This is a genomic window from Microbacterium sp. 70-16 (assembly GCF_001898315.1).
Lineage (GTDB): Bacteria > Actinomycetota > Actinomycetes > Actinomycetales > Microbacteriaceae > Microbacterium.
Map to the genome: position 1 here is coordinate 1 of NZ_MKTQ01000020.1, position 51,805 is coordinate 51,805.

General features: G+C 68.8%; 50 protein-coding genes and 1 pseudogene. 18 read left to right on the forward strand and 33 right to left on the reverse strand.

Going from position 1 to position 51,805, the window contains the following annotated elements:
* Positions 1-67: 67 nt before the first annotated feature.
* The 5 genes from BGO46_RS09830 to BGO46_RS09850 form a co-directional block, all read right to left on the reverse strand.
* Positions 68-370, reverse strand: a complete 303-nt coding sequence (locus BGO46_RS09830) for a hypothetical protein (protein ID WP_292676917.1) — start codon at positions 368-370, stop codon at positions 68-70.
* Between the two features lie 206 nt (positions 371-576).
* The gene (locus BGO46_RS09835) at positions 577-984 is read right to left on the reverse strand and encodes a low molecular weight phosphatase family protein (protein ID WP_292676915.1); all 408 of its coding nucleotides are present in this window, start codon (positions 982-984) and stop codon (positions 577-579) included.
* Positions 985-989: 5 nt separating this feature from the next.
* Complete coding sequence (locus tag BGO46_RS09840; protein WP_292676913.1) at positions 990-1,637, reverse strand: arsenate reductase ArsC; 648 nt, start codon at positions 1,635-1,637, stop codon at positions 990-992.
* Complete coding sequence (locus tag BGO46_RS09845) at positions 1,634-2,050, reverse strand: arsenate reductase ArsC (protein ID WP_292676911.1); 417 nt, start codon at positions 2,048-2,050, stop codon at positions 1,634-1,636. The genes BGO46_RS09840 and BGO46_RS09845 overlap by 4 nt, the downstream gene beginning before the upstream one ends.
* 77 nt (positions 2,051-2,127) lie before the next feature.
* On the reverse strand, positions 2,128-3,015 hold the full coding sequence (locus BGO46_RS09850) for a metalloregulator ArsR/SmtB family transcription factor (RefSeq protein ID WP_292676909.1): 888 nt from the start codon (positions 3,013-3,015) through the stop codon (positions 2,128-2,130).
* Between the two features lie 33 nt (positions 3,016-3,048).
* Here BGO46_RS09850 and BGO46_RS09855 point away from each other — a divergent pair, with 33 nt between their 5' ends.
* Both BGO46_RS09855 and BGO46_RS09860 read left to right on the forward strand, forming a co-directional pair.
* The gene (locus tag BGO46_RS09855) at positions 3,049-3,372 is read left to right on the forward strand and encodes a metalloregulator ArsR/SmtB family transcription factor (RefSeq protein ID WP_292676907.1); all 324 of its coding nucleotides are present in this window, start codon (positions 3,049-3,051) and stop codon (positions 3,370-3,372) included.
* Between the two features lie 101 nt (positions 3,373-3,473).
* A complete protein-coding gene (locus BGO46_RS09860) occupies positions 3,474-4,334 on the forward strand; it encodes an arsenate reductase ArsC (protein WP_292676905.1) in 861 nt (286 codons plus the stop codon).
* Here the strand turns inward: BGO46_RS09860 and BGO46_RS09865 are convergent.
* From BGO46_RS09865 to BGO46_RS09900, 8 genes are all read right to left on the reverse strand, one after another.
* Positions 4,316-5,020 (reverse strand): winged helix-turn-helix domain-containing protein, encoded by a 705-nt coding sequence (locus tag BGO46_RS09865; RefSeq protein ID WP_292676903.1) that lies wholly within the window; start codon positions 5,018-5,020, stop codon positions 4,316-4,318. The genes BGO46_RS09860 and BGO46_RS09865 overlap by 19 nt on opposite strands.
* Complete coding sequence (gene pstB, locus BGO46_RS09870; protein WP_366246818.1) at positions 5,017-5,886, reverse strand: phosphate ABC transporter ATP-binding protein PstB; 870 nt, start codon at positions 5,884-5,886, stop codon at positions 5,017-5,019. The genes BGO46_RS09865 and pstB overlap by 4 nt, the downstream gene beginning before the upstream one ends.
* A gap of 2 nt (positions 5,887-5,888) precedes the next feature.
* On the reverse strand, positions 5,889-6,797 hold the full coding sequence (gene pstA, locus BGO46_RS09875; RefSeq protein WP_292676901.1) for a phosphate ABC transporter permease PstA: 909 nt from the start codon (positions 6,795-6,797) through the stop codon (positions 5,889-5,891).
* Positions 6,798-6,799: 2 nt separating this feature from the next.
* Positions 6,800-7,756: a phosphate ABC transporter permease subunit PstC gene (gene pstC, locus BGO46_RS09880; RefSeq protein WP_292676900.1), complete on the reverse strand. Its 957-nt coding sequence runs from the start codon at positions 7,754-7,756 to the stop codon at positions 6,800-6,802.
* 35 nt (positions 7,757-7,791) lie between these two features.
* Complete coding sequence (locus BGO46_RS09885; RefSeq protein WP_292676898.1) at positions 7,792-8,757, reverse strand: PstS family phosphate ABC transporter substrate-binding protein; 966 nt, start codon at positions 8,755-8,757, stop codon at positions 7,792-7,794.
* A gap of 126 nt (positions 8,758-8,883) precedes the next feature.
* Positions 8,884-9,165 (reverse strand): hypothetical protein, encoded by a 282-nt coding sequence (locus BGO46_RS09890; RefSeq protein WP_292676896.1) that lies wholly within the window; start codon positions 9,163-9,165, stop codon positions 8,884-8,886.
* Positions 9,166-9,172: 7 nt separating this feature from the next.
* Positions 9,173-9,694 (reverse strand): GNAT family N-acetyltransferase, encoded by a 522-nt coding sequence (locus BGO46_RS09895; RefSeq protein ID WP_292676894.1) that lies wholly within the window; start codon positions 9,692-9,694, stop codon positions 9,173-9,175.
* Positions 9,682-11,010: an NAD(P)-binding domain-containing protein gene (locus tag BGO46_RS09900; RefSeq protein ID WP_292676892.1), complete on the reverse strand. Its 1,329-nt coding sequence runs from the start codon at positions 11,008-11,010 to the stop codon at positions 9,682-9,684. Before BGO46_RS09900 ends, BGO46_RS09895 begins: the two co-directional genes overlap by 13 nt.
* A gap of 88 nt (positions 11,011-11,098) precedes the next feature.
* Here BGO46_RS09900 and BGO46_RS09905 point away from each other — a divergent pair, with 88 nt between their 5' ends.
* The gene (locus BGO46_RS09905; RefSeq protein ID WP_292676890.1) at positions 11,099-11,449 is read left to right on the forward strand and encodes a metalloregulator ArsR/SmtB family transcription factor; all 351 of its coding nucleotides are present in this window, start codon (positions 11,099-11,101) and stop codon (positions 11,447-11,449) included.
* A gap of 98 nt (positions 11,450-11,547) precedes the next feature.
* Positions 11,548-12,645, forward strand: a complete 1,098-nt coding sequence (gene arsB, locus BGO46_RS09910; RefSeq protein ID WP_292676888.1) for an ACR3 family arsenite efflux transporter — start codon at positions 11,548-11,550, stop codon at positions 12,643-12,645.
* A gap of 197 nt (positions 12,646-12,842) precedes the next feature.
* On the opposite strand, the gene BGO46_RS09915 is transcribed toward arsB, so the two are convergent.
* Positions 12,843-13,262: a hypothetical protein gene (locus tag BGO46_RS09915; RefSeq protein WP_292676886.1), complete on the reverse strand. Its 420-nt coding sequence runs from the start codon at positions 13,260-13,262 to the stop codon at positions 12,843-12,845.
* A gap of 120 nt (positions 13,263-13,382) precedes the next feature.
* Between BGO46_RS09915 and BGO46_RS09920 the strand changes: the two genes are divergently transcribed.
* Both BGO46_RS09920 and BGO46_RS09925 read left to right on the forward strand, forming a co-directional pair.
* The gene (locus BGO46_RS09920; RefSeq protein WP_292676884.1) at positions 13,383-14,183 is read left to right on the forward strand and encodes a hypothetical protein; all 801 of its coding nucleotides are present in this window, start codon (positions 13,383-13,385) and stop codon (positions 14,181-14,183) included.
* 26 nt (positions 14,184-14,209) lie between these two features.
* Positions 14,210-15,652: a D-alanyl-D-alanine carboxypeptidase gene (locus BGO46_RS09925; RefSeq protein WP_292676882.1), complete on the forward strand. Its 1,443-nt coding sequence runs from the start codon at positions 14,210-14,212 to the stop codon at positions 15,650-15,652.
* Positions 15,653-15,674: 22 nt separating this feature from the next.
* Here BGO46_RS09925 and BGO46_RS09930 read toward each other — a convergent pair whose 3' ends face one another.
* The 5 genes from BGO46_RS09930 to BGO46_RS09950 all read right to left on the reverse strand — a co-directional run bounded on the left by BGO46_RS09930 (position 15,675) and on the right by BGO46_RS09950 (position 20,641).
* Positions 15,675-16,649 (reverse strand): alpha/beta hydrolase, encoded by a 975-nt coding sequence (locus BGO46_RS09930; protein WP_292676880.1) that lies wholly within the window; start codon positions 16,647-16,649, stop codon positions 15,675-15,677.
* A gap of 160 nt (positions 16,650-16,809) precedes the next feature.
* Positions 16,810-18,180, reverse strand: coding sequence for an FAD-dependent oxidoreductase (locus BGO46_RS09935; RefSeq protein WP_292676878.1), 1,371 nt, complete (start codon positions 18,178-18,180; stop codon positions 16,810-16,812).
* A gap of 63 nt (positions 18,181-18,243) precedes the next feature.
* Complete coding sequence (locus BGO46_RS09940) at positions 18,244-19,305, reverse strand: polyprenyl synthetase family protein (protein ID WP_292676876.1); 1,062 nt, start codon at positions 19,303-19,305, stop codon at positions 18,244-18,246.
* Between the two features lie 41 nt (positions 19,306-19,346).
* Positions 19,347-20,060 (reverse strand): demethylmenaquinone methyltransferase, encoded by a 714-nt coding sequence (locus tag BGO46_RS09945; RefSeq protein WP_292676874.1) that lies wholly within the window; start codon positions 20,058-20,060, stop codon positions 19,347-19,349.
* Positions 20,057-20,641, reverse strand: coding sequence for a hypothetical protein (locus BGO46_RS09950; protein WP_292676872.1), 585 nt, complete (start codon positions 20,639-20,641; stop codon positions 20,057-20,059). The genes BGO46_RS09945 and BGO46_RS09950 overlap by 4 nt, the downstream gene beginning before the upstream one ends.
* A gap of 41 nt (positions 20,642-20,682) precedes the next feature.
* Here BGO46_RS09950 and BGO46_RS09955 point away from each other — a divergent pair, with 41 nt between their 5' ends.
* On the forward strand, positions 20,683-21,945 hold the full coding sequence (locus BGO46_RS09955) for an isochorismate synthase (protein ID WP_292676870.1): 1,263 nt from the start codon (positions 20,683-20,685) through the stop codon (positions 21,943-21,945).
* 3 nt (positions 21,946-21,948) lie between these two features.
* Here the strand turns inward: BGO46_RS09955 and BGO46_RS09960 are convergent, their stop codons facing one another.
* The 3 genes from BGO46_RS09960 to BGO46_RS09970 are packed head-to-tail and all read right to left on the reverse strand — an operon-like array spanning position 21,949 to position 25,100.
* Entirely contained in the window at positions 21,949-22,812 is an 864-nt protein-coding gene (locus BGO46_RS09960) for a polyphosphate kinase 2 family protein (protein WP_292676868.1), read from the reverse strand.
* A gap of 49 nt (positions 22,813-22,861) precedes the next feature.
* A complete protein-coding gene (menD, locus tag BGO46_RS09965) occupies positions 22,862-24,664 on the reverse strand; it encodes a 2-succinyl-5-enolpyruvyl-6-hydroxy-3-cyclohexene-1-carboxylic-acid synthase (RefSeq protein ID WP_292676866.1) in 1,803 nt (600 codons plus the stop codon).
* A 1-nt stretch (position 24,665) separates the two neighbouring features.
* Positions 24,666-25,100 (reverse strand): PLD nuclease N-terminal domain-containing protein, encoded by a 435-nt coding sequence (locus BGO46_RS09970; protein WP_292676864.1) that lies wholly within the window; start codon positions 25,098-25,100, stop codon positions 24,666-24,668.
* 81 nt (positions 25,101-25,181) lie between these two features.
* Between BGO46_RS09970 and BGO46_RS09975 the strand changes: the two genes are divergently transcribed.
* The gene (locus tag BGO46_RS09975; RefSeq protein WP_292676862.1) at positions 25,182-25,436 is read left to right on the forward strand and encodes a DUF4229 domain-containing protein; all 255 of its coding nucleotides are present in this window, start codon (positions 25,182-25,184) and stop codon (positions 25,434-25,436) included.
* Positions 25,437-25,472: 36 nt separating this feature from the next.
* On the opposite strand, the gene BGO46_RS09980 is transcribed toward BGO46_RS09975, so the two are convergent.
* Genes BGO46_RS09980 through BGO46_RS09990 form a run of 3 tightly spaced genes read right to left on the reverse strand, consistent with a single transcriptional unit; the run spans position 25,473 to position 28,573 of the window.
* Positions 25,473-26,444 (reverse strand): 1,4-dihydroxy-2-naphthoate polyprenyltransferase, encoded by a 972-nt coding sequence (locus BGO46_RS09980; RefSeq protein ID WP_292676860.1) that lies wholly within the window; start codon positions 26,442-26,444, stop codon positions 25,473-25,475.
* 36 nt (positions 26,445-26,480) lie between these two features.
* A complete protein-coding gene (locus BGO46_RS09985; RefSeq protein ID WP_292676857.1) occupies positions 26,481-27,629 on the reverse strand; it encodes an AMP-binding protein in 1,149 nt (382 codons plus the stop codon).
* Entirely contained in the window at positions 27,629-28,573 is a 945-nt protein-coding gene (locus tag BGO46_RS09990; protein ID WP_292676856.1) for a 1,4-dihydroxy-2-naphthoyl-CoA synthase, read from the reverse strand. Before BGO46_RS09990 ends, BGO46_RS09985 begins: the two co-directional genes overlap by 1 nt.
* A 56-nt stretch (positions 28,574-28,629) precedes the next feature.
* Between BGO46_RS09990 and BGO46_RS09995 the strand changes: the two genes are divergently transcribed.
* The 4 genes from BGO46_RS09995 to BGO46_RS10010 all read left to right on the forward strand — a co-directional run bounded on the left by BGO46_RS09995 (position 28,630) and on the right by BGO46_RS10010 (position 32,973).
* The gene (locus tag BGO46_RS09995) at positions 28,630-29,175 is read left to right on the forward strand and encodes a hypothetical protein (RefSeq protein ID WP_292676854.1); all 546 of its coding nucleotides are present in this window, start codon (positions 28,630-28,632) and stop codon (positions 29,173-29,175) included.
* Positions 29,176-29,184: 9 nt separating this feature from the next.
* Positions 29,185-32,082 (forward strand): ATP-binding cassette domain-containing protein, encoded by a 2,898-nt coding sequence (locus BGO46_RS10000; RefSeq protein ID WP_292676852.1) that lies wholly within the window; start codon positions 29,185-29,187, stop codon positions 32,080-32,082.
* Positions 32,079-32,468 carry a VOC family protein gene (locus BGO46_RS10005; RefSeq protein WP_292676849.1) on the forward strand — a complete coding sequence of 130 codons (390 nt, stop codon included), beginning with the start codon at positions 32,079-32,081 and terminating at the stop codon, positions 32,466-32,468. The genes BGO46_RS10000 and BGO46_RS10005 overlap by 4 nt, the downstream gene beginning before the upstream one ends.
* Before the next feature lie 106 nt (positions 32,469-32,574).
* Positions 32,575-32,973, forward strand: coding sequence for a glucose-6-phosphate dehydrogenase (locus BGO46_RS10010; protein WP_292676847.1), 399 nt, complete (start codon positions 32,575-32,577; stop codon positions 32,971-32,973).
* A 102-nt stretch (positions 32,974-33,075) separates the two neighbouring features.
* Here the strand turns inward: BGO46_RS10010 and metH are convergent, their stop codons facing one another.
* Positions 33,076-36,735 (reverse strand): methionine synthase, encoded by a 3,660-nt coding sequence (gene metH, locus BGO46_RS10015; RefSeq protein ID WP_292676845.1) that lies wholly within the window; start codon positions 36,733-36,735, stop codon positions 33,076-33,078.
* A gap of 41 nt (positions 36,736-36,776) precedes the next feature.
* The gene (locus BGO46_RS10020; RefSeq protein WP_292676844.1) at positions 36,777-37,145 is read right to left on the reverse strand and encodes a DoxX family protein; all 369 of its coding nucleotides are present in this window, start codon (positions 37,143-37,145) and stop codon (positions 36,777-36,779) included.
* Between the two features lie 123 nt (positions 37,146-37,268).
* On the opposite strand from BGO46_RS10020, the gene BGO46_RS10025 reads away from it, so the two are divergent.
* Positions 37,269-38,255, forward strand: a complete 987-nt coding sequence (locus BGO46_RS10025; RefSeq protein ID WP_292676842.1) for an o-succinylbenzoate synthase — start codon at positions 37,269-37,271, stop codon at positions 38,253-38,255.
* Here BGO46_RS10025 and BGO46_RS10030 read toward each other — a convergent pair whose 3' ends face one another.
* On the reverse strand, positions 38,256-38,885 hold the full coding sequence (locus BGO46_RS10030; RefSeq protein WP_292676840.1) for a TetR/AcrR family transcriptional regulator: 630 nt from the start codon (positions 38,883-38,885) through the stop codon (positions 38,256-38,258).
* Positions 38,886-39,014: 129 nt separating this feature from the next.
* On the opposite strand from BGO46_RS10030, the gene BGO46_RS10035 reads away from it, so the two are divergent.
* Positions 39,015-41,969, forward strand: a complete 2,955-nt coding sequence (locus BGO46_RS10035; RefSeq protein WP_292676838.1) for an MMPL family transporter — start codon at positions 39,015-39,017, stop codon at positions 41,967-41,969.
* Positions 41,966-44,194, forward strand: coding sequence for a YhgE/Pip family protein (locus tag BGO46_RS10040; protein ID WP_292676836.1), 2,229 nt, complete (start codon positions 41,966-41,968; stop codon positions 44,192-44,194). The genes BGO46_RS10035 and BGO46_RS10040 overlap by 4 nt, the downstream gene beginning before the upstream one ends.
* 409 nt (positions 44,195-44,603) lie before the next feature.
* On the opposite strand, the gene ccsB is transcribed toward BGO46_RS10040, so the two are convergent.
* From ccsB to BGO46_RS10065, 5 genes are all read right to left on the reverse strand, one after another.
* On the reverse strand, positions 44,604-45,695 hold the full coding sequence (gene ccsB / locus BGO46_RS10045) for a c-type cytochrome biogenesis protein CcsB (protein WP_292676834.1): 1,092 nt from the start codon (positions 45,693-45,695) through the stop codon (positions 44,604-44,606).
* 68 nt (positions 45,696-45,763) lie between these two features.
* Positions 45,764-47,485: a cytochrome c biogenesis protein ResB gene (locus BGO46_RS10050; RefSeq protein WP_292676832.1), complete on the reverse strand. Its 1,722-nt coding sequence runs from the start codon at positions 47,483-47,485 to the stop codon at positions 45,764-45,766.
* A complete protein-coding gene (locus BGO46_RS10055; protein WP_292676830.1) occupies positions 47,466-48,218 on the reverse strand; it encodes a cytochrome c biogenesis protein CcdA in 753 nt (250 codons plus the stop codon). Before BGO46_RS10055 ends, BGO46_RS10050 begins: the two co-directional genes overlap by 20 nt.
* 10 nt (positions 48,219-48,228) lie before the next feature.
* On the reverse strand, positions 48,229-48,816 hold the full coding sequence (locus tag BGO46_RS10060) for a TlpA disulfide reductase family protein (RefSeq protein ID WP_292676828.1): 588 nt from the start codon (positions 48,814-48,816) through the stop codon (positions 48,229-48,231).
* On the reverse strand, positions 48,816-49,445 hold the full coding sequence (locus BGO46_RS10065; protein WP_292676826.1) for a histidine phosphatase family protein: 630 nt from the start codon (positions 49,443-49,445) through the stop codon (positions 48,816-48,818). Before BGO46_RS10065 ends, BGO46_RS10060 begins: the two co-directional genes overlap by 1 nt.
* A gap of 74 nt (positions 49,446-49,519) precedes the next feature.
* Between BGO46_RS10065 and aspS the strand changes: the two genes are divergently transcribed.
* The 3 genes and pseudogenes from aspS to BGO46_RS10080 all read left to right on the forward strand — a co-directional run.
* Entirely contained in the window at positions 49,520-50,863 is a 1,344-nt protein-coding gene (gene aspS / locus BGO46_RS10070; protein WP_292676824.1) for an aspartate--tRNA(Asn) ligase, read from the forward strand.
* Between the two features lie 88 nt (positions 50,864-50,951).
* Positions 50,952-51,134, forward strand: coding sequence for a YegP family protein (locus BGO46_RS10075; RefSeq protein ID WP_292676822.1), 183 nt, complete (start codon positions 50,952-50,954; stop codon positions 51,132-51,134).
* Between the two features lie 174 nt (positions 51,135-51,308).
* Positions 51,309-51,805: pseudogene (locus tag BGO46_RS10080) on the forward strand (ABC transporter substrate-binding protein); the annotation flags it as partial.

The following is a 51,805-nucleotide window of genomic DNA, read 5'->3' on the forward strand; positions in this document are numbered from 1 at the left end:
CACCGGCAATCCCCCTGGCCCCGAGAGCAAATATCGGCTGGCCCCGAACCGCAATAATCAGTGGCCCTCAAGACTCCAAATACTCACTCAGACGCTGCCGTCCTCTCTCCTCACCCGTGATCGGGTCATGCCCGGTCAACCAGACCCGCAGTCCTCCCGCCGAAAGCTCGTCGCGAACGATGACACGGTCTTGGATGCTGAAACGCGCCACGGTGGTGTCGCTTGCTCCGGCGTAGGCTTCGAGCGCATCGGCTCCGACCTGCAGGTGGGCGTCACACGTGCCCTTGAGCGCGTAGGCGATGGCCTGTCGAATGCCGCGCGAATCGCCGCCTCGCTTCCAACGCTCCAGTCCGCCGCGCATGTCATGCACGCTACGCGCGTTTCTAGTCGCGCACAACTAGCAAACATCATTGATGCCTGCGTGCATTGCTGTCTTTTTTTCGCTAGCTATTTCGCTGACTATCTCTCTCGACTGCTGCTGGACTGCAGGGTCGAAGGGGTTTCGCGAAGTGTTTTGGGCTCGGCAGGGCAACTTCTGTCGTCAAAGAAGCGTCGCGCGGCAGGCAACAGCGCTTGTCACTCGGGCGCCGGAGAATCGAGCGCGAGCGTTCGGACGTGGGAGAGAACACGATCCCGGAGGCCCCGAACACCTTCGATGTCCCAGCTGTCGGGGTCGGGGAACTCCCATTCGATCAGTCGCCCAGTAATCGGCCCGGGAAGGGTAAGCCGCGACTTCATCGTGATGACAACATCGGCCGTCCGCAGATCGGCGGCCGTGACGGCGCGCGGGCGCGCCCCACTGGTATCGATGCCCAGCTCTTGCAATGATTCGGCGATCACCGGATTGATGTGAGCGGCAGGCGAGATCCCGCCGCTGATCGAGTTCACGCGCTCCGACGCAATGTATCCGAGCAGGTGCGCGCCGAGCTGAGATCGGCCGGCGTTGTGCTGGCAGATAAAGAGGATGAGGGGCGACGCGCTCACACCGCCTACTTGTCGCCGGGGATAAGTTCCGCGAGCAGGTGCTCAACCCGAGACTGCACATCGTCGCGGACCGCTCGCACACCGTCCAGCGTGAGGTCTGCAGGGTCGGCGAGCTCCCAGTCCAGGTACCGTTTGCCAGGGTACAGAGGGCACGCATCGCCGCATCCCATTGTGACCACCGCGTCCGCCGCGCGGACGACATCATCGGTCAGCGGCTTGGGGAACTCTTCAGAGACGTCGATCCCGAGCTCCGCAAGCACCGTCACAACGGATGCGAGGATGCCGGCACCAGGCTGGGAGCCGGCAGACCGCACATGGATGCGATCGCCCGCGAGGTGGCGGGTGATCGCGGCTGCCATTTGCGACCGTCCCGAGTTCTGGACGCACACATAGAGCACCTCGGGCACCGGCTTGGCGATAAAGCCGCGCGACTGAGCGAGCGCAGTGAGTCGATCGCGGGCAAATTTCTCCGCGAGCGACGGCAAGTGAGTAGACACGGCGGCCGTTCTGGCAAGCGCAGCGTGGGACTCGAAGACAACCCGTTCCACGGTCTCTTCGCTGACCATGCCACTGAACTGCTGCGCCAACCGCTCGGCAGCACGGTGGAGCACGGAATCCGCAGACAGAAGCGCATCCTGCCCTTTGCGCGTCATGCGGCGCCCCGTTCGGGCAGCAGGTCGGCGATCAGCAACTGCACCCGTCTCCGGATCTCGTCGCGGATCGGGCGCACCGCGTCGATCCCCTGCCCGGCAGGGTCGTCGAGCTCCCAGTCCTCATAGCGCTTGCCGGGGAAGATCGGACACACGTCTCCACAGCCCATGGTGATCACGACGTCCGATTCCTTGACGGCGTCGACGGTGAGGACCTTCGGCGTGTTGCCGGCGATGTCGATGCCTTCTTCTGCCATCGCTTCGATAGCGACGGGGTTGATCTGATCCTTCGGTGCAGAACCAGCGGAAAGAACGTCAATGCGTCCGCCACCCAACTCCTGAAGAAATCCTGCGGCCATCTGAGAACGCCCCGCGTTGTGGACGCAGACAAAGAGAACTGTGGGCTTGACTGACATGGTCTCTCACTTTCTTTTCTTCAAAGCATAGAGAATCATCTATGCACTCTTTTTCAACGGATGATGAACATCTGGTGTCATCGCTCAAGGACGGCGGGAAGCAGGTCTCGGACGCGGAGTGCGATCTCGTCCCGAATCGCTCGTATGTCGCCGATCGGACGACCCACAGGGTCCTCGACATCCCAGTCCAGATACTCTGTCGCTGGATAGGTGGCACAGACATCGCCGCAGCCCATCGTGACGACGATGTCCGCGCCGCGGACCGCATCATCCGTGAGTGGCTTCGGGAACTCACCCGCGAACGGGATACCGATCTCGTCGAGCGCGGTGATGATCGAGCCTCTGACGTCGGGGGATGGCGCGGAGCCCGCGGTAAGCACGCGAACCCGATCACCGGCCAGGTGGCGCAGCACGGCCGCGGCGATCTGGGACCGCCCCGCGTTCTGAACACAGACGAACAGCACCGTGGGGGTGTTTCCCTGGACGCCCGCACGCGCGGAGGATTCGAGCCGATCTGCTGCGAAGGCTGCGGTGCGTGAACCGAGAAGATTCGGATGCGAGGTCCGCTTGAGAAGGTTGTGTGTCTCGGTGACGCACGACTCGATGGTGGGGCGGTCAACCGTACCGTCGAACCGAAGCGCAAGGTCGTCGACGATGCGGACCAGATCGAAGGGTCGGCGTTCATGGGCCACCGGATTGGCGAACAAAGCCTCAATCCGATCGCGATGCTCGGGGGCGATATTGTACCAGACTTGGCGTCCGGAGGGCTCTCTGGCGACGACCCCCTCATCTAAGAGGGCTTTCATGTGGTAGCTCACCGTCGGCTGACGCAACCCGAGCGACTGGGCGATCCGGCCGACTAGGACCCGGCCATCCGCAGATGCGAGCATCATCCCGAGGATCGCGGTACGGGTCGGGTCGGCAAGGACTGAGATAGCCCGCACCGACGCACCATCCGTACTCATAGACAAGAGTCTATCCACGGGTACCATGAGCAGGTGCCTTCGCTACTTCCCACCCCGGCCAACTCGGAGTCGATTCCCTCGCTGGGGCGCTCAGCTGCGGAGGAACTCGCCCGAACTCTTCGAGCTGTTGCCGATCCCACGCGGCTGCAACTGCTCAGCGTGATTCTCGACTCAGCCGACGGTCGCGCGACGGTCACCCAGCTCACGGAGGCTTTGGGGTTGCGGCAGCCGACGGTGACCCACCACGTGCGCATCCTCGTCGACGACGGCCTGCTCACGCGCGAGCCGGAGGGCAAGTACGTGTGGTTGTCGGTTGCGCTCGATCGCCGACCGGCGATCGAGGATCTCCTGCGATGAGCCCTCACCCTCCTCACCGGATTGGTCGCCCCCTCGATCTCGAGGCCGCGCAAAGGCGCGCCGCTCAGGCTGCGGTACTCGGGGATACCCTCGCGTTGCGGGTGCTCAGCGTGCTGGCTGCGGGCGTTCCTGCCGTCAATCTCGCTGCGGCGCTTCACGTGCCTCAAGCGCAGGTCACTTCGGCGCTTCACTCCCTCGAGTCCGTCGGTATCGTCCATCCTGCTTCCGATGGGACGCTCATCCTCACCGCAGAGGCGTGGGTAAGATTCGGCCGGCTGTTGGTGAACGGCGATCCCGCTTTGCCAGAACCTCAGGCGGAACCTGCAGTCACCGCTCTCCCTGTCGCCATCGCCGCAGTCGCGCGCGACCTGTCGTACCGGTTCAGTTCGACGTTCAGCACTGAGACGGTGTCGCGCTATGTCGCGGAGAGCTATCTTCTGCTCAGCCACCGCGCGCAGGTGCGCACCCATCTGGCTGCGTTGACTGCCCGGTATGCCGCGGATCGTTTGGACGCACTCGCCTCCGCATCCGGCCTGTCGCTGCGGGGAACTCCTGAAGTGCTGTTCGTCTGCGTGCAGAATGCCGGTCGGTCGCAGATCGCTGCCGCCTACTTGCGGCATCTCGCCGGTGGCGCGGTCCACGTTCGGACTGCCGGCTCGGAGCCTGCTATGGCTGTGCACCCGCGAGTCAGGGAAGTTCTCGCTGAAGTGGGGATTCCGCTTTCGGATGACTTCCCGAAGCCCCTGACCGACGAAGTCATCCAGGCAGCAGACTACGTGGTGACGATGGGCTGCGGGGACGCGTGCCCGGTCTACCCGGGTAGGCGCTACATGGACTGGGAGCTCGAAGATCCACTCACATTGGATGATGCCGGCCTTCGGACAGTACGTGACAGAATCCGCGCCCACGTCGAGAATCTGCTCGCTGAGATGGGGATCGTGAATCAGCCGGCGAGCCGGTAGCCCACGCCACGGACAGTTTCGATGATCGCGGAACCGCGCGCGCCGGTGACCTGCGCAATGCGGGACCGCACATGGTTGATCAGCACGCGTACGGACGCGTGTGGGTCAACTGAGCTGCCCTGGCCGCCTGCGTCGACGAGCTGGTCGAGTCCGACGGTGTGCGGATGGTTCTGCGCCAACTCGAGCATCACCGCAAACTCGCGCGGTGACGCATCGATGGGGGTGCTTTCCCAGTAGATCCGATGGCTCCTCGCATCGACGGTCAAGTCACCGATGGTGATGGGACCGCTTGCCAGCGTCTTGGTCGGGAGCGTGCGTAACGTCCGCGCGAGCCGTTCCGCGGTGAGTGGCAGGTCGACAATTCCTCGGATGCCCGCGCTGAGGGCGGCACTCACCTCGGTGACGCCGGTCGCTGTCGTCAACCCGAGGAGAACGGATGACCCGCAGGTCATGACAGCGATGTCGACCACGTCTCGAAGGTCCTGACATGGAATGTCGGAAGAGATCACCAATATTGCTGCCGGATCATGAACCACCTCCCCGAGCGCGGCGACGATGTCGTTGCGCAACACAAGCGACAACCCGAAGCGACGGAATTCGCTCGCGGCGCCACGTACTGCCGTGTCGTCTGGAGCGAGAACCACCACGCGCGCGGAGCCCAGAAGCGGCTCAGCGACCATCGTCATCCGAACCTGCCGCTGATGTAGTCCTCTGTGCGCTGGTCGTTGGGGTTCTCGAAGATCTGGGACGTCGTCCCATACTCGACGAGGACCCCCGTGCGGTTGCCGGTCGTCTCGTCTGGCAGCGCGGTGAAGAACGCTGTGCGGTCCGCCACCCGCGCAGCTTGCTGCATGTTGTGGGTGACGATGATGATCGTGTAATCCCGTCGCAGTTCGTGCATCAGGTCTTCGATGCGGCTTGTGGCGATCGGGTCCAGCGACGAGCACGGCTCGTCCATAAGAATGACGTCAGGCTTGACCGCGATTGTGCGGGCGATACACAGGCGCTGTTGCTGTCCGCCCGACAGCCCGAAAGCTGACTGCTTGAGCTTGTCCTTGACCTCGCTCCAGAGAGCCGCTCGCGTCAGCGACTCTTCGACAAGGTCATCCATCGATTCGACCTTCATGCCCGTCACGCGTGGGCCGTACGCGATGTTGTCGTAGATCGATTTAGGGAACGGGTTGGGCTTCTGAAAGACCATGCCGATGCGCCGCCGAACTTCGATCGGGTCCACGCCCTTGCCGTAAATGTCCTCGTCCTGAAAGAGCACCTGCCCTTCGACGTGAGCGCCGATGACGAGGTCATTCATTCTGTTCAGGGACCGCAGCAACGTGGACTTTCCGCACCCTGACGGGCCGATCAGTGCGGTGATCTCCCTCGCTCCGAAGGAGAGGTTCACACCAGTAACCGCGCGAAAGTCACCGTAGAAGACGTTCACGTCTTCGCACCGGATGAGTCCACTCGGACTGTCCCGCAGAGTACGGACTTCCGTGGGGTGGAAGTTCGGATGGGGTTCTTCGTGACTATTCGTCGTCGTTGTCAGGTCGCTCATGGCTACCACCGTTTCTGGAACTTGTTGCGAATGAAGATGGCCAGACCGTTCATCAGGAGGAGAACGACCAGCAGAAGAACGCTCGTGGCTGCCGCGAGTTCGTGGAAGCCTTCCTGAGGTCGTCCTGTCCAGTTGAAGATCTGGATCGGGAGCGTGGTGTACCCGCTTAATAGCCCGTTCGGGTCGAACGTGATGTATACCAGCGCGCCGAGAACCAAGAGCGGTGCAGCCTCACCCAGCGCACGAGAAAGAGCAAGGATCGATCCGGTCGCGATACCCGGGACCGCTGCCGGCAAGGTTTGCCGCCACGTCGTCTGCCACTCTGTTGCGCCCAAGGCAAGCGACCCATCGCGGATCTCTCGTGGAACCCCACGAAGCGCCTCGCGTGTGGAGATGATGATGACCGGCAGAATCAGCAAGGTCAGCGCGAACGCACCGCCGATGACGATGTTCGTGTCCCCCACGCCGAGAAGCGCAAGAAACGCCAGCGCGAGTAGGCCATAAACAATCGAGGGGACAGCGGCCAGATTTTGCACGTTCAGCTCGACGAGCCGGTTGTACCACTTGCGACTATCTGCGAATTCTTCGAGGTGCACGGCAGCAGCGATGCCGATCGGAATAGCGAGCACTGCGGTTGTGATGATCACCCAGATCGAACCGAGAATAGCTGGCCGAGCGCCTGCGTTGTCGGGCGTCGAAGCGGGGAAGTTGGTGATCAGATCCATCGTGAGCTTGTTCTGGCCCTCAATGAAGATCGTGATCAGCAGTGTCACCAGTACGCCGAACGCCACCAGAAGTGACAACCACAGCAGGCTCAAGAAGATCAGCGCCGATGGGCGCAACTCACCGTTGGTTCCTGTGCCGAGAGGTTTCGCGACAACCAACGGACCTTTAATATCGACGGTCCTCATGATCAGTAAATCTCCCTATAGCGCCGCACGACGCGGATACTGATGAAGTTGATCGCTAGCGTGATGACGAACAGCAGCAGACCCACCGCGAACAGGGTGTTGTATTCGAGGCTGCCGACGCGAGAGTCGCCGAGCGCTGCGTTGGCGATGAAGCCGGTCATCGTCTGCCCCTGCTCCAGCGGGTTGCTAACGATCCGCGCCTGGTTGCCCGCAGCGATAGCGACGATCATCGTCTCGCCCACGGCTCGAGAGATCCCCAAAACAATCGCGGCCACGATTCCGGAGAGCGCGGCCGGGAACACGACTCGCAACGTTGTTTGCATTCGATTCGCGCCGAGCGCGGCGCTGCCCTGCCGCATCGCGGTGGGCACTGCGGACATCGCATCCTCCGATATGGATGCAACGGTCGGGATGATCATCACACCCATCACGAGGCCTGCAGCGAGCACGCTGAACGCGCCCGTGGGCAGTTCCAACCACTCACGGAACACGGTCGCTTGGACGAACTGCAGTGCAAAGAACCCGTACACGACCGTCGGCACCCCGGCGAGTATCTCTAGGAGCGGCTTGAGCACCTTGCGGACGTTCGGTTTCGCATACTCCGAAAGAAGAATGGCGGCGCCGAGCCCGAAGGGAACTGCCACAACTAGTGCGATACCTGTAGTCCACAGGGTGGCCGTGACAAGCGGCAGCACTCCGAAGGACGCATCGGCGAACCGGGGTGCCCATCGAGTTCCAAAGAGAAACTCCCACACCGGCACCTCCGCGAAAAACGAGAGCGCTGGAGTGAACAGTGCAATCAAGATCCCGACGGTTGTCAGAACCGTCGCGATCGCGGCAACGCGCAAGATCGCCTTGATGATGGTCTCGCCGTGTCGCGGCTTACCGGCGAAGTGGCTCGAGGGCCGGGGGCCCGAGGCGATCCTCGGGCCCCCAACCTTTTCGGTGACAGATGTCATGACGACAGATCGAGTCAGAAGTGAGCGGCGCCGGCTCAGCCGAGCGACGCGAGCTCCTCCTGGGCAGTCGTGATCTGCTCGTCCGTGAGGGGAACGAACAGAGCAAGGTCGGCGATCTCGACCGAGTTCTCGACATAGAAGTCGACGAACGCCTTCACCTGCGGCTTTTCGCCGTACGCGGCGTTGTTGACGTAGATGAACAGCGGTCGACCGAGCGGAGTGTATGTGCCGTCCTGGACGGTTTCGGTGCTCGGGGAGACGCCGTCCACGGAAGCCGCAACGATGACACCTTCGTTCTCCTCGACATAGCTGAGTCCGAGGAAACCAATGGCTCCGACATCGCCCGCCACACCCTGGATGGTGATGTTGTCGTCCTCGGAGGGGCTGTAGTCCGTGCGGATTGCTCCGGTCTCACCGTTGATGGCCTCGGTGAAGTAGTCGAACGTGCCGGAGTCGGTCCCAGCACCGAAGAGCACGAGCGGCTCATCCGGGAAGCTCGGGTCAACGTCCGACCAGCTCATCACGACGCCCTCGGATTCCGGCGCCCAAATCGTCTGGAGCTGCTCGACGGTCAGCTCAGTCGCCCAGTCGTTCTCCGGGCTGATGATGACGGAAAGTCCGTCGTTCGCGGCGACGATCTCGGTGTACTCGATACCGTTGGCTTCACATTCGGTTGCTTCTTCGTCTTTGATCGGTCGCGAAGCGTTGGAGATGTCCGTCTCGCCGGCACAGAACGACTTGAAGCCTCCGCCGGTTCCGGAGGTCGCAACTGTCACGTTGACATCAGGCTGAACCTCTTTGAACAGATCAGCTGCCGCGGATGTGAGCGGCTCTACCGTTGAGGAGCCGTCCGTGGAGACCGGGCCGCTCAGACCAGTGGTCGAGCCATCGGGATTGGTGGTCGCTTCGCCGCCGGCGGACTGGCCGCCACACGCGCTGAGAGCGAGTGCAGCAGCGGTGATCGCCGCGACTGCGGCAAGCTTTGCTGTGGTCTTGTTCACGATGTGCTTTCGTTCAGGCCCGGAGGGCCGGTCTGGGATCGCCGGTGCGGGCGATTCAGATAGACGAGCTTCTATCCGCTCCACATAGAAGACCTTCTATGTGAACGCAGGGTGAACGCAATGCCGCTAGCAGCGGTCGGACTGCGCGACAGTTTGCACGCGCACTCCCAGATCAGTCAGTCGAAAGTGACCCCTGCGGTTCTCTACCCACTCGAGATTGACGAGGCGCCAAAGAATCTCACCCGTCATCTGGGGGAGGCTCTTGCCCTGGCGAGGGACGCTTGGTCCTGCATGTGTCGCCCAGTACGCCGCGATCTCGTCGTGGGTGATCTCAGGATTGCGAGCGATGATGTCGAGCACGACGGCTCGGGGTGCGCTCAAATATCTCCGAATCACGGCGTCGTCCATGAGCTGACTATCCCGTCGCGTTCTTCGCGCTGCGTCGCTCGATCAGAACAGTGTCTCGCCACCGCCCAGCGTGCGGCCCCACCGCCGAACGAGCGATTCGCTCGCGAATGCCGATGACCCGAAACCCCGCGCTCAGGTGCAGGCGAATGCTTGCCGAGTTGTCCGGGAACACGCTGGATTGAATGGTCCAGAATCCTGCGTCATCGGCAGCGTCAACAAACGCGGTCAACAACAGCCCCCCGACACCCTGACCCCTCGCATCTCGGCCCACGTACACAGAGTGCTCGATAACACCGGAGTATGCCGAGCGGGTGGATACGGGCGACGCCGCCGCCCAGCCGATGACGGCACCTTCGGCCTCAACGGCGACCAGTCGCGGCGCCAGGATCTTGCCCGCGTCGAAGTCTTCCCAGGTGGGCGTAGCGCTCTCGAACGTCGCTTCGCCGTCTTCAATCCCGTGCCGGTAGATCGCCTCGACGCTGGGCCAATCGAGCGCCCGCATAGGGCGGATCGATGTCACGAGCAGCATCCACCGCCAGCGCCAGCGCCAGCGCCAGCATCAGTCGAGCACACTCCGGTCGCGGGCAGCACGAGTTCCACATTGACCGCGGACGTTGTATCGCCCGCGAGCCATGCCGCGACGGACCGGACCTGCTCGTAGCCGGTGGCCAGCAGAAAAGTGGGTGCACGCCCATAGGACTTCATGCCGACGATGAAGAAGCACTTCTCGGGGTGGGTTAGTTCGCGGAATCCATGCGGTTCGACTGTCCCGCACGAGTGCACGTTCGGGTCGATCAACGGCGCGAGGCGCCGAGGAGCTTCAACAATGTCATCGAGGTCTAGACGAATCTCGCGAAGCATGGACAGATCAGGACGAAACCCCGTTGCATTCACCACGATGTCGGACGAGTGCGTCACAACCTCTCCGTTTCGGTGACCGACGAGCTCCACTCGTTCCGCGACGCGGCGAGCTCGGATGATCTCGAACCCGTCCACGAGAGTGACTTCCCCACGTTCTACAGCCCGATCGACTCGACTACCCAAATCCGCACGACCGATTAGCGCATCGTCGGGCGAAGAAGACACACGAACCGCCTGAGCGTTGCGAATGAGCCACGAGACTTCAGTCCCTGCTTCCTCACGCGCGAGCTTCACGAGCGCAAGCAACGTGTTGGCCGCGGAGTGCCCGGCTCCGACAACGGTGACATGCTTCCCCGCAAACCGCGACCGATCACGGCCCAGCACATCAGGCAGCGCAGGGGTCACATGCTCGGCGATCTCCGACAATCCCAACAGCTCTAGGCCACTGGAGGAGAGTGAGTTCGGCGAACGGTACGTGCCCGAAGCATCGATGACCGCGCGCGCAACTGCATCTTCTTCGGATCCGCCGGAAGTGCGCAGCCGCAGGACGAACGGCGCGGAGGAACGACCGTGAGTGCGTGTGCGATCCATCCCTTGCCTACTGACACCGACTACTGTGACACCGGTCCGGATGCGCGATGCGATTCCGTCCACCTCCGACAGCGGGGCCACGTACTTCTCAACGAGCTCCTTGCCGCTAGGCGCCCGATCCGGATCTGGCAACTCCCACCCCGTTGCCTCAAGGAGGCGACGCGATGCGGGATCTACCAGATGTTTCCACGGCGAGAAGAGTCGAGTGTGCCCCCACGATCGCACACTGGACGCCGCTGAATCGCCTGCCTCGAATATCTCGAAGTCAATCCCGCGCTCTCGCAGGTTGGCGGCCGCCGCGAGGCCGATGGGACCCGCGCCGATGATGGCGACCGGCAGAGTACTCAGGCTGTCGGCCTCGGTCACTCGGGGGGTGAGATCGAGCAGGGTCATGGCAGCACCTTCCAGCGGATATCGATGATGTTCGATATTGTTCTTACTCGATCTATCGACAACTGTCAATATCGGCTATGGTCAATCTATGACTACGCTCCTGGACGTCACGGATATCAGCACTGCGTCCTGCCGCACACCCCTGGTGCGCGAGCCGATCACGAGCGAAGAGGCCGAATCACTCGCCCTCACAATGAAAGCGCTGGCGGATCCCACGCGCCTTCGACTACTTTCCATCGTGGCCGCATCCGAAAACTCGGAGGCATGCGTGTGTGACCTCGTCGAGCCGATCGGTTTGAGTCAGCCCACGATCTCGCACCACCTGAAGGTGCTGACCTCCGCGGGGTTCCTCACGCGCCGCAAACGCGCAACCTGGGCCTACTTCACTCTCGTCCCCGGAGCGCTCGACCGCGTCTCGCAGTTCCTCTCTACGACCTGACCCGCTCGGCAGTGCCCGGTATCGTGACACCTCGCATCGATGCCCGTCGATACCCTGTATGTTGGATATAGAAGTTCGTCTATTTATCGAGGAGCACCGTGAGCGATTCGGCCGCGTCAGCACGTTTGGGAACTCTCGACAGATTCCTGCCGGTATGGATCCTGCTGGCGATGGGGGCGGGCCTTGCTCTCGCCGTCTACGCTCCCGCGTTCGGTGAGTTCTTGCACGCAGCGTCTGTCGGCACGATCAGCATCCCCATCGCGATAGGCCTCCTCGTGATGATGTACCCGGTACTCGCGAAGGTCCGCTACTCGGATGCTGCCGTCGTCGGACGGGACAAGCGGCTGCTCATCTCGTCTCTCGTGCTCAACTGGGTTGTCGGCCCAGCGCTCATGTTCGCCCTTGCCTGGCTACTCCTCCCCGACCTCCCGGAGTATCGCACCGGTTTGATCATCGTGGGACTTGCGCGCTGCATTGCCATGGTGCTGATTTGGAACGACCTCGCTTGCGGCGACCGCGAAGCGGCAGCGTTCCTCGTCGCAATCAACTCGGTCTTCCAAGTCATCGCGTTTGCCGCCCTGGGGTGGTTCTACTTGCAGGTGTTGCCCACGTGGCTCGGCCTTTCGACGACGAGCGCCGAATTCTCCATCTGGGCCATCACACTCAGCGTCCTCGTGTTCCTCGGCATTCCACTCGTCGCCGGATACCTCTCCCGAGTCGTTGGGGAACGGCAGCGCGGACGCGAATGGTACGAGAGCGTCTTCCTGCCAAAGATCAGTCCGCTCGCCCTCGGTGGTCTCCTGTTCACGATTGTGATGCTGTTCGCGCTGCAAGGGCAACAGGTTATCGATCGCCCCCTTGATGTCGCCCGCATCGCGCTACCGCTGTTGGCCTACTTCATTCTGATGTTCTTCATCGGTTTCGCCACCGGAAAAGGCATCGGCCTGAGCTACGAACGCACGACGACCCTGTCGTTCACCGCCGCGGGGAACAACTTCGAACTGGCCATCGCTGTCGCCATCGGCACCTTCGGAGCGACAAGCGGGCAGGCACTTGCCGGCATCGTCGGCCCGCTCATTGAGGTCCCCGTACTCGTCGCGCTGGTCTATGTGGCACTGTGGTTGCGCCCGCGACTCTTCCCCACGCCCGATCTGCATGCCGCCAACGAGAAAGCCACGGAACCTGCTCGACTGTAGGCTCCGAGCAGGGCGGAACTGACGAGCCAACAACTCGCGCACTTTGCCCGACGGCTCGCGCGCTCATCGAGTCCGCAGAAAGTCCGCAGAATCCGCTTTTCAACACTCTCGCGGACATCGTCGATCAACCGAAAATCCGCGTGATTCCGCGGATTTCCCGCCACGTCTATCATCCGCAATGGGCCGGATGCGGTCCGTCAACTACCGGTAAGGCCTTCGCACGGCCACGCGCCGAGCGCCAGCACCGCCAGAACGACCTGTACACACCCGGCCGCGAAGTAGATGCCGTGCAGAGGTGACCACACGAGCATCAGCGCGATCTCGATGAAGATCCAGATCATCATGACGAGTCCCGCCGTGGCGCTCAGGCCCCGTGCGAGCGGATGCCTGCGCCACAGCGCGACGACGGCGAACGCCTGTGATCCGCCGACGACCAGCCCGAGGATGACGCCGGGCCAGAAGTAGCTTGTGAACGGCGTCCCGTCGAGCCACTGCAGCGGGATGCCCATGCCATCGAACCCGATCAGGCCCACTGCCCCGACCAGCGCCGACACGAGGTTGAACCACGCGACAACCGACAGCGCGGTGCGCAACCCGCGGGGCATCCGGTCGCTCATGGCGATGACGGTACGCCGCCGCGCAAAGGCCGAGCATGCCGCGCAGCCGTGAGAATCCGCCCCGTCGTGCGCACGACATAGCAACCTGATAGACAGAGTGCGAGACCCACGAGGAGACCCATGACCGCGCACGCGACGCCTGTTTCACGCCACCGAGCTCACGGCATCGGCGGTGCGCTCGCCGCGCTCGTGCTCGCCCTGACCGGCTGCGCGACCGAGGCACCGGCATCCACCGCGCCGTCAGCAACAGCGAGCATCGCCGCCACCGCCGAGCCCGTCGCGGCGCAGGGCCTGTCTGCCGAACCGGTGTCGGGCACGGGGCGGGTGGAGTTCCCCGGTATGGACTTCCCGATTCCCGCCGGCGCGCAGTCGCTGCTGCTCGTGTTCGAGTGCGACGGATCGAGCCCGTTCTCGGTCGAACTGGGCGGCTCGATGATGCTGCAGCAGTCGCCGCTCTACGGCACGTGCGGCGACACAGCAGACCTCCTCTTCCCCGTCCTCGCGGCGACGCAGCCGAAGCTCACCGTCTACGTCGACGAGGGCGTGGCCTGGACGGCGACGCCGCTGTTCTCCACCGACCCGTTCCCGACGGAGACCTCGCTGGCGAGCGACTGCTCCGCGTTCGCCGCCGTGTACAGCGCGTACCTCAACGCCGATCAGGGCTATGGCCCGTACAAGGCGTTCGGCGAAGACGAGTGGGCGCGTCGCGTCGGCGCGGCAACCGATGACCTGGCGGCGCTCGCGGCCTCGTCGACCTCTTCGATCGCCCCGGCACTCGTGGAGTTGCACGAATCGGTGATCACGACGGAGACGGCGCTGGGCGCCGCGACACCGGTCGCCCACGAACAGATCGGCGTGATCATGGATGCCTGCAACGTCAATCAGACGCCGATCGTGACCAGCGCGGAGTTCGGCGGCTGATGACGACCCCGCCACCTCCGGACCGGATGGATGGGTCCGATGGCCTCGGCGACCTCACGGCGCTGATCGGAGGCAACGACCGCGAGAGCGACGACCGCGAGAGCAACGACCGCGAGAGCGACGACCGCGCGAGCGACGACCACGCGACCGCGGGCCGCGCGAGCGCCGTGGCCGCCGCTGGCACCGCCGAGCAGCCACTCGACGACACGCCTCCCACCGCAGCCCCGCGCCGTCGCGCGTGGATCGGCGGGACGATCGCGGCGGCCATCGTGCTGCTCCTCGGCGGCGGCACGGCCGGCTACATCGCGTGGGCGCTGAACGCGCCGCTGCCCACCCCGGTCGCGACGACGCGCGAACTCACGGCTCCCGACCCCGGCCCCGCGGTCGCCATCGCGATGCCGTCCGAGGGCGCCGCCGCGATCGCCATCACGGGCGGCGAGAACTACCTCGGCCCCGACGGCATCCACCTCGCGGTCGGGGCGAGCGTCCCCCGCCCGATCGCGAGCATCAGCAAGCTCATCACGGCTCTGGTCATCCTCGACGCGCATCCCCTGGCATCCGCCGACGACCCCGGCCCGACGATCACATTCAGCAAGGCCGATCACGACCTGTACGACGAGTACTACGTGCAGGATGCCATCGTCGCCGCGATGCCCACCGGCAGCACGATGTCGCTGCACGACGCCCTCGCCACGATGCTGATCCCCTCGGCCAGCAACTACGCCGAGGCGGTGTCGACGTGGGCGTTCGGTTCGCAGGGCGCGTTCCTTGCCGCGGTGCGCGACTGGACCGCCCGAGAAGGGCTCTCCGGCACGACACTCGTCGAACCGACCGGCATCAGCCCGCGCAACGTGAGCACGACCGCCGATCTGCTGCGGATCGCCGATCTGGCATCCGCGAACCCCACCCTCGCGCAGATCGCGGCGACCCCGTCGATCACACTGGCGGTTCCCGGCACGCTGACCAACACGAACAGCCTGCTGGGCGTCGACGGGATCACGGGCCTGAAGACCGGCAACCTCGGCGAGGGCACGTTCAGCCTCGTGTACACGTCGACCTTCGACGTGGGGATCGGCACCCCGCTGTCGGTGACCGGCGTCTCGCTCGACGGCTTCACGCGAAGCTCGGTGGATGCCGGTGTCACCCGCCTGCTCGACAGCGTGCGCGACGGCTTCCACTTCATCCCCGTCGCCACGGCGGGCACCGTCGTCGGCGTCTACGAGACGGCGTGGGGGTCGTCGGCACAGCTCGTCCTCGACGATGGCGCCTCGATCCTGACGTGGTCGGACACTCCGGTCACCGTCGAGATGGAGACGACTGCGCCGGTGACCTACGCGGATGGCGAGCAGGTCGGCACCGCGACCTGGACGGCCGGTCCGAACAGCGTGTCGGTGCCGGTCCGCATCAGCGGCACGATCACACCGCCCGGCGACTGGTGGCGCCTGACGAACCCGTCGCTGCTCGGCTGACGGCGCCTCGCGCTCCGTCGCGTCACTGTCGCAGCGCGCCCTTCAGCAGCCAGTCCTCGAGCGCCCGGAACGCCGCCTGCCGCGGCGTCGGCGCCGACAGGAAGACATCGTGGATCGCACCGTCGATGCGCCGGATGCCCACGTTCGGCCCGAGCTTCGTCGCGGTGCGCGCGATGTCGTCGACCACGAGCACACTGTCGGTCTTCGTCATCTCGTCAGACCACTGCAAGGGCGTCGACGACCGCTCCGAGAGGATGACGAGCACGGGGCAGTCGATCTGCAGGCCGGCGGCGACGCGCGCGTGACCCGCGACGATCGCGCCGAGCCAGCCCGGGTGCGTCGGGAATCCTCGCTCGGGGCGCCAGCGCTCGGGGGCATCCGGCAGCGTGTCGAGCTCGCGCTGGGCACGCGTGTAGAACCCGAGGTCGACGACGGGGTGCGCGCCGAGCGGATCCCAGCGGGCGCGCGCGGCGATGAGCGGCGCCATCGCCTGGCGGCCGATCGCGCCCGTCTGCAGTTCGAGCCACGGGCTGTTCAACACGACCGCGGATGCCGTGTGCGGATGCCGCGCCGCCCACAGACTCAGCGTGAGTCCGCCCGTCGAATGCCCCAGCAGCACGAGCCGGCGCCCGCGTTCTTGCGTGCCCATCGCGGCGAGCGCCGCGGCGATGTCGGCGTCATAGTCGTCGAGGTTCGCGACGTAGCCGGGCGTCTGCCCGTCACGCAGACTGCGCCCGTACTTGCGCAGATCGAGTGCGTAGAAGCGCGCGCCGAGGCGGTTCCAGAAGGCGGCGACCTCGGTCTGGAAGAAGTAGTCCGACCACCCGTGCACGTACAGCACGTCGACGTCGCGCAGCGGCGCGGCCAGCGCAGACAGCCGGTGCGGCACGGCGCGCACGAGCGTCGCGGCGACCGGCCCCTCGGCATCCTGCCCCAGATCGAGGCTGAGCCGCTCGAAAGGGTGCCCCAGGATGTCGGCAGCCCACGCGTCGGTCATGCGGGTCAGCCTAGTTCGCCCTGCCGCTCGGGATCCCTGCAGTTCGGGAGGAGATTTCCGTTCGGGAGGATGGATGCCCCGAGAATCTCCTCCCGAAGCGAAATCTCCTCCCGAACTGCACCCCGAAGCGCGGGCTGGGAACGCGCGCGGGAGCGCGCCCCTACTCCCCGCGCGAGACGCGCAGCATCTCGTCGCGGTCGACGACCTTGATGCGGGCACGGTCATGCGGGGCGCCGAGGGCGATCTCGTGCGCGTCGAGGCGGTGCCAGCCTTCGAGGTCGGTCCAGGCGACGCCGCGGGATGCCAGCAGCGCCGGGATCGCCTCGGGCGACGGATCTTCGGGCGACCACCACGAGCCCTGATCGTTGATCAGGTGGCTGATGGTCTCCATGGCATCCGACTTGGTGTGGCCGATCAGGCCGACCGGTCCACGCTTGATCCAGCCGGTCGCGTACACACCGGGAACCCGCTCGTTCGAGTCCTTGTGTAGCACCTGACCCTCATGGTTGGGGATGACGCCGTGCTTCTTGTCGAACGGCACGCCCGGCAGCGGCGAACCGAAGTAGCCGACCGCCCGGTACAGCTGCTGCAGCGGCACCTCGCGCAGTTCGCCCGTGCCGACGACGCCGCCCTCTCCGTCGGGCTGCGTGCGCTCGTAGACGAGCGCACTGACGCGGCCGTCCTCGGTCTTCAGCTCGACGGGCTTGGCCCAGAAGTGCAGGTGCAGACGACGGGATGCCTCGCCGCCGGCGTTGTTCGCACTCGGCCGCTGGCGCCACGACTGCAGCACGCGGTCGATGACCATGACCTGCTTGTTCGACGCGATCGCGTCACGCGACGCCTCGTCGTAGTCGAAGTCCTCGTCGTAGACGACCATGTCGACGTCGCGCAGCTCGCCGAGCTCGCGCAGCTCGAGCGGCGTGAACTTCACCTGGGCCGGGCCACGGCGTCCGAAGACGTGCACGTCGGTGATCTGTGAGGCCTCGAGCCCGGCCTGCACGTTCGCGGGGATCTCGGTGACGAGCAGATCCTCGGCGTGCTTGGCGAGCATGCGGGCGACGTCGAGCGCGACGTTGCCGACGCCGACGACACCGACGGATGCCGCGTCGAGCGGCCACTCACGGGGGAAGTCGGGATGCCCGTCGTACCAGCTGACGAAATCGGCGGCGCCGTAGGAGCCGGCCGCGTCGATGCCGGGGATGTCGAGCTCGGCATCGCGCACCGCACCGGTCGCGAAGATGACCGCGTTGTAGTGCCGCTTGAGGTCGTCGAGGGTGAGGTCCTCGCCGAAGCGGACGCCGCCGAAGATGCGGATGTCACCGCGGTCGAGCACATCGCGCAGGGCCGTGATGATGCCCTTGATGCGCGGGTGGTCGGGCGCGACGCCGTAGCGGACGAGCCCGTAGGGTGCGGGCAGGTGGTCGAACAGGTCGATCGCGACGTTGAACTGACGCTCGGCCTTGAGCAGGATGTCCGCGGCGTAGATGCCGGCGGGGCCTGCGCCGACGATGGCCAGCCTGAGCTTGGTCATGAGGGTTCCTTCGATTCAGTCGATGGGCCTGCACGGCCCGGGTAACGCGAACGTGAGCGCGCCTCAGCTGGAGCGGTCGACGATGACGTGCGACAGCCGCACGAGCGCGTCGTGGACGACGCCATCCGGGAGCGGATCGATGGCCGCGACCGCGGCATCCGCCCATTCGTACGCCTGCCTGCGGGTCTGTTCCGTCACGTCGTGGTCGCGCAGCTGCGCCATCGCGCCGTCGAGGATCGCCGGGTCGGCGCCGTCGGCGATGCGCGCGACGCCGTCGTCGATGGCGGCCTTCAGGCCCTGCGACGCGGCGTCGGACTCGCGGCCGAGCAGCAGGTACGGCATCGTCGGAACACCCGCCCGCAGGTCGGTGCCCGGAACCTTGCCGGTCTCGGCGGCATCCGCCGACAGGTCGATGACGTCGTCGAGCAGCTGGAACGCGATGCCGACCTTCTCGCCGTACTCGAGCACGGGCTGGACGTACTCGTCCGGGGCATCCGAGAACAGCACTCCGGCCTGAGCGGATGCCGCGATCAGCGACCCGGTCTTGTCGGCGAGCACCTGCAGGTAGAACTCCACGGGGTCATCGCCGGCCTGCGCGCCGACCGTCTCGTGCATCTGCCCGAGCACGAGCCGCTCGAACGTGTCGGCCTGCAGGCGGATGGCCCGCTCGCCGATCTGCGCCATGAGCTGGCTCGCGCGGGAGAACAGCAGATCGCCCGTGAGGATCGCGACGTTGTTGCCCCACACCGCGTGGGCGCTGGGCACGCCACGGCGCACGTCGGCGCCATCCATGACGTCGTCGTGGTAGAGCGATCCGAGGTGGGTCATCTCCAGCGCGGTCGCGCCCGCGATGACGTGATCGGTGATGCCGCGGCCGAGCTGAGCGGTCAGCAGCGTCAGCATGGGGCGCACGCGCTTGCCGCCGGCCTCGTAGAGATATCGGGTGGTCGCGTCGGCGAGGGCGTCAGTGACCTTCAGCTCGCGAGCGAGCGACTGCTCGACCGTGTCGAGGCCGTCCTCCACGATGCCCAGCAGCTTGCGCAGGCGAGGGCCGGCGAGCACGCGCTCGGTCAGACCCAGTTGGGCCGAGAGGCGCGCGCCGGAGGCAGGGAGGCTCGCAGTCACCGTTCCAGCCTACCGTCGTTGCCCGGTCTTCCCCTCGCGGGTCAGGCGTGGGGTTTGGTCGCGCGGTGCAGAGCGACGATGCCGAACGTGAGGTTGCGGTGGGCCACGTCGGTCCAGCCCGCACCGCGGATCCACGACGACAACGTCACCTGGTCGGGCCAGTCGCGGATCGACTCGTTGAGGTAGTCGTACGCATCGGCGTTGCTCGAGACGGTCTTCGCGACGATCGGCAGCACGCGGTTGTTGTAGAAGCCGTACAGGCCCGCGAAAGCGGCGTTCTGCGGGTGCGAGAACTCGCAGATCACGAGCCGTCCGCCCGGAGCGGTGACCCGCAGCATCTCCCCCAGAGCCTTCTTCGGGTCGTTGACGTTGCGCAGCCCGAACGAGATCGTGACGGCGTCGAACGCGTTGTCGTCGAACGGCAGCGCCGTGGCATCCGCCTCGACGAACGACAGGTTCGCGACGTCACCATGCCGGCGGCGACCCTCCGCGATCATGCCAGGCGAGAAGTCACCCGCGACCACCTCGGCGCCGCTGCGCGCGAGCGACACCGAACTCGCGCCGGTGCCGGCAGCGAGGTCGAGGATCCGCTGACCCGCCTTGGGCGCGACGGCGCGGGTCGTCACGATGCGCCACAGTTTGTCTTGACCGAGGCTCAGCACCGTGTTGGTGCGGTCGTAGCCGGCAGCGACCTCGTCGAACATGCCGCTGACGCGGGAAGGGTCTTTGCCGAGGTCGGCGCGGTGCTCAGTCACTCCTCGATCCTAGGCGCGGGGCCGGATGCCGGAGCAAGGCGGTCAAGCTCGGCGAGCCAGCGCGCCGCGGTCGCGCCGTCGTACGGAGCGCGCTCAGCGGTCACCTCGCGCTCGAGGTCGATCGCGACCTGCTCGAGCCGGGCGACGATGTCGGCCGGGTAGCCGTACTGCACGCGGTGCTCGTCCCACTCGTCGCGGTCGTCGATGAAGATGCCGCGCCCGTCGAGGGCGTGGACGACGTCGAGATCCATGTCGATGCCGACAGGTTCGGGGCCGTGCTCACCGGCATCCCACCGCACGTACCACGCGACGTCGATGTAGATCGCGATGCGCGGATGCGCCGCGTTGATCGTCGCGGCGTACTCGCCGCTCGGCGGCAGCAGCGTCACGCTGTCGCCCAGCACGTCGAAGGCGAGGCCCGGCCGCGCGCTGTGCCAGCCGTCACGCTGACCGACCCAATCGCCCCACTGATCGCTGCCCAAGAACACGCAGTCGTGCACCCAGTGCGGACTGCCGTCCCACTTGCGCCAACGGAACTTCAGCCGGGTGCCCGGTACGGGCAGGTCGGGGCGTGCGGTCACGGACGCGAGCCTACGCGGACCGAGCGGATTAGGCTGACAGCGTGAGTGTCACCGCGCCTAGCCCTGCCCGGCTGCGCGTCCTGACCCGCGAGATCGCGCCGCTCGGCGACCTGCTCGAGTACGCCGACCCGCGCAATCCGCTCGTCTGGGCGCGGCGCGGCGCGTGGCTCGTGGGCGTCGGCGACGCGCTGACCCTGACGGCGTCGGCGGCGGATGCCGCAGACCTGTCGGCACGCTGGCGCGCGGTGGCCGCCGCGGCCGAGGTCGACGATCCCGTCGAGGAACCGGGCTCGGGCCTGGTCGCGTTCGGGGCGCTGCCCTTCGACCCGCGTTCGGCCGCGACGGCGGTGCTGACGGTGCCCCGCCTGACGATCGGGCGGCGCGGCGACCGCTGCTGGGCGACATGGGTGCTGCCGGATGCCGGCGAACCCGAGCCCTCTGAACCCGAGGCGATCGGGTTCGGCCCGCACTGGTCAGCCGCGGTCGGCCCCGGCGCGCTCGGACCGGAGGGCTACCAGGATGCCGTGCGCGCGGGCCTTGCCGCGATCGCCGCCGGCGACGTGAGCAAGGTCGTCCTCGCCCGCGACCTGGTCGGCACCGTGCCACCCGGCGCCGACCTGCGGCGCCTCGTGCGCGCGCTCGCCTCGGGCTACCCCGACACGTGGGTCTACGCCGTCGACGGTCTCATCGGCGCGAGTCCCGAAACCCTCGTCACCGTCACAGGTGGCACGGTCACCGCGCGTGTGCTGGCGGGCACCGTCGCGCGTGGCGCCGACCCCGACACCGACCGCGAGGCCGCGCTGGGCCTGGCATCCAGCGCGAAGGACCTCGCCGAACACGGTTACGCCGTCCGCAGTCTCGTCGACGCGCTGACCCCGTACACGTCGGCCCTCGCCGCCAGTGAGCAGCCGTTCACCCTCGCGCTGCCCAACGTGTGGCACCTCGCGACCGACGTCGAGGCGGCGACCACCGCCGAGACCTCGGCGCTCGATCTCGTGCACGTGCTGCACCCCACGGCCGCGGTGGCGGGCACCCCGACGGAGGCCGCGCTCGACGCGATCGCGCGCATCGAGCCGTTCGACCGCGGCCGCTACGCGGGCCCGGTCGGCTGGATCGACGGCCGCGGCGACGGCGAGTGGGCGATCGCGCTGCGCGGCGCGCAGTTCGATGTGGATGCCGCGGATGCCGAGGGCATCCCGTTCACAGCGCACGCCGGTGCCGGCATCGTCGCGGGCAGTGATCCCGAGGCGGAGCTGCTCGAGACCCGCGTCAAGTTCCGCCCGGTGGTAGACGCCCTCGCGTAAGTCTCAGGTCGCGGCGAGGCGGGCCTTCTCGGCCTCGACGTCGAAGTCGGCGGCGGGCCACTGCGGGTCGATCTCTTCGAGGGCCTCGAGCAGCAGCGCCTGCACCGCGAGCCGCGCGTACCACTTCGCGTTCGCGGGCACGACGTACCACGGCGCGTTCGGCGTCGACGTGCGCTCGAAGACGGTCTGATAGGCATCCATGTACGCGGGCCACAGCTGCCGCTCGTCGACGTCGCCGGGGTTGTACTTCCAGTGCTTGTCGGGGCGGTCGAGACGCTCCATCAGCCGCGCCTTCTGCTCGTCCGACGAGATGTGCAGCATGACCTTGACGATGCGGGTGCCGGCATCGGTCAGCCGCTTCTCGAAGTCGACGATCGCGCCGTAGCGCCGCTCGATCTCCTCAGGCGACGCGAGCTCGCGCACCCGCCCGATCAGGACGTCCTCGTAGTGCGAGCGGTCGAAGACGCCGATGTACCCCGGCCGCGGCACCTCTTTCTCGATGCGCCACAGGAAGTCGTGCGCGCGCTCTTCGGCGCTCGGTGCCTTGAACGCCTTCAACTGCACGCCCTGCGGATCGACGGCGCCGATCACGTGTCGGACGATCCCGCCTTTGCCTGCCGAGTCCATCGCCTGCAGCACGAGCAGCACGGCGGGGCTGTCGTCGACGACGCGACTCTGCGCGAACAGGCGCTCCTGCAGTTCGTCGAGCTCTTCGACACCGGCGTCGAGGTCGCCCTTGCCATCCTTCTTGCCGCCGTCGTAGCCGGGTGTGGCGTCGGGATCGACGTCGGCGAGGCGGAACCCCTCCCCCACGCGCAGCAGTTCGGAGGGCTCGCCCGTCCATTCGGTCTGGCTCTTCGCGGTCATCCTGTCATCTTGGCGGATGCCACGGACGTTCGGTAGCGCCGCGCGACGCTCACCGGTCGAGCAGCACCTCGACGATCTGACGCCCGCTGACGGCCGAAGTGAGTGCCTGATCGAGCTCGGTGCGCGTCGTCGCGCGGACGTACTCCCAGCCGTAGGCGGCGGCGAGCTGTGCGATGTCGACGTCCTGCGGCGTGTACTGCACGCGATCCATCGCGGCGGCGCCGGCCGTCTGCGCGACCTCGAGTCCGTCGAAGATCGTGCCGCCGCCGTCATTGCCGACGACGACCTGGATCCTCGGTGCAGGCTCGGCGGCGGGCAGCAGCAGCGCACCGACGTCGTGCAGCAGCGCGAGGTCACCGATCAGCACGCGCGTGACGCCCGGCGCACCGTTCGCCTGGCTTGTCAACGCGATGCCCACGCCGGTCGCGATCGTCCCGTCGATGCCCGCGAGCCCGCGGTTGGCGTGCACGGGCACCTTCTTGCCGCCGAGTAGCTGGTCGGCGACGCGCACGAGCCGCGACGAGGCGAACAGCAGTCGGTCGTGCGGCCAGGTCGCCCGCCAGACGGCGTCGACGAGCATCGCGCGGTCGATGCGGGCCCGCGCGACCTCGAGCTCTGCGGCGATCGCGCCGAGGCGCTGTGCCGGCACGGCCGACGCGAGCCCTTCGGCATCCGGTGCCGCGGGCGCGAGATCGACGGATGCCGCGCGCGAGGCGCGCATCCACGCCCCGAACCAGTCGCGGTCGAGATCGCCAACGGCGGCGACGACGGCGTCGACGGCGGTCGTCGCGCCGTTGAGGTTGAGCGGCTCTCCCGGCCCGCGGACGGCGAACACCTCGACGTCTTCGCGCGACAGCAACGCCGTGACCTCGCGGCTGAGGGTCGGATGCCCGAACACGATCGCGCGCTCGATGCGCCCGCCGAGCTCGGGGTCAGCGAGCAGTCCGCGATATCCGTGCACGAGGTTGCGGCCGTAGCGCGCGCCCGACACGATCTCGGCGACGAGCGGCCAGCCGCCCGCGTGGGCGAGCGCTTCGGCGGCGCCGGAGGCATCCGCCCCCGCCACCACGACCGTCCGCGGCCCGCGCTCGAGCACATGCGGGTCGAGCTCGGGATCGGTCGGCACGTTCGACTCGCCGATGCCGCCGCCGCCCTGATACAGCGCGCCGGAGGGCTCGGGCGCGGGGATGTCTTCGGCGGGTGCGTCGTCGGGGCCGGGGCCTGTATGCACGAGCTGCACGGTCGGCTCGCCGAGCCACCGCGGCAGTGCACCCGCGAGCGGCTCGCGCAGCGGCAGGTTCAGATGCACCGGCCCTGCCTGCCTGGTGCCCGCGCCGAGCGCCGCTTCGACCGCCTCTTCCGCAACCCGGCGCAGCATCGCCGACTGCTCACCCGATCCGTCCGGGTCGACGACCTCGGGAACGGGCAGGTCGGCCTCGAGCCGCATGCTGGGCGCGAACAGCCCCGGCTGCCGCGTGGTCTGGTTCGCGCCGACGCCGCGCAGTTCGGGCGGCCGGTCGGCGGTCAGCAGCAGCATCGGGATGCCCGCGTGGTGCGCCTCCAGCGCCGCCGGCAGCAGGTTGGCGACGGCGGTGCCCGACGTGCAGATCACGGCGGCGGGCATGCGACTCTCGCGCCCGATGCCGAGCGCCGTGAAGCCGGCGACCCGCTCGTCGATGCGCACGTGCACGGATGCCGATCCCCGCGCCTCGAGCTCGGCGGCGACGAGCGCGAGCGCTTGCGAGCGCGACCCGGGGCTGACCACCAGGTGGCGCACGCCGAGCTCGACGAGGCGGCCGAGCAGGGCGGCCGCGGCATCCGTCGCGGGAGCCGAGTCGTGCGCGTGGGTCATGTCAGCCGAGGGATCCGCGCGGGCCGTGCGCCTGGCCGTCACCCTCGTCGTCAGGTGAGGGCTTGGCCTGGCTGGTGCCGGGGGCATCGCTTGCGGAGCCGCCCGGGGCATCCGGATCGTCGTCTTCCGCATCGAGGGCAGCCAGCTCTGCCTCGAGACGGCGGATGCGCTCGTCCTGATCGCTGATCGAGCCGATGCTGCCGAGGAAGGCCGGGTCGTCGTCGGGCGCGCGGAACTCGGGCTGCGGACGCACTCGGCCGCGCCCCACGATGAACCACAGGATGCCCCCGACGACCGGCAGCAGGATCACGATGAGCAGCCACACGGGCTTGTTCACGCCGCGATGGCGGGTCGGCGGCAAGAGCGCACAGTCGACGATGCTGTAGACCCAGAACGCGATCAGCAGCAGCACCGCCGGAAGGAGAATGCGCACCACCCTTCCATCCTAGGCGCGTGCGCCCTGCCGCGGCCGCGGTGTGGCGGCCGGGCGGCACGGGCGCGCGCGTAAACTGGGACCATGCGTGCTCGCTCGGCCCTCGTCTACACGGTGTTGCGACTGGCGGCCTTCCTCGTGCCGTTCGGGATCATGATGCTGATCCCGATCCTGCGTGAGTACTACTGGCTGTCGGCGATCTTCGCCGCGCTCATCGGCCTGAGCTTGTCGATGCTGTTCCTGCGCCGCCCGCTCGATGACCTGACCGCCGACCTCGCGGCGCGCAAGCCGAAGCGGCCCACCGACGAGCAGATCGAGGATGCCACGACCGACGAGTGATCGTCAGCCGGCCTCAGCCGCGGCATCCCGTCGAGCTCAGCCGACGAACGCCCAGCAGAGCAGACCGGCGTAGCCGAGCGAGGTGACGCTCGTCAGGCTCAGCGCGATGACAAGCTCGCGCGGTGCGCGGTAGGTCCAGACGATGAGGATCGCACAGGCGGCGGGGATGAGCGCAAGCAATCCGAGCCACGCGATCGGGTAGACCTGCGCGAGCAGCGTGACGATGAGGAAAGGCACGACCACGAAGACCGTGAAGACGATCTGCGTCGCGCGCTTGCCGATGCGCACCGTCAGCGTGCGCTTGCCCGCGATGCGGTCCTGGTCGATGTCGCGCAGGTTGTTGGCCAGCAGCACGGCGCACGCGAGCAGGCCCGCCGCGACGCCCGCGAACCAGGCCTCCTGCGGCACGAAGCCCGCCTGCACGAACGTCGTGCCGACCGTCGCGACGAGTCCGAAGAAGACGAAGACGAACAGTTCGCCGAGGCCCGCGTAGCCGTAGGGGCGCTTGCCGCCGGTGTAGAACCAGGCAGCGACGATGCAGGCGGCACCGACCAGCAGCATCCACCAGTGACCCGTACGCACGACGATCGCGATGCCCGCGATCGCGGCGATACCGAAGAACGCGAGCGCGACGGTGAGAACGGTGCGCGGCTTCGCCTTGCGGCTCGCCGTCAGGCGGGCCGGGCCGACCCGGTGGTCGTCGGTGCCGCGGATGCCGTCGCTGTAGTCGTTCGCGTAGTTGACGCCGATCTGCAGGGCGACGGCGACGATGAGGCAGCACAGTGCGATGACCCAGTGGAACGTGCGGTCGACAACGAGCGCCGCGCCCGTACCGAGCACGACGGGTGCGACCGCGAGGGGAAGAGTGCGCAGCCGCGCCGCGCCGATCCAGTCGCCGAGCCGCGCAGGCTCGACGTGGGCGGGGTCGCGCGAGACATGCGCGCGCTGCGGATTGCCGTGGACCTTCTTCGATCCGGAGCTCTTCTTCTTGCGGGTACTGGCTGCCACCCCGAAATCCTATTGCGGGAGGCTATGCGGGGCCGGTCAACCCGCGGCGGCCGCGTCTGCGGCGAGGGCGCGCAGCGCCGTGCGGTCGGGCTTGCCGCTGGGCAGCAGGGGCAGCCGGTCGACGACCAGCACCTCGCGCGGGCGCGCGGCCTTGCCGATCTCGGCCTCGACCGCCGCGCGCACGAGCGCGGTCGCGTCATCGGCGTCGACGCGCGCCGCCGTCACGACGACGGATGCCTGACCCCAGCGCTCGTCCGAGACGGGCACCACGACGGCATCCGCGAGCCCCTCGATCGTACGGACGGCCCGCTCGACGCGGTCGAGCGACACGTTGACGCCGCCCGAGATGATGACGTTGTCAGCCCGGCCCGTCACGCGCAGGCGTCCGTCGTCGAAGCTGCCGAGGTCGCCCGTGCGGTACCAGCGGGTCGCGCCGTCGCGCACGAAGACGCGGGCGGTCTGCTCGGGATCGCCGAGGTAGCCGTCGGCGAGCGTCGGCCCGGACAGCTGCACTTCGCCTTCGTCGATGCGCACACCGACGCCCGGCAGCGGGATGCCGTCGTACACGCAACCGCCGGAGGTCTCGCTCGATCCGTAGGTGCGGACGATCCGTGCGCCGACGGCGGCGGCGCGCTCGGCGAGCGCGGGCGCGAGCGCCTGCCCACCGACGAGGATCGCCTCGAACCCCTCGAGGGCGCGTGCTGCGGCGGTATCGCCGCCGTCGATCGCATCGAGGACGGTCTGCAGCTGCGCCGGGACGAGCGACGTGTACGTCGGCACGCGCACGCCACCGTCGCTGGATGCCATCGCCGCGGCCGCCGCGGCGAACGCGTGCGCCGAGAACGACCCCGCCAGAATCGCCGGCTCGCGTCCCGCGACAAGCGAGCGCACGAGCACCTGGACCCCTGCGATGTAGCCCGCCGGCAGGGCGAGCAGCCACGCGCCAGCGCCGAGGCGATCGGCCGTCGCGAGCGCACTCGAGGTGAGCGCCGCGCGGCTGATCGCGACGGATTTCGGATGCCCCGTCGAGCCCGACGTCGTGACGACGACGGCCGTCCCCGCGGGGACCTCGTGCGGGAGGTCGCCGCCACCGAGCGCGATCGCCGGCCCCGCGCCGAGGACGGCGCCGCGCAGGCCGCGCAAGACGGCTCGGGCGTCGGATCCGTCGACCGGTTCGAGGTTCATCAATAGTGGTACGGGTAGGGCGACCAGTCGGGATCGCGCTTCTCGAGGAACGCGTCGCGACCTTCGACGGCCTCGTCGGTGCCGTAAGCGAGACGCGTCGCCTCGCCCGCGAACACCTGCTGGCCGACCATGCCGTCGTCGATCGCGTTGAAGGCGAACTTCAGCATGCGGATCGCCGTGGGGGACTTGCCGAGGATCGTCCGGGCCATCGCGATTGCCTCGCGCTCGAGCTCGGCGTGCGGCACGACCCGGTTGACGGCGCCCATCTCATACGCGCGCTGCGCGGAGTACTCCTCAGCGAGGAAGAACACCTCGCGCGCGACCTTCTGGCCGACCTGGCGCGCCATGTACGCGGAGCCGTAGCCGGCGTCGAAGCTGCCCACATCGGCATCCGTCTGCTTGAACTTGCCGTGCTCCGCGCTCGCGATCGACAGGTCGCACACGATGTGTAGCGAGTGCCCGCCGCCCGCCGCCCACCCCGGAATGACGGCGATGACGACCTTCGGCATGAACCGGATGAGCCGCTGCACCTCGAGGATGTGCAGCCGGCCGAGGGACGCTGCCGTCACACCCACCGGTGGTTGAGTAGCCGGCGATACCGGCGTATCGAAACCACCCGCCTCATACTCATACCCCGCCCGCCCGCGGATGCGCTGGTCGCCGCCCGAGCAGAACGCCCACCCGCCGTCCTTGGCGCTCGGGCCGTTGCCGGTGAGCAGCACGACGCCGATCTTCGGGTCTTGCCGGGCGATGTCGAGGGCGCGGTACAGCTCGTCGACAGTGTGCGGGCGGAACGCGTTGCGCACCTCGGGTCGGTCGAACGCGACGCGCGCGATGCGGCCGTCGAGGCTCACGTGCGCGGTGATGTCGGTGTAGGCATCCGCGCCGGGCGCGAGGGTCCACTCGGCGGGGTCGAACAGCTCGGAGACGTAGGGCTCGGTCACGCGCCCAGCCTACGCGCGCGTCACGCGAGGCCCCCGCCGCCCCCTACGCTGGATCGGTGACGACGACTCCCCGCATCCTGACCCTGTTCGCCGCCGGCGCCCTCGCGCTCGGCCTGTCCGCCTGCACGGCGCAGACCTCGACCGAGCCGACTTCTTCCAGCGACGCAAGTGCCGCCGTCGCGGTGCAGGCGGCGTGCGACGGCGACGAGGGCGTGACGATCGTCGTCGACTCCTCGGCGCTCGCAGACGGCTCCTCCGAGACCTGGTGCTACTTCGCGACCGACACCGTCGCCGTCTCCGACGCGCTCGTCGGCACGGGAGTGACGACCGAGGGCACAACCGAGTACGGAGACCAGGTCATCTGCCGGGTGGACGGTCTCCCCTCGGCATCCGAGCCCGTCGGATCGACGGAAGACCCGACCTACGTCGAGGCGTGCGAGTCGATGCCGGCCGCGTTCGCGTACTGGTCGCTGTGGGTCAAGCCCGCCGGCGGCGCGTGGGACTACGCGCAGGAGGGTCTGTCGACCCTGACCGCCGAGCCGGGCGACAGCGTCGAACTGCTGTTCACACTCGACGGCGCGCCGGCGGCGCCCGCGGCGTAAGTTCCCCGTGTGACCTTCCGATCCGGGCCTCTGCGCGCGGCCGCCGCTCTGGCGGCCGGGTTCGTGGTGGTCCGGATCGTCTATCGGGTGCTGTTCCACGGCGCCGACGGCGACGGCCTCGTGGTGCGGCCGTTGCCGCTGTGGCGGCTGCCGGCGCCGTTCGCGCACGTGCAGGTGCTCGGCCCCGTGACGCTCGATGGGCTGATGGATGCCGCGCTCAGCGCGGTGCCGATCGCGCTGACGATCCTCGCCTTCGGCCTGCTCAACGCGATGCTCGACGTGCCGCGGCTGCTCGCGCGGGGCGCGCGGTCGGGTCCGCTGCAGGGGCTGGCGCGCGCGATCTCGGTGGCGTGGGCGACGCTGCCCTCGCTCGCCGATGCCGTGCGCACGGCGCGCTTCGCGCAGCGGCTGCGCGGCGAGCGCGCGGGTGTGGCGAGCGGCGTGCGCCTGCTCGCGCCCGTGCTGGAGCACACCCTCGAGCGGGCGACCGCCGTCGCGGCGGCGCTCGAGGTGCGCGGGTACGCGGGGCGCGGGCTCGAGGGCGACTGTGCGCACCCGGCGGTGCTGCGCGGGGCATCCGCGGGTTTCGGCGCAGGCGATGCCGTCGTCACTGTTCCCGAATTGCTGTCGCTGCACACGGACGAGCTGGTCGTGCTCACGGGTGCGACCGGCGCTGGCAAGACGACGCTGCTGCGCGCGCTGAGCGGGTTGCACTCGCATGTCGACGGCGGCTGGATCTCGGGCGTGGTGCAGGTCGCCGGCTGGGATCGCGCCGCGACGGCGCCCCGTGACCTCGCGCGGAGGGTCGGCGTCGTGCTGCAGCATCCGCGCCAGGCGTTCGCGACGCAGCACGTGCGCGATGAGATCGGGCTGGCTCTCGAGTTGCGCGGCGTCGCCCCGGTACTTGTCGACGAGCGCGTGCGCGACGTCGCGGCGCGCGTCGGGGTCACGGATCTGCTCGATCGCGAACTGCGCGGCCTGTCGGCCGGCGAGGCGACGCTCGTCGCGATCGCGGCCGCGATCGTCGAGCAGCCGATCCTGCTGCTCGTCGACGAGCCACTCGCCGACCTCGACGTCGACGCGCGCGCCCGCATCGTCGCGCTGCTGGGCACGCTCGCGCACGACGCCGGAATCAGCGTGCTCGTGGCCGAGCACCGCGCGGGCGAGCTCGCCAGCGTCGCCGACGGGTGGTGGGAGGTGCACGGCGGGCGGGTTGCGGCGGGCGAGGTTGTGGCGGGGCACGCGTTCGCAATTCAGTCTCCGCGCCACGAAAACACCGCCCCGGGGGTCGAATCGGGCATTTCGCGGCCACAGAGACTGAATTATGAACAGCAGACGGGTGCGCCTGCGCTCGAGGTGACGGGTCTCACGGTGCGCCACGGCAACCGCGTGGCCGTCGACGCGGCGACGCTGACCCTGCACGCGGGCGAGGTCGTCGCGCTACGCGGCCCGAACGGGGCCGGCAAGTCGAGCCTGCTCGCGGCGATCGCCACCGGCGAGCACGCGGCAGACGTCGCGCTCGTCCCCGATGACTCGGATGCCCTGTTCGTGCGCGACACCGTCGCGGCGGAGTGCCGTCACCTTGACCGGCGCCGCCGCCTGGCGCCCGGCACGACGGCGGCGCGGTTCGCGGGGCTGCTGAGCCTCGAGACGGATGCCGCGGCGTTCCGCGAGCGGTTGCGGAGGCATCCGCGCGATCTTTCCGCGGGCGAGCGGCGGTGCCTCGCGATCACGTTGCAGACGGCGGGAGATCCGCGCGTGCTCATGCTGGACGAGCCGACGCGGGGACTCGATCCGCGGGCGCGCGACCTCGTCGCCCGCGCGATGCTCGCCGAAGCCGCGCGCGGCACGGCCGTGCTGTTCGCGACGCACGACGCCGGCTTCGCCGCCCTCGCCGGCCGTGCGCTGGCGATGGAGGGCGGGGTGCTGGGGGGCCGGGCGCGGCACGAGCCCGCGGGGTTGCCCTCGGGGGCTGCCCTCGAGGCATCCGCTCGGCCTGCACTTCGGGAGGAGATTTCCGTTCCGGAGGATGCCCAGGCCCCGATCGATCCTCCCGAAGCGAAATCTCCTCCCGAAGTGCGACCACGGCCGCCGCGCCCCCACAACCCGCACCCCCACACCCCCCGCTGGCGCACCCCCGCCCTGATCGCCGCGAACCTCGCCGCGGCGACGGCATTCCTGTGGCCGCTCGTCGCGATCGCGACGCCGAGCCAGGCGCAGGCGGCCGTCCCCTACATCGCGCTATCGCTCGCGCCGCTCGCGGTCGTCCTCGTCTTCGCGGCGCTGGATGCCTCGATCCGCTCCGCGCACACGCTCGCGCTGCTGGCAGTGCTCGCCGCGATCGGCGCGGCGATCCGCATCGCGAGCACGGGCGTCGGCGGCGTCGAGGCGCTGTTTGTCCTGCTGATCCTCGCGGGGCGCGCGTTCGGAGCCCGGTTCGGGCTGCTGCTGGGCGCGGCATCCATAGCCCTGTCCGCACTGATGTGGGGCGGCGTCGGGCCGTGGCTGCCGTTCCAGATGTTCGCGTGCGGCTGGGTCGGCGCGGGCGCGGGACTGCTGCCCCGGCGCGTGCGCGGCGTACCCGAGATCATCATGCTCGCCGGGTACGGCATCGTCGCCTCTTACCTGTTCGGACTCATCATGAACATGTGGTTCTGGCCGTTCGCGGTCGGAGCGAACACGAGCATCTCGTACGTGCCGGGCGGGTCGATCGGCGAGAACCTCGCGCACTTCCTGGTCTACTCGCTGCTGACCTCGACGATCGGCTGGGACACCCTGCGGGCCGTCACGACCGTCGTCGGCCTCGCGCTCGTCGGCCGCGCGCTGCTGCAGTCGCTGCGAAGGTCGAAGCCCGTGGCAGTGGCTACCCCGCGCCTGCCGGCGACGAGGGCTACAGTCGACGCATGATCGTGATCGGGTCGATCGTCATCCGTGTCGACGACCTCGCCGCACAACTCGCGTTCTGGACGCAGGCGCTCGACTACGTCGCCCGCGAGCCGGTCGACGTCGACTTCGCCCTGTTGCGGCCGCGCTCGGGGCCCGGTGTGAGCGTCTCGCTGGACGCCGTCGCGAGCGAGCGGGTGCTGCCGCCGCGCATCCACCTCGACCTCTATGCGCAGGATCAGGATGCCGAGGTCGCCCGCCTTCAGGCGCTCGGCGCGCGCCGCGTGCGGTGGGACAAGCAACCCGCCGACGCCGACTACGTCATCATGGAAGACCCCGAGGGCAACCGCTTCTGCGTCGTCGATGCGACCGGCTGGAGCGGATGGGCTGCGCACGACGCCGCGTCGTGAACACCCGCTGACGAGAGTGGCCTCACCCGGCCACACCATAGTGCCGTCATGGGACAATGGACCGCGGCGGCTCCACCCCGAACGGATGCCGCCGGGAAGGCTCATCGTGCAGATCAGGAACTCCTCCGACTGGCGAGACGCCCTCCCCTTCGAACTGCCGGTGCCGGCCGCCGACGCGATGCCCGGCGAGCCGACCCGCTGCGCCGGCTGCGGCCCCGACAGCGAGCCCTGGCCGCGCGAGGGCCTGTGGATCGTGAAGCACCGGCATCCGAACAATCCGGCCGGATTCGTGCGGTACTACTGCGCCGACCACAAGCCGACGCCGAAGCTCGCTCCGCCGCCTATGTCGGCACCCGAGCGCGCGCGTCGCACCCGCGCGGCCGCGACGCCGCGCAAGGCGGCTGCGCCGTCGATGCCCGAGCGTGTCGCGGTGCTGTGCCCAGACTGCTTCGTCGAGGTGCCCGCGTCGGGCGTGTGCGGCATGTGCGGCCAGCGGGTCGGCTGAGCCGCGTCTGCCCCAGAACAGGCAACCGCCCCAGAACAGGCCGAAATCAGAGGCATCCGCCTGTTCTCGTGCGATTGCCTGTTCTCGGGTGGACGCGGAGCCTCACACCGAGAAGTACTTCGCCTCGGGGTGGTGGAACACGAAGGCATCCGTCGACTGTTCGGGGTGCAGCTGCAACTCGTCGCTCAGCTCGACGCCCATGCGCTCGGGGCGCAGGAGTTCCACGACCTTGCGGCGGTCTTCCATGTCGGGGCACGCGGGGTATCCGAGCGAGAACCGCGCGCCACGGTACTCGAGCTTGAACAGGCCCGCGGTGTCGGTCGGATCCTCACCGGCGAAACCGAGCTCGGAGCGGATGCGAGCGTGCCAGAACTCGGCGAGCGCCTCGGTCAGCTGCATCACAAGGCCGTTGAGCTCGTAGTAGTCGCGGTACTTGTTCTCGGCGAACAGCTTCGCCGTGACCGCGTCGATCGCGGCGCCGGCGGTCACCAACTGCACGGGCATGACGTCAACGACGCCCGACTCGCGCGAGCGCACGAAGTCGGCGAGATCGAGATGACGGTCGCGGCGCTGGCGCGGGAAGTGGAAGCGGAGGCGGTCGGAGCCGAGCGGGCCACCCGAACCCCCGTCGGGCGCGAGCAGCCCGGGCACGCCGAGCACCCCGGTGGGGTCGTCGCCGTGGTGCAGCACCACGATGTCGTCGCCGTCGCTCACGACGGGGAAATACCCGTACGCGACCGAGGCATCGAGCATGCCCTCGCTGAGGATCCGGTCGAGCCAGTACCGCAGCCGCGGCCGCCCCTCGGTCTCGACGAGCTGCTCGTACGACAGCGTGTCGTCGCCGCGGCCCGCTTTCAGGCCCCACTGGCCCATGAACGTCGCGCGCTCGTCGAGGTAGGCGGAGAAGTCGGCGAGCGCGATGCCGCGCACGATGCGCGTTCCCCAGAACGGCGGCACCGGAACGGGGTTGTCGGATGCCACGTCCGAGCGCGCCGGCATCGCCTCGGGCTCCGTGAGCGTGAGCCGCGATCCCGCCGCGTGGATGCGCTTCTTCAGGGGCGGCAGTCCCACGGCATCCTTGTCTTCGCCCCGCGCGATGCGCACGAGCGGCTCCATGAGGGCGAGGCCCTCGAAGGCATCCTTCGCGTAGCGGACGGTGCCCTCGAACGCGCTCGCGAGGTCGTCCTCGACGTAGGCGCGGGTCAGCGCCGCGCCGCCGAGCAGGACCGGCCAGCGGGTGCCGAATCCCCGCGCGGCGAGCTCGTCGAGGTTCTCCTTCATGACGACCGTCGACTTCACGAGCAGTCCGCTCATGCCGATGACGTCGGCGTCGTGCTCTTCGGCAGCCGCGATGAAGTCGGCGATCGGCTGCTTGATGCCGATGTTGATGACGTCGTAGCCGTTGTTGGTGAGGATGATGTCGACGAGGTTCTTGCCGATGTCGTGCACGTCGCCACGCACGGTGCCGAGCACGATGCGCCCCTTGCCGGCCGACTCGGTCTTCTCCATGAACGGCTCGAGCAGCGCGACGGCGGTCTTCATCGTCTCGGCCGACTGCAGCACGAACGGCAGCTGCATTTGTCCCGAGCCGAACCGCTCACCGACGACCTTCATGCCCTCCAGCAGGTGCACGTTGATGATGTCGAGCGGCTTCATGCCCTCCGCACGCGCCTGCTCGAGGTCGGCCTCGAGGCCCTTCGCCTCGCCGTCGATGATGCGGCGCTCGAGGCGCTCGCCCAACGGCAGGGCGGCCAGCTCTGCGGCGCGCTGGTCCTTGAGGGCTGCCGAGTCGACGCCGGCGAACAGGTCGAGCATCGTCGCGAGCGGGTCGTAGGTGAGGTTGCCCTCGGCATCCCATTCGCGGCGGTCCCAGACGAGGTCGAGCGCGACCTTGCGCTGGGCCTCGTCGAGCGATGCCAGCGGCACGATCTTCGCCGCGTCGATGATGCCCGAGGTCAGTCCCGCCTGGGTCGCCTCGTGCAGGAACACGGAGTTCAGCACGCTGCGCGCGGCGGGGTTGAGGCCGAACGACACGTTCGAGACGCCGAGCGTCGTGTTGATGCCGGGGTACTTCGCCGTCAGGGCCCGGATCGCCTCGATCGTCTCGATGCCGTCGCGCCGCGTCTCTTCCTGACCGGTCGCGATCGGGAACGTGAGGCAGTCGACGATGATGTCCTCGACGCGCAGACCCCACTCGCCGACGAGCTCGTCGACGAGCCGCGATGCGATGCGCACCTTGTCGGCGGTCGTGCGGGCCTGCCCCTGCTCGTCGATCGTCAGGGCGATGACCGCCGTGCCGTGCTCTTTGACGAGCGGCATGATGCGACCGAAGCGGGATGCCGCGCCGTCGCCATCCTCGTAGTTGACCGAGTTCACGACGGGCCGGCCGCCGATCAGCTCGAGCCCCGCCTGGATCACCGCGGGCTCGGTCGAGTCGATCACGAGCGGCAGAGTGGATGCCGAGGCGAAGCGCGACACGACCTCGCGGATGTCGGCGACGCCGTCGCGGCCGACGTAGTCCACGCACACGTCGAGCAGGTGCGCGCCGACGCGGATCTGATTGCGGGCGATCTCTACGCAGTCGTCCCAGCGGCCCTCGAGCATCGCCTCACGGAACGCCTTCGAACCGTTCGCGTTCGTCCGCTCGCCGATCGCGAGGTACGAGGCATCCTGGCGGAACGGGACGTGCTGGTAGAGGGAGGCGACGCCGGGGTCGATGTCGGCGTGGCGCGGCCCCTCGACAAGCTCGGGGGCCAGCGCCGGCTCGGGTGCCAGCGGCCGAATCCGTTCCACGACGGCGGCGAGGTGCTCGGGGGTCGTGCCGCAGCATCCGCCGATCAGGCCCAGGCCGAACTCGCGGACGAACTGCTCGTGCGCCGTCGCGAGCTCGGCAGGCGTCAGAGGATAGTGCGCGCCGTCGGCCCCCAGCACGGGCAGGCCCGCGTTGGGCATGCACGCGATCGTGACCGGCGAGTGCTTCGACAGGTGCCGCAGGTGCTCGCTCATCTCGGCGGGGCCCGTCGCGCAGTTCAGGCCGATGGCATCCACGCCGAGCGGTTCGAGCGCGGTGAGCGCGGCACCGATCTCCGATCCCATGAGCATCGTGCCAGTCGTCTCGACCGTCACCTCGACGAAGATCGGCAGGCGGATGCCCCGGGCTACGATCGCCTGCTTGCAGCCGTTGATCGCGGCCTTCGTCTGCAGCAGGTCCTGGCTGGTCTCGACGAGGAAGGCATCCGCTCCCCCGTCGATGAGCCCCTCGGCCTGCAGCGCGAACGTCTCTTTCAGGTGCGCGTACGTCGTGTGCCCGAGCGAGGGCAGCTTTGTGCCGGGCCCCATCGAGCCGAGCACCCAGCGCATGCGGCCGTCCGCGGCCTCGGCCGCCTCGGCGCGGCCCCGCGCGATGCGCGCACCAGCTTCGGCGAGTTCGGTGATGCGGTCATCGATGCCGTAGTCCGACAGGTTCGACCAGTTCGCGCCGAAGGTGTTGGTCTCCACGGCATCCACGCCGACCGCGTAGTACGCGTCGTGGATCGCCGCGACGACATCGGGCCGCGTCACGTTGAGGATCTCGTTGCAGCCCTCGAGCCCCGCGAAATCGGTGTCGATCTGCAGGTCGTGACGCTGCAGCATCGTGCCCATCGCGCCGTCGGCGATCACGACACGGCGCGCCAGGGCATCGAGCAGCGCCTGGGCGCGCTCGGTGCGTGGCACCCCGTCGATGTCGAGGGCGAAACGGGGTTCGGTGCGGGTCGCGGTCACCGCCCGATTCTACGGCCGCGGGCCGAGCCCCGGCCGGTTCATCAGCCGAGGACGACGAGGAAGCCCAGCACGGCGCTTGCGATCGAGAGCACGGCCAGGACGAGGCCCGGGGCGACCGACTCCTTGCGGCGGGCGTGCGTCGCCGTCGCGCCGATCATGATGATCGCGAGGCACACGGCGGCGATCGGCGTGAGGATTGGGGCGATGCCGGTCAGCAGCGGGACGATGAGGCCCACGGCACCGATGACCTCGGCGATGCCGATGAGCTTGATCGACGGCGAAGAGAAGTCCTCGGTCCACGCCATGCCGTTCGCGGCGAGCGCTTCCTTCGGGCGGGCGGCCTTCATGGCACCGGCGGCGAGGAAGGCGAGGGCGAGGAGGATGTTGACGATCCAGAGGGCGATGGTCATGCGCGGGTTCCTTTGTTGGTTACTCTCAGTAAGCAACCCAATGATGCGTCATCATCGAGGCGCGTACAAAAGGCACACCCGGGTAACCAGCGCACAAACGACGCACGCGGCAGGATGGATGCCATGAGCCTGCCACCGCTGTCGGAGCTGCACGAGACGGCGCGCGTCGTCTCGCTGCCGCTGGTCACCCGCTTCCGCGGTGTCGAGCATCGCGAAGCACTGCTGCTGCAGGGACCGGAGGGCTGGACCGAGTTCTCGCCGTTCCTCGAGTACGAGGATGCCGAGGCTGCCGCCTGGCTCGCTGCCGCACTCGACTTCGGGTGGCACGCGCAGCCGGCATCCGTTCGCGATGCCGTGCCCGTCAACGCGACCGTTCCCGCGGTCGCCGCTGCGGAGGTCGCCGGCGTGCTCGCGCGGTTCGACGGGTGCCGCACGGCGAAGGTGAAGGTCGCCGAGCGCGGACAGACCCTCGCCGACGACGTCGCCCGCGTGCGCGCGGTGCGCCAGCAGCTCGGCGCCGAAGGGCGCGTGCGCCTCGACGCCAACGGCGGCTGGAACGTCGACGAAGCCGAGCACGCCGTGCACGCGCTGTCGGAGTTCGACCTCGAATACCTCGAGCAGCCGTGCGCGAGCGTGGACGAGCTCGCCGAGCTGCGCGAGCGGATCGCGGACTGGGACATCCCGATCGCAGCAGATGAAAGCGTCCGCAAGGCATCCGACCCGCTGGCCGTCGCGCGCGCGGGCGCGGCCGATCTCATCGTGGTGAAGGCGCAGCCGCTGGGCGGCGTGCGACGCGCGCTGGAGATCGTGGCCGAGGCGGGCCTGCCGGCGGTCGTCTCGAGCGCGCTCGACACCAGCATCGGCCTGTCGATGGGCGTGGCGCTGGCCGCCGCGCTGCCCGAGCTGCCCTACGACTGCGGGCTGGGGACGGCGTCGCTCCTCGCGGCCGATGTCACCGCCCGCCCGCTGCGCCCGATGAGCGGCACGCTGCCGGTCGGCCGCGTCGAGCCCGACCCCGGGTTGCTCACGCGGCACGAGGCATCCGCCGACCGCCGCGAGTGGTGGCTCGCCCGCCTCGATCGCTGCCACGCCGTGCTCGCCGCGGGTTGACTACGCGGGCATCTCGACGAGCAGCCCCACGATCCGTTCGAGGCGGTCGTTCATCATCTCGGTGACTTCGGCCGCCGAGCGACCCTCGAGAGTTCCGCGCGCGCACGTGTCATCGGAGACGTCGACGAGTAGCTGCGCAGCCTCGGCTATCGGCAGGCGCAAGCGCAGGCCGAACGCGTCGGCGACGTGCGCGATGATGCCCTCGATGCGCGAGCGCAGCACCTCCTGCCAGGCGAGGTAGGCGGGGGCGAGCTTCGGGTCGCGCAGCGCCTGCGTGCGGATCTCCGACACGAGCTGCGGTTCCATGCGCTCGCTGATCGACGCCCCGACGACCTGCCGCACGAGCCCACGGACATCGACGATCGGGTCGGGTGCAAGATCGCGCACACGCACCGCGACCTCGTCGAGCTTCGCACTCGCCAGCTGCGTGATCAGGGCCAGGAACAGCTCGTCCTTCGACTCGAAGTTCGAATAGAACGCGCCGCGCGTGAACCCCGCGCGCTCACAGATCATCTCGACCGACGCGGCATCCATGCCGACCTCGGCGAACACCTCGTGCGCAGCGTCGAGCAGCCGCGCTCTCGTCTGCTCGCGGCGCCGCGAGCCGGGCTTGCTGGTCACATCGACCACGACGTCTCCTTCCCGCCATCTTCACACCGAGTCCACAGACTTGCGGACCGGAACTCTTCTAGGATACATCTATGTATCGGATACAGCGCTGTATCGAATCCATCTGAACCACCACCCACCGGAGCGCACGTGTCCACTCTCCTGTACTCGCTCGGCCGCTGGTCGTACCGCCACCCGTGGCGGGTCCTCGTGTCGTGGCTGCTGCTGCTCGGCATCGTCGGCGGCGCCGTCGGCCTCGGTGTCGCGGGCGGCGCGGTCAAGGGCTTCGACAACTCGTTCACGATCCCCGGCAGCGAGGGCCAGGAGGGCATCGAACTGCTCGCGCGCACCTTCCCGCAGGCGAGCGGCACGAGCGCCCAGTACGTCGTCGTCGCGGCCGACGGCGACCGCGTCGACGAGGCCCCGTACACCGACGAGATCGCGTCGGTCGTCGACGAGCTGGGCACCCTCGACGGCGTGCTCGCCGTCACCGATCCGTTCGACGACATGGTCTCGGGAATGATCAGCGACGACGACCAGGCGGCGCTGATCCGCCTGCAGTTCGCCGGCACGGTGACCGATGTGCCGGATGCCACCAAGACGGCCCTCGAAGACATCTCGGCATCCCTCGGCGCCGCGCTCCCCACCGGTTCGCAGGTCGTCGTCGGCGGCGACCTGTTCTCGACGTCACTGCCGGCGCTCTCGCTCGTCGAGGTCGTGGGCGTCCTGATCGCCCTGTTCGTGCTGATCGTGACGTTCCGCTCGCTCGCGGTCGCGTGGTTCCCGCTCGTGAGCGCCCTGATCGGCGTCGCCCTCGCGATCGCGCTCATCTTCGCCTCGACCGCTTTCGCGACGGTGTCGTCGACGACGCCCATGCTCGCGATCATGCTCGGGCTCGCGGTCGGCATCGACTACGCACTGTTCATCGTCGCCCGACATCAAGACCAAGTGCGCGCGGGAACCGCCCCCGAAGAGTCCGCCGCGCGCGCGACCGGCACGGCCGGATCGGCCGTAGTGTTCGCCGGCGTCACCGTGCTGATCGCCCTGATCGGCCTCGGCTTCGCGGGCATCCCGTTCCTCACGACGATGGGCATCGCCGCGGCGGGTGCCGTCGCTGTCGCCGTCGTCGTCGCACTCACGCTCACACCGGCGCTGCTCGGTTTCGCCAAGGAGAGCGTCGCGGGCTGGCCGCGCCGCCTCGGCCGCGGCGTGCGGGTGCGCCGCCGCGCGGCCGCCACTCCTGCCGGGCTCGCCGCCGCCGGCGCCGAGGCACAGACCGAGCCCGAACCGACCGCCGAGATCGCGGATGCCACTCCCCCGAGCGCCCCCGCACACGCGCCCGTCGCGAAGACGAACGCGTGGGTGAAGCTCGTGACGCGGCATCCGATCATCACGACCGTCGCCGTCGTCGTGACGCTCGGCGTCATGGCGATCCCCGCCGCGAGCCTGCAGCTGGCCCTGCCCAACGCCGGCATGCAGCCGACCTCGAGCGAGGCGCGGCAGACCTACGACCTCACGGCGGAGTACTTCGGCGCAGGCGCCAACGGCCCGCTCATCCTGACCGGGACGATCGTCACCTCGACCGACCCGCTTGGACTCATTGCCGACCTCAAGGCCGAAGTCGAGCAGATCCCCGGCGTCAAGGAGGTCGCCCTCGCGACCCCCAACGAGACCGCCGACACGGGCCTCATCCAGATCGTGCCCGAGACGGGCCCCGACGACCCCGCGACGGCCGACCTCGTGCGCGACCTGCGCTCGCACCACGACGAGTGGCTCGAAAAGTACGGTGTCGATCTCAAGGTCACCGGCTTCACGGCGATCGCGATCGACATCTCCGACAAGCTCGGCGCCGCACTGCTGCCGTTCGGCCTGTTCGTGGTCGGCCTCTCGTTCATCCTGCTGATGATCGTGTTCCGGTCGATCTGGGTGCCGCTGAAGGCGACCGCCGGTTACCTGCTGTCGATCCTCGCCGCCTTCGGCGTCGTCGCGGCCGTCTTCGAGTGGGGCTGGCTCGCCGACGCGCTGCACGTGACGCGCACCGGCCCGGTCATCTCGTTCATGCCGATCATCCTGATGGGCGTGCTGTTCGGCCTCGCGATGGACTACGAGGTCTTCCTCGTCTCGCGCATGCGTGAGGACTTCGTGCACGCCCGTCGCGCCGCGAAGGCCGCCGGTGAGCGGTTCGACGCACGGGCTGTCGCCCTCGCGGCCGTGCGCAGCGGCTTCACGGCGTCTGCCCGCGTCGTCACCGCCGCCGCCATCATCATGTTCGCCGTCTTCGCCGCGTTCGTCCCCGAAGGCGACACGTCGATCAAGCCGATCGCACTGGGCCTCGCCGTCGGCATCGCCGTCGACGCGTTCCTCGTGCGCATGACACTCGTGCCCGCGGTCATGGCGCTGCTCGGCGACAAGGCGTGGTGGATGCCGCGCTGGCTCGACCGAGTGCTGCCGCACTTCGACATCGAGGGTGAGGCCGTCGAGCGCGAACTCGCCCTGGCAGAATGGCCCGCCCCCGACTACACCGGGCCGCTGGCCGCCGAAGGACTCACGGTGCGCGCCGAAGCCGGACGCGGCGTCGGCGAGGTCGACCTGTTCACGGATGCCACCGTGCAGCTCGACCAGGGCGACACGCTCATCGTCACGGCGGCCGACCCACGTGCGGGGCGGGCATTCCTGCTCGCCGTCGCCGGGCGTGTGGAGCCCAGCGCCGGCCGCCTGCGCGTCGCCGGGCACCTGCTGCCCGCACGCGGGCCCTGGGTGCGGGCGCACGTGGGCGTCGCGCTGCTCGACGGCGCCGCCGACCCGCTGCGCGAGCTGCGCCGCGCGCTCGCCGGCGGCACGACCCTCGTCGCGATCGACGGGATCGACGTGCTCACGGGCGCCGACCGCGACCAGGCCGCCGCACTCTTGCGCGATGCGACCGAGCGGGCGGGCGCCCGCGCCGCCGAGGGGGGCCGCACACCCCGGCATCCGCTCACGATCGTCGCCTCGGCCCGCCCCGAGGGTGCCGCCCTCGACATCCTCGCCGATGCCCACCGCACCAGCGTGACCGCACTGGCCCTGCAGACCCGCGCCTCCGACATCTCGACCCAGGTGATCTCATGACTCTCTCCCTCGAACGCGCACGCTCGCGCCGCCCCGTCACGTGGCTGACGCTGCTCGGCGTCCTGCTGCTGCCCGTCGTCATCGGCGGCCTCCTCATCGCCGCGTTGTACAACCCGGTCGAGCGTCTCGACGCGATGAACGCCGCCATCGTCAACAACGATGAGCCGGTGACCATCGGCGACCAGTACGTGCCGCTCGGGCGCCAGCTCACGGCGGGCCTGGTCGAAGGCTCGGACGACATCGCGAGCAACCTCACCTGGACGATCTCCAACGACGACGACGCCGCCGCGGGGCTCGCCGACGGCACGTATGACGCGGTCATCACGATCCCGGCGAACTTCTCCGCCGCGGCGACCTCGACGGCAGGGGCCTCCGACGGCTCGGGCGGCACCGCCGAGCAGGCGACGATCTCGGTGACCACCTCACCCGACAGCCGCATCGTCGACGACGCGATCACCTCGCAGGTCACGCAGGCCGCCGCCGGACTCATGGGCCAACAGCTGTCGACTGTCTACCTCGAGAACGTGTTCCTCGGGTTCACGACGCTCTCCGACCAGCTCGGCACGGCGGCCGACGGCGCGCACCAGCTCGCCGACGGCGCGGGCCAGGCATCCGACGGTGCCGTCTCGCTCGCCGACGGCGTGCAGCAGCTCTCCGACGGCGCGGGCTCGCTCTCGAGCGGTCTGGGCCAGCTCTCGTCGGGCACGGCCCAGTACACCGCCGGCGTGAGCGCGCTCGCCGACGGCCTGGGCCAGCTCGCGTCGGGCAGCTCACAGTACGCCGCGGGCGTGCAGGCGTACGCCGCCGGCGCGCACCGGTCAGCCGCAGGACTGTCCGAGCTCTCGCAGGGCGCGGACCAGCTGGTCGGCCCCAGTCAGCAGCTCGCGGCCGGACTGCAGCAGTTCGCCGACCAGGTGCAAGGCGTCAGCATTCCGCAGGAAGTCATCGACGCCGCGAACTCCGCCGCCGCGAACGGCGAGCAGCTGAAGCAGGATGCCGCGGACAGCGTCGCGCGCCTGCAGCAGCTCGCCGCCGACTGCACCACGAACGGCTACCCCGCCGAGTTCTGCACCGCGCTGACGCAGGCCGCCGACAGCGCGCAGGCCGCGCTGCCGCAGGTCGATGAGATCATCGGCAACTCGCAGCAGATCGCTGATGGCCTCACCCAGATCAACCAGCTGCCCGACTCGACAGCGCAACTCGCCGCCGGAGCGGCCGGCCTCTCGCAGGGCATCGCCGGCATCGCCGGCGGGCTCGATCAGGCCGCCGCCGGCGCGCAAGACCTCGCCGACGGCGCGGACGGCCTCGCCACCGGGGCCGCATCGCTGGCATCCGGAACCTCGCAGTCCGCGTCGGGCGCCGCACAGCTCGCCGCGGGCGGATCGACCCTGGCATCCGGAACGGCGCAGTCGGCGTCGGGAGCCGCGCAGCTCGCCGACGGCGCATCGAGCGCCGCCGACGGCGCGAGCTCGCTCGCGGACGGTGTGGGCGAACTCGCAGACGGCACCTCGTCGCTCGCCGACGGCCTGACGCAGGCGGCCGACGCCGTGCCGTCATACACCGAGCAGCAGGCGACCGATCTGGCATCCGTCGTCGTCGACCCGGTCAGCGCACAGGGCACGAACACGAACCTGTTCGGTGCGTCGGCGATTCCGCTGCTCGCGATGCTCGCGCTGTGGTTCGGCGGCCTGGCATCCTTCATCGCGCTGCAAGCCGTGCCGCGGCACGCGCTGAGCTCGCGCCGGCCGTCGGCGCTGCTCGCGCTGCGCTCGCTCGCGCCGGTCGCCGCCATCGGCGCCGCGCAGGGTCTGCTCGTCGCGATCGTCGTTCAGTTCGCGGCCGACTACGACGCCGGCGCCTGGTGGACCTTCGCGGGTCTCGCCGTCGTCGCGGGCGTGGCCTTCGCCGCCGTTAACCAGGCGCTCGTCGCGGTGTTCGGCGGCGCGGGCCGGTGGGTCTCGGCGCTGATCGGCGTGCTCGCCGTCGCGACGGGCGTCGTGTCGACGATCCCGGGGGTGCTCGCGTCGATCGCGTCGCTCATGCCGACGGCGCCCGCATACAACGCGATGCTCGCGGCGCTCACGCCCGCCGGAGGACTCGGCGCAGGCCTGGCCGGAATGATCATCTGGGCGGGCCTCGCCTTCGTCGCGACCGTCATCGCGGTGGGCCGCCGCCGCACCGCGAGCACGCGCGAGCTGCTCGCGGCATCCCCTGCCCTCGCGTGAGGTTGGTGTTGGCGCTCGCGTGAGGTTGGTGTCTGGTCGGCGGTTGGTGTGTGGTCGGTCGCGCCGTGCAGGTGGCGACAATCCAGGTGGCGCTGCGGACCAGCTCAGCGCCCGTGAGATGGTCGGGCGCGCCACCTGAAATCAGTGCCGGCAATCGGGGTGGCGCTGCGGACCAGCCCGGCGGGCGTGAGATGGTCCGGCGCGCCACCTCGATCTGGCTGAGCCTCAAATGGTTGGCGCAGATGGGCCCCTAGGCCCAGGCGAGGTAGGCATTCGCGCCATCCAAATGCGAGCCCGCTCAAATGGTTGGCGCAAATGGGCCCCTCAGCGCATGCGAGGTGCGCATTCGCGCCATCAAATCCACGAGGGATGCCCCACGCGAGCACCCCCACGGGGCGCGAGCCCCGCCTCAGCTCAGGCCGCTGTAGACGTGCAGGCCCTTGAAGAACATGTTGACGATCGTGAAGTTGAACATGACGGCCGCGAATCCCACGATCGACAGCCAGGCCGAGCGCGTGCCGCGCCAGCCGCGCGTCGCGCGCGCGTGGATGTAGCCCGCGTACAGCACCCAGATGACGAACGTCCAGACTTCCTTGGTGTCGAAGCCCCAGTAGCGGCCCCACGCGTCGTTGGCCCAGATGGATCCGGCGATGAGCGTGAACGTCCAGAAGATGAACCCGATGATCGCGAAGCGGTAGGCGAGCGACTCGAGGGCATCCGACGAGGGCAGTGTGCGCAGGAACCGCGGGCCGGTCTTGCCGGTCTTGCCGGCAGCGCCGGCAGCGCCGGCAGCGCCCGCACCGGCCACCGCGACCTCGTCACCGGTGGTGGATGCCTCATCGGCCGCCACCGCCAGACGCTCGCGCCGCGCCTGCAACAGCTGCGTCACCGACAGCGCGAACGCGAGCGCGAAGAGCGCCGTCGCGAGCGACGCGACGAAGACGTGGATGACCAGCCAGACGCTTTTCAGCGGGTCGGACAGCGGCACGACGATCGTGTAGAACCAGATCGCGGTCGCGCCGAGGAGCACCGTGACCAGGCCCGTGATGAACGTGCCGAGGAACCGCAGGTCGTACTTCAGCAGCACGAAGAGGTACACCGCGATGATGAGCATCGTGCCGGTGAGGGCGAACTCGTACATGTTCGACCACGGCACGCGCCCCGCCGCGATGCCGCGGGTGATGTCGGCGCCGACGTGGAAGAGGAAGCCCAGCACCGTCAGCGACGTGCCGATGCGCGCCCAGATGTACCGCGGGCGCGCGCCGGGGCGAGCCTCGACGGCGGCGAGCGCCGCGTCTTCCTGCGCGCGCACGCGCGAGATCGTCGAGCCGCCGGCGGCGACGAGTTCGCGCACGGGCGCGGCATCCTTCGCCTTGACGGCGAGGTCAGAGCGGCGCGCCAGGTCGACGGCGTAGGCCACGAAGGCGAGGGCGTAGATCGCGATCGCGGTCCACACCAGCAGGACCGAGACAGAGTCGAGCGAGAATTCGGCTTCGGGCATGCGTGCAAGTCTACGCGGCGCGTCGAGCGGATGCCCGGGTCAGCACGGCCGCCCAGGATGCCCGCGGGTCAGGCCTTCTCGCCGTCGAGGGCCGTCTCGAGACCGCGCTGCAGGTCGGCGACCGCGACGGCGATCGCCGGGTCCTCACCGCGCGCAAGACCCGCGTACTCGATGCGCACGCCGCCGTCTGCGGGCACCGCCTTGACCCATAGCCGGCGGCGCGGCACGAACAGCGCCGCGAGCAGACCCAACAGGGCGATGACGGCGAATGCGAGCACGAAGGGCGCGCCGACATCGCGGTGGATCGACAGCGAGACGTAGCGCTTGACGGTCTCGGCGCCACCGTTCGCGGTGTTGTCCTCGAACGTGATCGTGCCCATGTCATTCGGCAGGTCGACGGTCTGGCCGGGCTCGAGCTGCAGCGCCGCGACGTCGCTCGTGCTGCCGGCGAGCAGGGTCATCTCGGACGGATCGAGGGCGTAGACGTTGCGGGCCGTGCCGTCGTTGATGCCGAGGTCGCCCGCGTAGACCCAGAACGTCAGCAGGGGGCTCACGAGGGCCGGGTAGGCCGAGGTCAACGCTCCCGAGTGCAGCGTCATCGCGGTCGGGTAGAAGAATCCGACGAGCCCGAGCTGGTCGCTCAGGCCGTCGGTGATCTTCACGACGCCCTGCGAAGTCATGTTGGCATCCTGCGGCAGGAACTCGACGTCCTCACGGAAGACGACGTCGCCGTCGGGGTTTCGCACCGTGATCGTCGGGGCGTAGCCGTTGCCCATCAGGTAGATGCGGTCGCCGGCCATGTCGAGCGGGTGGTTGACGCGGACGGACTGCTCCTTGGCATCCTGCCCCGGCTCGCGCGTCGTGAGGTTCGCCGAGAAGTCGCCCGCCATGCCCTGGCCCGACTCGCCGACCGGCACATAGCTGACGTCGAAGCTGTCGAGCGTCAGCGAATACGGGGGCAGCGCCTCGGAATCGACGAAGCGGCCCGGGTTGAACGACGTGTAGCCGAGGCCGAGCGAGTTGACGAAGCTGTCGCCCTCGACGATGACGGTCTGCCCCGTGTAGGTGAGTCCGCCGCCGACGCCGACCGAGATCAGCACGCCGACGAGCGCCGCGTGGAAGACGAGGTTGCCGGTCTCGCGGGCATACCCGCGTTCGGCCGAGACCGACGCGACCGCGGGGCGGCCGCCCACCGCGGCGGTGTCGTACCGCTCGACGCGATACCCGGCCTTGCGCAACTGCGCCTGGGCGACATCGACGATGTGGGCGGCGGATGCCCCGGCATCCGTCCCCTCGGCCACCGGCCGCAGCGTCTCGGCGTGGTCATCGAGCCGCGACAGGCGCGCGGGCGTGCGCGGCGGGCGCGCCTTGAGCGCCTTGAAGTGGTGCTTCGTGCGGGGCAGGACGCACCCGATGAGCGAGATGAACAGCAGGATGTAGATCGCCGAGAACCACGCCGACGAGTACACGTCGAACAGCTGCATGCCGTTGAGGACGGGGTACAGATCGGGGTTCTTCGTCTGGAAGTCGATCACGCCGTTGGGGTCGGCCGTGCGCTGCGGGAAGATCGAGCCCGGAATCGCGGCGATCGCGAGCAGCAGCAAGAGGACCAGCGCCGTGCGCATGCTCGTCAGCTGGCGCCAGCCCCAGCGCAGCCATCCGACGAAGCCCAGCTGTGGCTGCGTGATCTCGCGCGTGCCGTCGGCGTGGTCGGAGGGACGCAGCGGGTCGGTGCCGGGCCCCTCGACAAGCTCGGGGGCCAGGGCGGGGTCAGAGGGGGAGTTCGACACTGCCGATCACCCCCGTCAGCTGTGACATGACGGCCGTCCACACGCCCGTGACCATGAGGATGCCCAGGACGACCAGCAGCACGCCGCCGATGATGTTCACGGTGCGGATATGCCGCCGCAGGAATGCGACCGAGCGCGTCGCCCAGCCGAAGCCGACGGCGAGCAGCAGGAACGGGATGCCGAGGCCGAGCGAGTACGCGACGGCGAGCAGCACGGCGCGGCCGGGGTCGGCCTGCGTCAGCGAGATCGAGAGGATCGCGGTGTAGGTCGGGCCGATGCACGGCGCCCAGCCGATGCCCATCGCGATGCCGAGCAGAGGTGCGCCGATCAGGCCCAGTCCGCTGCGGACCTCGGGCTTCATCGTGCGCTGCGCGAACCCGAAGACGCCGAGGAAGACGAGTCCCATCGCGATGACGACGACGCCGAGGATCCGCGTGATGAGGTCCTGGTACTGGATGAAGAAGCGACCGAGGGTGCCTGCGAGCACACCCATCGCGACGAAGACGAGCGTGAACCCCGCGATGAACAGCAGGACGCCGCCGACGAGCCGACCGCGCGGTGCCCGCGCCTGCGTAGCCGCGCGAGAGCCGCCGACCGACCCGCCGAGGAACCCGAGATAGCCGGGCACGAGCGGCAGCACGCACGGCGAGAGGAACGACACGAGCCCGGCGACCAGGGCGATGGGGATCGCGAGCCACAGCGCTCCGTCGAAGACGATCGACCCCGCGTTCACGAGGCCCCGCTCACGAGTTCTCCGCGATCACGTCGTTCACGATCGTCTTCAGGATCGAGGCGCTCTCGACCTGCCCGATGAATCGCGCCGCGACGCGGCCCTGCGCGTCGAGGACGAGCGTGATCGGCACGGACTGCAGCGGCGTCCACGAGGCGAACGCGAGCTTCAGGTCGGCGTCTTCGCGTGCGAGCAGCGATGGGTAGGTGATGCCGTAGGTCTCCTCGAACGCGGTGGCCTGCTCGGGGCCGTCATAGATGTTGACCCCGAGGAAGTGCGCGCCGGTCGCCTGGAAGGTCTCTTCCAGCATGGATGCCTCGGCCCGGCACGGGCCGCACCCGGCGTACCAGAAGTTCAGCACCAGCACGTCGCCCGCGTAGTCGGCGCCCGTCACCGTGGAGCCGTCGACGGCCGTGCCGGTGAACTCCACGGCATCCCCGCGCTCGTCGACCGGGATCTCCTGCACCCGACCGTCGCCCGAGATGAACCCGGTGTCGCCGCCCTGCTGGTACTGGCTCACGAGGTCGTCGTTCGCGCTCGTGCACGCCGCGAGCGTCAGCGCCAGTGCGACCGCGCCGATCGCCGCGATGAATTTCCGCATCACACCGCCCCCACATCCACGGCGCCCGCCGTCGTCGCCGGCTCGGCGTAGGCGACCTCGCGCCACACGCCGCCGGTCCGCTCGAAGCTCGTGACGCTCGACAGCGCGCACCGACGCTTGCGCGGATCGTGCTTCAGCTGCTCGCCCGCGACGGCGAGGTGCGTGATCCAGATCGGCAGCTGGTGCGAGACGATGATGATGTCTCCCCCGTCGGCTTCGTTCCAGGCCTCCGTCATCGCGGCATCCATGCGCGCGACGACTTCGAGATACGGCTCGCCCCAACTGGGGATCGACGGCCGCACGAGGTGGCGCCAGTTGGCGGGGTTGAGCACGGCGCGCTTCATGCGCTTGCCTTCGAAGACGTTGGTCGGTTCGATGACGCGCTCATCGATGACAGCCTCGAGGCCGAGCAGCTCGGTGAACGGTGCGGCCGACTCACGCGTGCGCTGCAGCGGCGAGGCGTACAGCGCGGTGACCGGGCGCCCCAGGCCCTGGACGTACTGCGCGGCAGCACGTGCCATCTGCTGTCCGTCCGCGCTCAGCGCGAAGTTCGGCAGCCGCCCGTACAGCACGCGCTGGGGGTTGTCGACCTCCCCATGACGCACGAGGTGGAGGCGATCAGCGGGCACCCGCCAAGTCTACGTGGCCGTGGTCTGTGGCTGGGCTGAGAGCGCAGCCGTCCGCTTAAGTAGACTGTTCCCTCGTGAGTGAACGCACCCTTGTCAGCCAGCTGCAGTCCCGCGAAGACGGACCCGTCCAGGTGTCCGGATGGGTCGAGACCGTCCGCGATCAGAAGAAGGTGCAGTTCGTCATCCTGCGCGATGAGACCGGCGCCGTCCAGCTGGTCAACCCCGCGACCCGGCCCGACCCGGAGAACGCCGACGGGCAGGATGCCGACGCGCTCGCCCTGACCGCGCTCATCTCCGAGCTGTCCACCGGCACCTTCCTGACGGTGACCGGCGAGCTCAAGCACGACGAGCGCGTCAAGCTCGGCGGCGTCGAGATCAAGATCGGTGCGCTCGACATCGCGGCATCCGCTCTGCCGGAGACCCCCATCGCCGCCGACAGCGGCCTCGACAAGCGCATGGACTGGCGCTTCATCGACCTGCGCCAGCGCCGCAACGCGCTCATCTTCCGCATCTCGACGACGCTCGAGCACGCGATGCGCAGCTACTGGGTCGAGCACGACTACGTCGAGCTGCACACCCCGAAGCTCATGTCGACGCCCGCCGAGGGCAACGCGGAGCTGTTCGAGATGGAGTACTTCGGCGAGCAGACCGCCTACCTCGCGCAGAGCCCGCAGCACTACAAGCAGATGGCGCAGGCCGCCGGCTTCGGCAAGATCTTCGAGATCGGCGACGTGTTCCGCGCCGACCCGAGCTTCACGAGCCGCCACGCGACCGAGTTCACCTCGGTCGACGCCGAGATCAGCTGGATCGACTCCTACGAGGATGTCGCCCAGATGCAGGAGGAGCTGCTCGCGACAGCGTTCACCGCCGTCGCAGAGAAGCACGGCGCCGAGATCAAGGAACTGTTCGACATCGACGTCGTCGTGCCGACGGTGCCGTTCCCGCGCATCCCGCTGGCCGAAGCCCGCGAGATCGTGAAGGCCCGCGGCTACGAGATCCCTCGCACCGACGGCGACCTCGACCCCGAGGGCGAGCGTCAGATCTCCGCGCACGTGCTCGAGACCTACGGACACCAGTTCGTCTTCGTCACCGACTACCACCCCGAGATCCGGCCGTTCTACCACATGCGCAACGCCGAGACGGGGCTCACCAACAGTTACGACCTGCTGTTCCGCGGAACCGAGATCACGACGGGCGCGCAGCGCGAGCACCGCATCGACGTGCTCGAGGCGCAGGCGCTCGAGAAGGGGCTGTCGCTCGAGGGTCTCGCGCACTACCTCGACTTCTTCCGCTACGGCGTGCCGCCGCACGGCGGGTTCGGCATGGGCCTTGCCCGCGTGCTGATGCTGATGCTCGGGCAGGACTCGATCCGCGAGGTCACGTTCCTGTTCCGCGGCCCGACGCGCCTGGCCCCGTAAGGGCGGATCGACTCTTCCCCACCGCAACCCGGCGCGCTAGCGTGAGCGTCGGATGTGCGACGGCGCCGTCCCCGATGAGAGGTGGATCATGGCTGGGAAGTTCGAACTGTGGACCGACAAGGGTGGCGACTGGCGCTTCAACCTGAAGGCGGCCAACGGACAGGTGATCGCGACGAGCCAGGGGTACTCCTCCAAGGCGAGCGCCCTGAACGGCATCGAATCGGTGCGCACGAACGCGCCCGACGCCGAACTCGTCGAGGTCGAGAAGTAACACACGGCGTTCTCGCGAAGGGTCCGCTCCGGCGGACCCTTCGTCGTCTTTCCCTCTCCTTTGCCGATCGTTCATCTGCGGCGCACGAACGGTCCATCCTCCGCCCGTAACGTCCTCTCGTCCCCGTTGCACGACCGCTCCCGCGTGCGTGCACCACCCGAGAGGAATACCCGTATGTCCCGTCTCGCGCTGCGCCGGATCGCTCCGGCCGTCGCTCTGCTCACCGCCTCGGCCATCGCCCTGGCCGCCTGCTCGTCGTCGTCGGATGCCTCCGACGGAGCCTCCGACTCCGCATCGGACGCCGCCACCGCCACGAGCGTCGCCGACTTCGGCACCTTCGCCGACCTCGAGACCGCCGCCAAGGCCGAGGGCAAGCTCAACGTCATCGCGCTGCCGCGCGACTGGGCCAACTATGGTGCGATCATCGACCTGTTCAAGGAGACCTACCCCGAGATCGAGGTGACCGAGCAGTCGCCCGACGTCTCCAGCGCCGAGGAGATCCAGGCCGCTGAGACCAACGCGGGCCTCGACACCGCTCCCGACGTCTTCGACGTGGGCCTGACCGTCGCACTGCAGTCGACCGACCAGTTCGCCGCCTACAAGGTGCAGACCTTCGACGAGATCCCGGATGCCCTCAAGGAGCCCACCGGCCTGTTCGTCGGCGACTACGG

Coding starts and splice junctions, on each gene's coding strand:
- BGO46_RS09960 (WP_292676868.1), bottom strand. CDS start 22,812: ATGACCGCGAAGAGCCAGACCGAATGGACGGGCGAGCCCTCCGAACTG.
- BGO46_RS09895 (WP_292676894.1), bottom strand. CDS start 9,694: ATGCTGCTCGTGACATCGATCCGCCCTATGCGGGCGCTCGATTGGCCC.
- BGO46_RS09915 (WP_292676886.1), bottom strand. CDS start 13,262: ATGAGCGACCGGATGCCCCGCGGGTTGCGCACCGCGCTGTCGGTTGTC.
- BGO46_RS09985 (WP_292676857.1), bottom strand. CDS start 27,629: ATGAACCTCGAACCGGTCGACGGATCCGACGCCCGAGCCGTCTTGCGC.
- BGO46_RS09845 (WP_292676911.1), bottom strand. CDS start 2,050: ATGTCAGTCAAGCCCACAGTTCTCTTTGTCTGCGTCCACAACGCGGGG.
- BGO46_RS10075 (WP_292676822.1), top strand. CDS start 50,952: ATGGCTGGGAAGTTCGAACTGTGGACCGACAAGGGTGGCGACTGGCGC.
- BGO46_RS10040 (WP_292676836.1), top strand. CDS start 41,966: ATGACTCTCTCCCTCGAACGCGCACGCTCGCGCCGCCCCGTCACGTGG.
- BGO46_RS09930 (WP_292676880.1), bottom strand. CDS start 16,649: ATGACCGACGCGTGGGCTGCCGACATCCTGGGGCACCCTTTCGAGCGG.
- BGO46_RS10025 (WP_292676842.1), top strand. CDS start 37,269: ATGAGCCTGCCACCGCTGTCGGAGCTGCACGAGACGGCGCGCGTCGTC.
- BGO46_RS09920 (WP_292676884.1), top strand. CDS start 13,383: ATGACCGCGCACGCGACGCCTGTTTCACGCCACCGAGCTCACGGCATC.
- BGO46_RS09840 (WP_292676913.1), bottom strand. CDS start 1,637: ATGACGCGCAAAGGGCAGGATGCGCTTCTGTCTGCGGATTCCGTGCTC.
- BGO46_RS09925 (WP_292676882.1), top strand. CDS start 14,210: ATGGATGGGTCCGATGGCCTCGGCGACCTCACGGCGCTGATCGGAGGC.
- menD (WP_292676866.1), bottom strand. CDS start 24,664: ATGACCCACGCGCACGACTCGGCTCCCGCGACGGATGCCGCGGCCGCC.
- BGO46_RS10005 (WP_292676849.1), top strand. CDS start 32,079: ATGATCGTGATCGGGTCGATCGTCATCCGTGTCGACGACCTCGCCGCA.
- BGO46_RS09975 (WP_292676862.1), top strand. CDS start 25,182: ATGCGTGCTCGCTCGGCCCTCGTCTACACGGTGTTGCGACTGGCGGCC.
- pstB (WP_366246818.1), bottom strand. CDS start 5,886: ATGAGCGACCTGACAACGACGACGAATAGTCACGAAGAACCCCATCCG.
- BGO46_RS10020 (WP_292676844.1), bottom strand. CDS start 37,145: ATGACCATCGCCCTCTGGATCGTCAACATCCTCCTCGCCCTCGCCTTC.
- BGO46_RS09935 (WP_292676878.1), bottom strand. CDS start 18,180: ATGACCAAGCTCAGGCTGGCCATCGTCGGCGCAGGCCCCGCCGGCATC.
- pstA (WP_292676901.1), bottom strand. CDS start 6,797: ATGAGGACCGTCGATATTAAAGGTCCGTTGGTTGTCGCGAAACCTCTC.
- BGO46_RS09900 (WP_292676892.1), bottom strand. CDS start 11,010: ATGACCCTGCTCGATCTCACCCCCCGAGTGACCGAGGCCGACAGCCTG.
- BGO46_RS09850 (WP_292676909.1), bottom strand. CDS start 3,015: ATGAGTACGGATGGTGCGTCGGTGCGGGCTATCTCAGTCCTTGCCGAC.
- BGO46_RS09865 (WP_292676903.1), bottom strand. CDS start 5,020: ATGACGATGGTCGCTGAGCCGCTTCTGGGCTCCGCGCGCGTGGTGGTT.
- pstC (WP_292676900.1), bottom strand. CDS start 7,756: ATGACATCTGTCACCGAAAAGGTTGGGGGCCCGAGGATCGCCTCGGGC.
- BGO46_RS09890 (WP_292676896.1), bottom strand. CDS start 9,165: ATGGACGACGCCGTGATTCGGAGATATTTGAGCGCACCCCGAGCCGTC.
- BGO46_RS10060 (WP_292676828.1), bottom strand. CDS start 48,816: ATGCGGAAATTCATCGCGGCGATCGGCGCGGTCGCACTGGCGCTGACG.
- ccsB (WP_292676834.1), bottom strand. CDS start 45,695: ATGCCCGAAGCCGAATTCTCGCTCGACTCTGTCTCGGTCCTGCTGGTG.
- BGO46_RS09905 (WP_292676890.1), top strand. CDS start 11,099: ATGACTACGCTCCTGGACGTCACGGATATCAGCACTGCGTCCTGCCGC.